49 protein-coding genes (2 of these 49 cut by a window edge) are annotated in these 57,671 nt (G+C 33.2%); 18 read left to right on the plus strand and 31 right to left on the minus strand.

Annotated features, from left to right (window positions below):
- Positions 1-693 carry the end of a transcription-repair coupling factor gene (gene mfd, locus JM658_RS00510; protein ID WP_236957271.1) on the plus strand. The gene continues 2,685 nt to the left of window position 1, outside the view, so 693 of the gene's 3,378 nt are visible here — the last part of the coding sequence; its start codon lies beyond the left edge, outside the window; it ends in the stop codon at positions 691-693.
- A 42-nt stretch (positions 694-735) separates the two neighbouring features.
- Positions 736-2,034 (plus strand): thioredoxin-like domain-containing protein, encoded by a 1,299-nt coding sequence (locus JM658_RS00515; protein WP_236957272.1) that lies wholly within the window; start codon positions 736-738, stop codon positions 2,032-2,034.
- Between the two features lie 103 nt (positions 2,035-2,137).
- On the opposite strand, the gene JM658_RS00520 is transcribed toward JM658_RS00515, so the two are convergent.
- Positions 2,138-2,797 carry an aspartate kinase gene (locus tag JM658_RS00520; protein ID WP_236957273.1) on the minus strand — a complete coding sequence of 220 codons (660 nt, stop codon included), beginning with the start codon at positions 2,795-2,797 and terminating at the stop codon, positions 2,138-2,140.
- 139 nt (positions 2,798-2,936) lie between these two features.
- Positions 2,937-3,296 carry a YraN family protein gene (locus tag JM658_RS00525; protein ID WP_236957274.1) on the minus strand — a complete coding sequence of 120 codons (360 nt, stop codon included), beginning with the start codon at positions 3,294-3,296 and terminating at the stop codon, positions 2,937-2,939.
- A 168-nt stretch (positions 3,297-3,464) separates the two neighbouring features.
- On the opposite strand from JM658_RS00525, the gene metG reads away from it, so the two are divergent.
- The 3 genes from metG (at position 3,465) to JM658_RS00540 (ending at position 8,463) form a co-directional block, all read left to right on the plus strand.
- Positions 3,465-5,561 (plus strand): methionine--tRNA ligase, encoded by a 2,097-nt coding sequence (gene metG / locus JM658_RS00530; RefSeq protein ID WP_236957275.1) that lies wholly within the window; start codon positions 3,465-3,467, stop codon positions 5,559-5,561.
- Positions 5,562-5,631: 70 nt separating this feature from the next.
- Positions 5,632-7,758, plus strand: coding sequence for a Tex family protein (locus JM658_RS00535; protein WP_236957276.1), 2,127 nt, complete (start codon positions 5,632-5,634; stop codon positions 7,756-7,758).
- Positions 7,759-7,944: 186 nt separating this feature from the next.
- Positions 7,945-8,463, plus strand: a complete 519-nt coding sequence (locus JM658_RS00540) for a ferritin (RefSeq protein ID WP_236957277.1) — start codon at positions 7,945-7,947, stop codon at positions 8,461-8,463.
- A 316-nt stretch (positions 8,464-8,779) separates the two neighbouring features.
- Here JM658_RS00540 and JM658_RS00545 read toward each other — a convergent pair whose 3' ends face one another.
- The gene (locus JM658_RS00545) at positions 8,780-9,115 is read right to left on the minus strand and encodes a single-stranded DNA-binding protein (protein ID WP_236957278.1); all 336 of its coding nucleotides are present in this window, start codon (positions 9,113-9,115) and stop codon (positions 8,780-8,782) included.
- 180 nt (positions 9,116-9,295) lie between these two features.
- Here JM658_RS00545 and JM658_RS00550 point away from each other — a divergent pair, with 180 nt between their 5' ends.
- Positions 9,296-10,816, plus strand: coding sequence for a carbon-nitrogen hydrolase family protein (locus JM658_RS00550; RefSeq protein WP_236957279.1), 1,521 nt, complete (start codon positions 9,296-9,298; stop codon positions 10,814-10,816).
- A 115-nt stretch (positions 10,817-10,931) separates the two neighbouring features.
- Entirely contained in the window at positions 10,932-11,282 is a 351-nt protein-coding gene (locus JM658_RS00555) for a hypothetical protein (RefSeq protein ID WP_236957280.1), read from the plus strand.
- A gap of 23 nt (positions 11,283-11,305) precedes the next feature.
- Here JM658_RS00555 and JM658_RS00560 read toward each other — a convergent pair whose 3' ends face one another.
- On the minus strand, positions 11,306-11,767 hold the full coding sequence (locus JM658_RS00560; protein ID WP_236957281.1) for a CBS domain-containing protein: 462 nt from the start codon (positions 11,765-11,767) through the stop codon (positions 11,306-11,308).
- A 266-nt stretch (positions 11,768-12,033) separates the two neighbouring features.
- Between JM658_RS00560 and JM658_RS00565 the strand changes: the two genes are divergently transcribed.
- The 3 genes from JM658_RS00565 to JM658_RS00575 all read left to right on the plus strand — a co-directional run bounded on the left by JM658_RS00565 (position 12,034) and on the right by JM658_RS00575 (position 16,261).
- Positions 12,034-14,301, plus strand: coding sequence for a M20/M25/M40 family metallo-hydrolase (locus JM658_RS00565; RefSeq protein WP_236957282.1), 2,268 nt, complete (start codon positions 12,034-12,036; stop codon positions 14,299-14,301).
- Positions 14,301-15,113, plus strand: a complete 813-nt coding sequence (locus tag JM658_RS00570; protein WP_236957283.1) for an SDR family oxidoreductase — start codon at positions 14,301-14,303, stop codon at positions 15,111-15,113. Before JM658_RS00565 ends, JM658_RS00570 begins: the two co-directional genes overlap by 1 nt.
- A gap of 416 nt (positions 15,114-15,529) precedes the next feature.
- The gene (locus JM658_RS00575) at positions 15,530-16,261 is read left to right on the plus strand and encodes a hypothetical protein (RefSeq protein ID WP_236957284.1); all 732 of its coding nucleotides are present in this window, start codon (positions 15,530-15,532) and stop codon (positions 16,259-16,261) included.
- Between the two features lie 91 nt (positions 16,262-16,352).
- Here the strand turns inward: JM658_RS00575 and JM658_RS00580 are convergent, their stop codons facing one another.
- From JM658_RS00580 to dinB, 7 genes are all read right to left on the minus strand, one after another.
- Positions 16,353-18,428: a M13 family metallopeptidase gene (locus JM658_RS00580; protein ID WP_236957285.1), complete on the minus strand. Its 2,076-nt coding sequence runs from the start codon at positions 18,426-18,428 to the stop codon at positions 16,353-16,355.
- Positions 18,429-18,526: 98 nt separating this feature from the next.
- On the minus strand, positions 18,527-19,060 hold the full coding sequence (locus JM658_RS00585) for a hypothetical protein (RefSeq protein WP_236957286.1): 534 nt from the start codon (positions 19,058-19,060) through the stop codon (positions 18,527-18,529).
- 154 nt (positions 19,061-19,214) lie between these two features.
- Positions 19,215-21,041, minus strand: coding sequence for a family 43 glycosylhydrolase (locus JM658_RS00590; RefSeq protein WP_236957287.1), 1,827 nt, complete (start codon positions 21,039-21,041; stop codon positions 19,215-19,217).
- Between the two features lie 151 nt (positions 21,042-21,192).
- Positions 21,193-22,389: an MFS transporter gene (locus JM658_RS00595; protein WP_236957288.1), complete on the minus strand. Its 1,197-nt coding sequence runs from the start codon at positions 22,387-22,389 to the stop codon at positions 21,193-21,195.
- Positions 22,390-22,500: 111 nt separating this feature from the next.
- A complete protein-coding gene (locus JM658_RS00600; RefSeq protein ID WP_236957289.1) occupies positions 22,501-23,877 on the minus strand; it encodes an exonuclease domain-containing protein in 1,377 nt (458 codons plus the stop codon).
- 176 nt (positions 23,878-24,053) lie between these two features.
- Positions 24,054-28,712, minus strand: coding sequence for a T9SS type A sorting domain-containing protein (locus tag JM658_RS00605; RefSeq protein WP_236957290.1), 4,659 nt, complete (start codon positions 28,710-28,712; stop codon positions 24,054-24,056).
- A 137-nt stretch (positions 28,713-28,849) separates the two neighbouring features.
- Positions 28,850-29,953: a DNA polymerase IV gene (gene dinB / locus JM658_RS00610; RefSeq protein WP_236957291.1), complete on the minus strand. Its 1,104-nt coding sequence runs from the start codon at positions 29,951-29,953 to the stop codon at positions 28,850-28,852.
- A gap of 126 nt (positions 29,954-30,079) precedes the next feature.
- Here dinB and JM658_RS00615 point away from each other — a divergent pair, with 126 nt between their 5' ends.
- Genes JM658_RS00615 through JM658_RS00625 form a run of 3 tightly spaced genes read left to right on the plus strand, consistent with a single transcriptional unit; the run spans position 30,080 to position 31,726 of the window.
- Positions 30,080-30,748, plus strand: coding sequence for an NAD-dependent epimerase/dehydratase family protein (locus JM658_RS00615; RefSeq protein ID WP_236957292.1), 669 nt, complete (start codon positions 30,080-30,082; stop codon positions 30,746-30,748).
- Positions 30,745-31,212 carry a CYTH domain-containing protein gene (locus JM658_RS00620; RefSeq protein ID WP_236957293.1) on the plus strand — a complete coding sequence of 156 codons (468 nt, stop codon included), beginning with the start codon at positions 30,745-30,747 and terminating at the stop codon, positions 31,210-31,212. The genes JM658_RS00615 and JM658_RS00620 overlap by 4 nt, the downstream gene beginning before the upstream one ends.
- 25 nt (positions 31,213-31,237) lie before the next feature.
- Complete coding sequence (locus JM658_RS00625) at positions 31,238-31,726, plus strand: YciI family protein (protein ID WP_236957294.1); 489 nt, start codon at positions 31,238-31,240, stop codon at positions 31,724-31,726.
- Here JM658_RS00625 and JM658_RS00630 read toward each other — a convergent pair.
- The 4 genes from JM658_RS00630 to greA are packed head-to-tail and all read right to left on the minus strand — an operon-like array spanning position 31,718 to position 35,336.
- Positions 31,718-33,001: an APC family permease gene (locus JM658_RS00630; protein ID WP_236957295.1), complete on the minus strand. Its 1,284-nt coding sequence runs from the start codon at positions 32,999-33,001 to the stop codon at positions 31,718-31,720. The two genes, JM658_RS00625 and JM658_RS00630, sit on opposite strands and share 9 nt — an antisense overlap.
- Entirely contained in the window at positions 32,998-33,870 is an 873-nt protein-coding gene (locus JM658_RS00635) for a polysaccharide deacetylase family protein (protein WP_236957296.1), read from the minus strand. Before JM658_RS00635 ends, JM658_RS00630 begins: the two co-directional genes overlap by 4 nt.
- 8 nt (positions 33,871-33,878) lie before the next feature.
- Entirely contained in the window at positions 33,879-34,799 is a 921-nt protein-coding gene (locus JM658_RS00640; protein WP_236957297.1) for a hydroxypyruvate isomerase family protein, read from the minus strand.
- A gap of 60 nt (positions 34,800-34,859) precedes the next feature.
- Positions 34,860-35,336, minus strand: coding sequence for a transcription elongation factor GreA (gene greA / locus JM658_RS00645; RefSeq protein ID WP_236957298.1), 477 nt, complete (start codon positions 35,334-35,336; stop codon positions 34,860-34,862).
- A 215-nt stretch (positions 35,337-35,551) separates the two neighbouring features.
- Here greA and JM658_RS00650 point away from each other — a divergent pair, with 215 nt between their 5' ends.
- The 3 genes from JM658_RS00650 to JM658_RS00660 are packed head-to-tail and all read left to right on the plus strand — an operon-like array spanning position 35,552 to position 36,963.
- Positions 35,552-35,992 (plus strand): hypothetical protein, encoded by a 441-nt coding sequence (locus JM658_RS00650; protein ID WP_236957299.1) that lies wholly within the window; start codon positions 35,552-35,554, stop codon positions 35,990-35,992.
- 11 nt (positions 35,993-36,003) lie between these two features.
- Positions 36,004-36,444, plus strand: a complete 441-nt coding sequence (locus JM658_RS00655; RefSeq protein ID WP_236957300.1) for a cytochrome c oxidase assembly factor Coa1 family protein — start codon at positions 36,004-36,006, stop codon at positions 36,442-36,444.
- A 3-nt stretch (positions 36,445-36,447) separates the two neighbouring features.
- Positions 36,448-36,963 carry a 5' nucleotidase, NT5C type gene (locus JM658_RS00660; protein ID WP_236957301.1) on the plus strand — a complete coding sequence of 172 codons (516 nt, stop codon included), beginning with the start codon at positions 36,448-36,450 and terminating at the stop codon, positions 36,961-36,963.
- Positions 36,964-37,080: 117 nt separating this feature from the next.
- Here JM658_RS00660 and JM658_RS00665 read toward each other — a convergent pair whose 3' ends face one another.
- From JM658_RS00665 to JM658_RS00680, 4 genes are all read right to left on the minus strand, one after another.
- Complete coding sequence (locus JM658_RS00665) at positions 37,081-37,836, minus strand: DJ-1/PfpI family protein (protein WP_236957302.1); 756 nt, start codon at positions 37,834-37,836, stop codon at positions 37,081-37,083.
- 10 nt (positions 37,837-37,846) lie between these two features.
- Positions 37,847-38,281 carry a carboxymuconolactone decarboxylase family protein gene (locus JM658_RS00670; RefSeq protein WP_236957303.1) on the minus strand — a complete coding sequence of 145 codons (435 nt, stop codon included), beginning with the start codon at positions 38,279-38,281 and terminating at the stop codon, positions 37,847-37,849.
- A gap of 71 nt (positions 38,282-38,352) precedes the next feature.
- Positions 38,353-38,919, minus strand: coding sequence for a Crp/Fnr family transcriptional regulator (locus JM658_RS00675; RefSeq protein ID WP_236957304.1), 567 nt, complete (start codon positions 38,917-38,919; stop codon positions 38,353-38,355).
- A gap of 116 nt (positions 38,920-39,035) precedes the next feature.
- A complete protein-coding gene (locus JM658_RS00680) occupies positions 39,036-41,417 on the minus strand; it encodes a TonB-dependent receptor (protein WP_236957305.1) in 2,382 nt (793 codons plus the stop codon).
- Positions 41,418-41,788: 371 nt separating this feature from the next.
- Here JM658_RS00680 and JM658_RS00685 point away from each other — a divergent pair, with 371 nt between their 5' ends.
- Positions 41,789-44,269 carry an ATP-binding response regulator gene (locus tag JM658_RS00685; RefSeq protein WP_236957306.1) on the plus strand — a complete coding sequence of 827 codons (2,481 nt, stop codon included), beginning with the start codon at positions 41,789-41,791 and terminating at the stop codon, positions 44,267-44,269.
- On the opposite strand, the gene JM658_RS00690 is transcribed toward JM658_RS00685, so the two are convergent.
- From JM658_RS00690 to JM658_RS00725, 8 genes are all read right to left on the minus strand, one after another.
- Positions 44,266-45,633: a sigma-54-dependent transcriptional regulator gene (locus tag JM658_RS00690; RefSeq protein WP_236957307.1), complete on the minus strand. Its 1,368-nt coding sequence runs from the start codon at positions 45,631-45,633 to the stop codon at positions 44,266-44,268. The two genes, JM658_RS00685 and JM658_RS00690, sit on opposite strands and share 4 nt — an antisense overlap.
- Positions 45,634-45,841: 208 nt before the next feature.
- The gene (locus JM658_RS00695) at positions 45,842-46,138 is read right to left on the minus strand and encodes a hypothetical protein (protein WP_236957308.1); all 297 of its coding nucleotides are present in this window, start codon (positions 46,136-46,138) and stop codon (positions 45,842-45,844) included.
- A 367-nt stretch (positions 46,139-46,505) separates the two neighbouring features.
- Positions 46,506-46,808 (minus strand): hypothetical protein, encoded by a 303-nt coding sequence (locus JM658_RS00700; RefSeq protein ID WP_236957309.1) that lies wholly within the window; start codon positions 46,806-46,808, stop codon positions 46,506-46,508.
- A 295-nt stretch (positions 46,809-47,103) separates the two neighbouring features.
- Positions 47,104-48,666 carry a DUF4301 family protein gene (locus JM658_RS00705; protein WP_236957310.1) on the minus strand — a complete coding sequence of 521 codons (1,563 nt, stop codon included), beginning with the start codon at positions 48,664-48,666 and terminating at the stop codon, positions 47,104-47,106.
- On the minus strand, positions 48,641-49,228 hold the full coding sequence (locus JM658_RS00710) for an AAA family ATPase (RefSeq protein ID WP_236957311.1): 588 nt from the start codon (positions 49,226-49,228) through the stop codon (positions 48,641-48,643). The genes JM658_RS00705 and JM658_RS00710 overlap by 26 nt, the downstream gene beginning before the upstream one ends.
- The gene (gene pnuC, locus JM658_RS00715) at positions 49,183-49,821 is read right to left on the minus strand and encodes a nicotinamide riboside transporter PnuC (RefSeq protein ID WP_236957312.1); all 639 of its coding nucleotides are present in this window, start codon (positions 49,819-49,821) and stop codon (positions 49,183-49,185) included. The genes JM658_RS00710 and pnuC overlap by 46 nt, the downstream gene beginning before the upstream one ends.
- The gene (locus JM658_RS00720; RefSeq protein ID WP_236957313.1) at positions 49,805-50,065 is read right to left on the minus strand and encodes a thiamine-binding protein; all 261 of its coding nucleotides are present in this window, start codon (positions 50,063-50,065) and stop codon (positions 49,805-49,807) included. Before JM658_RS00720 ends, pnuC begins: the two co-directional genes overlap by 17 nt.
- Before the next feature lie 126 nt (positions 50,066-50,191).
- Positions 50,192-50,827: a 4'-phosphopantetheinyl transferase superfamily protein gene (locus JM658_RS00725; protein WP_236957314.1), complete on the minus strand. Its 636-nt coding sequence runs from the start codon at positions 50,825-50,827 to the stop codon at positions 50,192-50,194.
- Between the two features lie 241 nt (positions 50,828-51,068).
- On the opposite strand from JM658_RS00725, the gene ahcY reads away from it, so the two are divergent.
- A complete protein-coding gene (ahcY, locus tag JM658_RS00730) occupies positions 51,069-52,385 on the plus strand; it encodes an adenosylhomocysteinase (protein WP_236957315.1) in 1,317 nt (438 codons plus the stop codon).
- Positions 52,386-53,055: 670 nt separating this feature from the next.
- Here ahcY and JM658_RS00735 read toward each other — a convergent pair.
- The 4 genes in view from JM658_RS00735 to JM658_RS00750 are tightly spaced (at most 46 nt apart) and all read right to left on the minus strand, a layout consistent with a single transcriptional unit that may run on beyond the window.
- Positions 53,056-54,879: a cytochrome c oxidase subunit I gene (locus tag JM658_RS00735; RefSeq protein ID WP_236957316.1), complete on the minus strand. Its 1,824-nt coding sequence runs from the start codon at positions 54,877-54,879 to the stop codon at positions 53,056-53,058.
- Positions 54,880-54,925: 46 nt separating this feature from the next.
- Entirely contained in the window at positions 54,926-55,990 is a 1,065-nt protein-coding gene (locus tag JM658_RS00740) for a cytochrome c oxidase subunit II (protein WP_236957317.1), read from the minus strand.
- A 32-nt stretch (positions 55,991-56,022) separates the two neighbouring features.
- On the minus strand, positions 56,023-57,396 hold the full coding sequence (locus tag JM658_RS00745) for a quinol:cytochrome C oxidoreductase (protein WP_236957318.1): 1,374 nt from the start codon (positions 57,394-57,396) through the stop codon (positions 56,023-56,025).
- 33 nt (positions 57,397-57,429) lie between these two features.
- Positions 57,430-57,671, minus strand: the 3' end of a protein-coding gene (locus JM658_RS00750; RefSeq protein WP_236957319.1) for a c-type cytochrome. 349 nt of this gene lie beyond the right edge of the window; only the last 242 of its 591 coding nucleotides appear in the window; its start codon lies off the right edge, out of view; it ends in the stop codon at positions 57,430-57,432.

A 57,671-nucleotide genomic window follows, 5' to 3' on the forward strand; every position in this document is an offset into this window, starting at 1 on the left:
GAGCAATTTACAGAACTGGGAAGCGGATTTAATATTGCAATGAAAGATTTAGAAATTCGTGGTGCTGGAGATATTCTCGGTGGTGAGCAGAGCGGATTTATGAATGAAATAGGTTTTGATACGTATCAAAAAATACTGCAAGAGGCTATTGAAGAACTAAAAGAGAATGAATTCGCCGATCTTTACGATACTCCAAAAGAAGACAAGGTATATGTAAAAGATACACAATTGGATACCGATTTCCAATTGCTTTTCCCAGATGATTATATCAACGCAATAACAGAACGTTTAAAATTGTACAGCGAATTAAGCAATATTAAAACGGAAAAAGAGTTAGAAACATTTGAAAGTCAGCTTATAGATCGTTTTGGAGAACTTCCAGAAGAAGCTATAGATTTACTAAACAGTGTAAGAATTAAATGGATTGCTACTCAATTAGGTCTTGAAAGAATTATTTTAAAGCAAGGTAAAATGATAGGTTACTTTATTGCTGACCAACAAAGTAGTTTTTATCAAAGTGATAGATTTAGAAGTATTTTACAATACATTCAAGCACATCCTAAAGTTGGGAAGATTAAGGAGAAAGAGACTCGTAACGGCCTACGTTTACTTATAACTTTCGAGCAGATAAAATCTATTCACAAAGCTCTAAATACGATAAAACCAATTTTAGAGCCTGCTTACAGCGAATAGCCTTTGGCTTGATAATTGTAATTTAATATTAAAAAAACAACGATGAAAAAGCTTATATTTTTACTAATACTAATTCCTTTTTTGGGGTTAGCACAACATAGCATCTCTGGTACTTTTACGCCTAAAGATCAGTTTAGCAAGGTGTTTTTATATCGAGTAACACCAAACTATCCTACCTATATTTCGAATAGCAATATTGCTGCTGATGGAAATGCAACTGTTCCACTGGAGAGCACATTAGAGACCGGAATGTATCGTTTGGTTTTTGGAGTTCCTCAAGATGAGTATTATTTTGATTTTATTTACAACGGAAAAGAAGATATTACTTTTGAATACAGTAGTACTGGAGGCGTTACCTTTTTAACTTCTGACGAGAATCTTATCCTTCAAGAATACAATGCAAATGCAGATGAGGCCAAGCACTTGCTTAGTGCTACTTTTGAACCAGATGTTAAAAAAAGTACTTTCTTTAATGTATTTAAAGCCATCGATGGGATTCAGAATCAATACGAGACTCAAAGCGAAGGCATGCTGGCCAATCATTTTATAAAAACTGGAAGGCTTCCTATTCCTCAGAAACAAATATCAATAGAAGAATATTTAAGTCTTGAAAAGAATGAGTTTTTTAAACATATCGATTTTAACGATCCAATTCTTCAGAATTCTAACTACTTAGAAAATGCCTCTAAAATTTATGTTTTTAGATTCGCAAACAAAGACACACCTTCTCAATATGTTCAAAATATAGACTATGTAGCAACAAAGATTGGTACTAATAATGAATTGAAAAAATCAATTTTAGAAGGTCTTTGGTATGATTTTTCTGATATAGATAATATGGAAATTGCCAACTATATATCGGACACCTATCTTGAGAAATTGGCTCAAGAATTTGGAGATAAAAAACTAGTTGTAGACATAAATAAATATAAAAAGACTGGCGTTGGAGCAAAAGCTCCTAATTTTAATCTAGGAAACTCTAAGAGTTTATATGATTTAAATGATGCTGAAAACTACCTCATTATTTTTTGGAGTAGTACTTGTTCTCATTGCTTGAAAGAGATCCCAGAAGTAAATAAGTTTTTAGAAAATACTTCTAGTAATAAACTTAAAGTTATTGCCTTCGGATTAGAGGAAAGCGAGCATCCTTGGAAAGACACTATTAAAGAATTTCCTAGTTTCACACATGTATACGGAGCTGGAAAATGGGAGAATAAAACTTCTAATGACTATAATGTAGTTGCAACTCCAACTTATTTCCTTCTAAATGCTGATAAAAAAATCATTGCAAAACCAGATTCTTTAGAAGAACTTGAAGAAACTATAAATACGATTCAGTAACTAACCCCGAAGGAAACCTACGAGGTTGAGAATTACAATCAATTATAAATAAAATTATAGAGTATTCTAAAACTTAATCGTGAGTTTTTAGAGTACTCTTTTTTTATAGCGCTTTAAGGTCTTTTATGACTTTAAATGCAATATCTATTTGATCTTCCCCTACTATAATCGTAAACTCATTTGTTGTAGAAATTACTTCGTGAAGTATAATTCCTTCCCACGCTAAACGCTGAAAAATAAAATAATAAATCCCAGGAATCACTACATTCTCTTCAGGCAACTTAACGCTAATCGAAGAAAGCTTATCTACTTTCTGAGTTAGCTTTTCATCTTTAAATATTGTTTCAACAACAGCATTCATTGAGTCGCTAACAACAATATTGGTTTCATTAACCCCACGAGATGAAGTATAAAAAACATCTTTATTATCATTTATCTCTTGTAATAAACGCGCTTGCTTATTAAGAATAGTGTCAGAAATTAAAAAGGTATAGTCTGTGAGAGACGATCGGACAGTAATTTCTCCAATGTTCTTTAATACTTTTAAAATTCTGTGAGTTGCTCTAAATTCTAACTCTGAAGAAAGTCTTTTTAAAGCCATTACAATCGCTCCATTACGAACTTCTTTCCCTAATTGCTCTTCGATATCTGGCTTTATATTCCTAGAAAGCGAAGTTAGATTAATAATTCCCTGAGCTAATGCACTTTGTAAAAAAGGCTTTGATTTAATGTAATTTTCTACAATTGACGATATTGTTTTCATTTTCGTGGTTTGGTTTGGTATTTTAAGAGGCTGTAAATTTAAGCGAACTTTTCTTAAAAACAAAAAATTAAACGAATTGTTTTATTTATAACAAATTGTTTTTATTCGGAGAAGCCGTCAATAGCAGAACTTTAGAAGCTTAAAAATGATAAAAAGCATCTTCAAAATGCTCAATTGTGTACTTTTCTTTGTTTTTAAAAACGGCCACAATATCAAAACGTACTTCCATATTAATATTATTATCTATCATATAATAATCCATCACTTTTACCATAAGTCGTATTTTTTTGTTGTTCACAAAGCTTTGGGGATCTCCAAAAAAGATAGAACTTCTAGCTTTTACCTCCACACAAACCACTTGGTTATTAATTTGAGCTATAATATCTACTTCAGCACGATCGTATCTATAATTTTTTTCCTTGATCTCATATCCCTTTTTTAAAAGCAATGCTTCGGCCATTTCTTCCGCCTTTTTACCAAACTCATTATGTGTTGCCATAGTTATAAATATCTCATTTTCTTAGATGAAATAAGACCATAAATAACCTAGAAAGAATTATTTCAATTTAAAAAGTACGAAATATTAAATTAAGAAAATTAGTATCCCATATTTATCTGCAAACTCCCTTGAAAATTCTTATTTTTGTGACTTCAATAAATTTTGAGAATGTCAGAGAAATACAACGATACACCCAAAAATAAAGATAGATTTACAATCACAGCTGCCTTACCCTACACTAATGGTCCGATACATATTGGGCATTTAGCAGGAGTTTATGTGCCAGCAGATATTTACGCGCGTTATTTGAGATTAAAAGGAAAAGACGTTGCATTTATCTGCGGAAGTGATGAACATGGTGCAGCAATTCCTATGAAAGCTAAAAAGGAAGGAGTTACGCCACAAGAAATCATTGATAAATACAATGGTGTCATCAAAAAATCTTTTGAAGATTTTGGTATCTCCTTTGATAATTATTCTCGTACATCTGCAAAAATTCACCATGATACAGCTTCAGATTTTTTCAAGAAAATGTACGAAGATGGTAAATTTATAGAAGAAGTAACTGAGCAACTTTTCGACGAAGAGGCACAACAATTTCTAGCAGATAGATTTGTAGTGGGAACATGCCCAAAATGTAATCATGATGGAGCCTATGGCGATCAATGTGAAAACTGCGGAAGTTCTCTAAATGCAACAGATCTTATAAACCCTAAGTCTACAATTACAGGTTCTGTTCCTGTTTTGAGAGAAACAAAACATTGGTTTTTACCTTTAGATCAATATGATTCTTTCTTAAGAGAATGGGTTATAAAAGGACATAAAAAAGACTGGAAGTCTAATGTATACGGACAAGTAAAAAGTTGGATCGATGAAGGTCTAAAGCCTCGTGCTGTAACTAGAGATTTGGATTGGGGAATCCCAGTTCCTGTGGAAGGTGCGGAAGGAAAAGTTCTTTACGTTTGGTTTGATGCTCCAATTGGATACATTTCATCTACAAAAGAATGGGCAGAACGCGAAGGGAAAGATTGGGAACCTTATTGGAAAGATTCTAGACTGATTCATTTTATCGGAAAAGATAATATTGTCTTCCATTGTATTATTTTTCCTGCAATGCTTCAAGGACACGGAGATTATATATTACCTGAGAATGTTCCAGCAAACGAATTTTTGAACCTAGAAGGTAACAAACTTTCTACTTCAAAAAATTGGGCAGTATGGCTACATGAATATTTAGAAGATTTCCCAGAAAAGCAAGATGTATTGCGCTATACATTAACAGCGAATGCTCCAGAAAATAAAGACAACGATTTTACGTGGAAAGATTTCCAAGCTAGAAATAACAACGAATTGGTTGCTATCTTCGGAAATTTCATCAACAGAGTTATTGTACTTACACATAAGTATTACGAAGGTATTATTCCTGAGCCAAATACTTTTAGTGATATTGATAAGGAGACATTAGAAGAACTAAGAAAGTATCCTGAAATCATTTCTAATTCAATTGAAAAATATCGTTTTAGAGAAGCTTCTCAAGAGTTAATGAATGTTGCGAGGCTTGGAAATAAGTATCTTGCAGATGAAGAACCTTGGAAAGTTATAAAACAAGATGAAGAGCGCGTTAAAACAGTGATGTATGTAGCTTTACAAATTGCTAGTGCTTTGGCAGTTTTAAGTGAACCATTTTTACCGTTCACCTCTAATAAACTTAAAGAAATGCTCGCTTTCAATTCTTTAGATGAAAATTTACAATGGAATGATATTACCAATAAGGAAGTTTTACTTCCAGCTGGACATACCGTTGAAAAAGCATCTTTATTATTTACGAAGGTTGAAGATGAAGAAATTCAAAAACAATTAGAAAAATTGGAAGCAACTAAAAAAGCAAATCAAGAAAGTCTAGCAGAAGAAAATGCTACTGTAGAACCACAAAAGGATATTATTACTTTTGATGATTTTACAAAATTAGACATGCGTGTAGGAACAATTTTAGAGGCAGAGAAAATGCCAAAAGCAGATAAGCTCCTTGTTTTAAAAGTAGACACAGGAATTGATGTAAGAACTATTGTTTCTGGGATTGCAAAAAGCTTTAATCCTGAAGATATTGTTGGAAAAAAAGTTACTGTTTTAGTAAACCTAGCTCCTCGAAAATTGAGAGGCGTTGAAAGTGAAGGAATGATATTAATGACGGAGGATAAATCTGGAAAAATAGTTTTTATAAATCCTGATGAAGCGGGAATTCCAAGCGGGAAAACGATTAATTAAATACAACAACATTACAATTATAGAAACCCCAAAAGTTTAAAAAGCCTTTGGGGTTTTAAAATTAGCCACTATGCAAACACTCATTCAATACATAGTAAATAAAACTTCTATTGCTGAAAAAAGCATTGAAAGCACTGTAAATCTTATTGATCAAGATTGTACAATCCCCTTTATTGCTCGCTATCGTAAAGAAGTTACTGGGAATTTAGACGAAATTCAGATTGGAGATATTGTTTCTTTAAAAAAGGATTTCGAAGCTTTACAAAAACGAAAAGAGCAAATTTTAAAATCCCTAAAGGAGCAAGAAGTACTTTCTGATGAATTAAAACAAAAAATAGAGCACACAGATAATCTAGTTGCATTAGAAGATTTATACCTCCCCTATAAAAAGTCTAGAAAAACAAAAGCAGATACAGCTAGAGAAAATGGATTGGAGCCACTTGCAAAAATAATCATGGCTCAGAATGCAAACGACATAGATGCTATTGCCACTAGATATACAGATAAAAATGTAGCTTCAGAGGAGGAAGCTTTAGAAGGTGCGCGACATATTATTGCTGAATGGATTAATGAACGTCTGGATATTCGTAATGCCATCAGAAATCAATATGAACGCTATGCAGAGATTAATACCAAGGTAGTAAAGACGAAATCGAAAGATGAAAATGCTCAAAAATATAGAGATTATTTTGAATGGAATGAGCCGTTAAAGCGTTGCCCTTCTCACAGATTGTTAGCAATTTTAAGAGCAGAGAATGAAGGCTTTATTAAAGTTAAAATTACAATAGATCAAGACAAAGCTTTGGATTTTATTGAAAATAGAATCATAAGATCAAACAACGCCTGTGGAGCGCAAATAGAACTTGCGGCTACAGATGCTTTTAAAAGACTGCTTGCTCCTGCACTTAGCAACGAGGCCTTAACCAATGCCAAAGAAAAGGCAGATGCAACAGCAATCTCAGTTTTCGCAAAGAATCTAAAACAACTCCTTTTGAGTCCGCCACTAGGTGAAAAAAGAGTGTTGGCTATCGATCCTGGGTTTAGAACTGGATGTAAAGTGGTGTGTTTAGATAAACAAGGAGGATTGCTTCACAACGAAACAATCTATCCGCACGAACCAAGAAAAGAAGCTACACAAGCTATAAAGAAGATTAGCACTTTAGTAAATGCATATAAAATTGAAGCCATTGCTATTGGTAACGGTACTGCATCACGAGAAACAGAAACGCTCGTTAAAAGAATTCGTTTTGATAGTGATGTGCAAGTTTTTGTTGTTAGTGAAGCTGGAGCATCTATTTATTCAGCATCAAGAATAGCTCGAGAAGAATTCCCAAATTATGATATTACGGTACGAGGTTCTGTTTCTATTGGAAGACGACTTTCAGACCCTCTAGCGGAGCTTGTTAAAATCGAAGCTAAATCTATTGGCGTTGGGCAATATCAACATGATGTAGACCAAACAAAGCTAAAAGATGAACTTGATAGAGTTGTTGCGAGTTGTGTAAATAAAGTAGGTGTAAACATTAACACAGCCAGCAAATCGTTATTGAGTTATGTTTCTGGAATTGGCGATAAACTAGCCGAAAATATTGTTTCTCATAGAAATGAAAATGGTCCTTTTACATCTCGTGAAGCTATAAAAGAAGTTTCGAGGTTAGGAAATAAAGCTTTTGAACAAAGTGCAGCCTTCCTCCGTATTAAAAGCCCAACAAACCCTTTAGATGATTCTGCTGTTCATCCTGAAAGCTATTCTGTAGTGAATAAAATGGCTGTAGATTTAAAAGTGAAAATTAAAGATTTGGTTGGTAACAAAGAACTGATTAAGAAGATTCCGCTTGAAAAATACTGCACGAAGAACATCGGTTTACCAACACTTACAGATATTGTCAAAGAATTAGAAAAACCTGGAATCGACCCTAGAGAAAAGGCAAAAATTTTTGAATTCGATCCAAATATTAAAACCATCAACGATTTAAGACCTGGACAAATACTTCCTGGGATTGTAAATAACATCACTAATTTTGGATGTTTTGTAGATATCGGAATTAAAGAAAGTGGGCTTGTACATATTTCTAAACTAACCGATGGTTTTGTCTCAGACGTAAACGAAGTAGTTACTTTGCAACAACATGTAAAAGTTAAGGTTACAGAAGTTGATATTAACAGAAAACGCATTCAACTATCAATGTCATTTTAAAATCACAACTATATAAAGCACATTGATTTAATTAAAACATAAGCCTAACATAACTTATTGATATCAACAGATATTGCCTTTTGATATTATTGAATTTACATAGACTATTTAAAAATTAGTAGATGAATCCCAAAAGATGTTTAGGTATAGAATAATTTCATTAAATTTAAAAAAAATAGAATCACAATGTTAAAAAAGAAAATAGAAGACGCATTAAATAAGCAAATAAGAGTTGAAGCTGAGTCTTCACAAATATATCTTGCAATGGCATGCTGGGCAGAAGTAAAAGGCTTAGAAGGTGTTGCTCAATTTATGTATGATCAATCTGATGAAGAGCGTGAGCATATGCTAAAGCTTGTGAAATTTATAAATGAACGTGGCGGACATGCAAAAATTTCTGCTCTAAAAGAACCTAATGTTACTTTTGAGAGTTTTAAAGAAATGTTTGAAAAACTATTTGACCACGAAGTTTTTGTTTCTGAAAGTATCAACAATCTTGTACATATCACTTTAGAAGAAAAAGACTACGCAACTCATAACTTTTTACAATGGTATGTTGCTGAGCAAATAGAAGAAGAGGCTATGGCAAGAACGATACTAGATAAGATTAATTTAATTGGAGATGACAAAGGAGGTCTTTACTTGTTTGATCGTGACATCCAACAATTAACTGTAACTAGCTCTGCTTCTACTCCATTAGAGTAAATGAAAAGTGTTAAAGTTTATTTAGATTAAGTTTAAATAGATATATTTGTCCAAGGTAATCAAATGTATTTCCGTTGGGCAAAAAGAAAAAAGATAAAGAGAAGAAAAAAGACAAAAAGGTTAAAGAACTTAAAACTAAGGGCTTAAAATCTAAGTGTTGTAAAAAGTTTCAGAAAAGCGAATCTAAACGTTGTAAAAAATGTCCATGCTTCGATTTAATGAAAGAGAAAGCAGCATAAACTTTTTCTTAAGAATATTTATACTATTTGTGAGCGTATTAATAATGATTTAATACGCTCTACAGATAGCCTACTAACTATTCTTTTCCAAGCATTAATATCTCATTACAGTTAATCTCTGTTACATAACGCTTCACTCCTTCTTTGTCATCATAATTTCTAGAAGTAAGTTTGCCTTCAATAGCAACCTCTTTTCCTTTTACTAAATACTTCTCTACAATATCCGCAGTTTTACCCCACGCAATTATATTATGCCACTGAGTATCTTTAACCACATTTCCCTTTTGATCCTTGTAATTTTCATTTGTAGCGATAGAGAATTTTGCTAACTTTTTACCGCTATCTAAATTGATAACTTCAGGGTCATTTCCCAAATTCCCTATTAACCGTACACTGTTTCTTAAGCTGTTCATAATTGAAAAAATTTAAAAGATTAATATTATAATTAATTGTAAATTCGATATGCTCAAATCGACAATGCAAAGATTGTTCAGAACCAAATATATACTCGGTTCTTACTTAGTTACTTTCGTTTAAATACGGTTGTAATCATTTGTAGTCGTTTGAAAATTGTTTTTTAAAGAAGAAAAAATATGGAAACTATAAACAAAATAGAGCTTAGAAATCTTCATATTGAAGATTACTTAGAATTAAAATCTTCCATGACTGAGGCGTATAGCGAGATTGAAGGCGCTGCATGGAAAGAGCAAGAAATAAAAAAGCTACTCTCCATTTTTCCAAAGGGACAGTTAGTAGTTTTAGCAGATGATAAAGTTGTTGGGTGTGCTTTATCTTTAGTTATTGATGAAAAAGATATAGACGACAATCATACCTACGAAGAAATAACTGGAAATTATACCTTTTCCACGCATAATTCTTTAGGTAATATTTTATACGGAATCGATGTTTTTATTCATCCAAAGTATAGAGGTTTACGACTTGGAAGACGTTTGTATGACAAACGAAAAGAACTTACCGAGCAATTAAATTTAAAGGCTATTATGTTTGCTGGCCGTATTCCTAATTACAGCAAACATTCTGATGAGATAACTCCTAAGCAGTATATTGATAAGGTGAAAATGAAGGAATTATTTGATCCTGTTCTTGCCTTCCAATTAAGTAATGATTTCCATGTTAAGAAAATCATGAAAAATTATCTGGAAGGAGATGCAAACTCATTAGATTATGCAGTTTTAATGGAGTGGAATAATATCTATTATGATAAAAGTCCAAAGCTCATAAATTCTGAAAAGTCTATTGTAAGATTGGGGCTTATTCAATGGCAAATGCGTCCATTAAAAAACTTAGATGCTTTATTCGAACAAGCTGAATTTTTTATTGATGCTGTTTCTGGTTACGGAAGTGATTTTGCTCTCTTTCCAGAATTATTCACTGCTCCTTTAATGGCAGATTACAATCACTTAAACGAAGCAGATGCCATTCGGGAATTGGCAAAATATACAGAACCAATCCATCAAAAGTTTCAAGAGTTTGCAATCTCCTACAATATAAATATTATCACAGGAAGTATGCCTCACATTATTGATGGGAACTTATACAATTCTGGATTTTTATGTAAAAGAGATGGTACTTCAGAAATGTATACGAAGATCCATATTACTCCAAACGAAGTTTCGCATTGGGGAATGAAAGGTGGCGATGCAATTCAAACCTTTGATACCGATTGTGGTAAAATTGGAATTATAATATGTTATGATGTTGAGTTTCCTGAATTAAGTAGACTTTTAGCTGATGAAGGAATGCAATTATTGTTTGTTCCCTTTTTAACAGACACTCAAAATGGTTACACACGTGTTAAAAGTTGCGCCCAAGCTCGTGCTATCGAAAACGAATGCTACGTTGCAATTGCTGGTTGTGTTGGAAACCTCCCAAAAGTTAATAATATGGACATCCAATATGCGCAAGCTGCAGTTTTAACACCTTCAGATTTTGCTTTTCCTAATAATGGTATCAAAGCTGAAGCAACTCCAAACACAGAAATGACTCTTTTAGTAGATGTAAATATCGATTTATTAAAAGAACTTCATGAGCATGGAAGTGTCCGAATTTTAAAAGACCGAAGAAACGATCTTTATGAAGTAAGAAAAAAATAGTACCTTATATACTTATAAAACTACCTCAGTATATTTCTGGGGTAGTTAAATTACTTCTTTTAAAAAGGTACATCACTAAATTAAGCCTACTTGAAGAATTAACATCTTATAAAACATGGAAAAAGTTTGTCTTGAATGTGGTGAAAAATTAATTGGTCGAGCCGATAAGAAATTCTGTAGTGATTATTGTAGAAATGCTTTCAATAATAAACTGAATAAAGACAGTAAAAATCTTATCAGAAATATTAATAATAGACTTCGAAAAAATTATAGGATTTTGGAGGAACTAAATCCAGAAAGTAAAACCAAAACTACTAAAACCCGACTTTTAGATAAAGGTTTTGATTTTGAACATTTCACAAGTACATATACCACAAAAAAAGGAACTACATATTACTTTTTATATGATATAGGATACCTGCCACTGGAAAATGACTATTACATGATTGTTAGAAGAGAACGCTAGTTTTCTCCTAAAAAAAGTAGTTATTAATAATTATGACTATTTAATTTCAAAGCAGCCACAACAATATCCTTTCTACTTATTTGACCCACTAGCTTTCCATGATCCATTACTGGAAGTCTTCTTCTATGGCCTTCATAAAACCGCGATGCAGCATCAAAAATATTCATATCATGAGGAATCGTCTCGACATCTACAGTCATAAAATTCTCTACATTTTTTTCTAAAATCGGCATATTAAAATAGCGACTTTCAGAAATTTGCTTCATACAATCTGCTTCAGAAATAATCCCAACAAGCTTCCCATGATCATCACATACTGGACCACCAGAAATACGATGCTTTAAAAAGAGCTCCATAACTTCTAAAATAGATTGATCTGGCTTAAAAATCACTAGATTTTTAGTCATATAATCTTCAACCAGAATTGGCGCATCATATTGCTTCTTCTGTTCTTCCCTTGCTCCTTGAAAACTTTTAATCCCCATATTCTTGTAGTTTTTTAAGATTGGTGTTAATTATAAATATAACTAATTATAATGAAATAATATAAATTATTAGTAATCTTATAGTTAATTTTTTAAGTCATTGTTAAAACTAAGGATGTGAATGGTAGATTCTAAACAAAAAAGAACCTGAATAATGGATAGAAACTATTTTTTTAGGAGAAAAACAAGTTAGATGGGAAACATGAGAAACCCTTAATTTAAAAATCCTTATTATTATATTTATGCTTTGAACTAAACCTTTTCTTGTGAAAAAATATTCCCTAATACTATCATTTCTTGTTCTCGTTGGAATTACCGCTTGGAGATTCTATGATTTAATGCCTCAAACGGATTCATTTACTGGTAAGTTTTCAGTAGAAAACACATTAAATCATATTAAGAGAATATCGGAAAAACCTCATTTTGTAGGTTCAGATACTCATAAAGAAGTTGAAGAATACATAATTTCTGAGCTAGAAAAACTAGGTCTAAAAACTGAGACTCAAGAAGGTTATACTACTGGAGATTGGGGAAACCTAAGTAAAGCTAAAAATATAATAGCTAAAATAAAAGGAACAGAAAACGGTAAAGCTCTTGTTCTTATGTCTCATTATGACAGCAGCCCTCACAGCTCATTAGGAGCAAGCGATGATGCTGTGGGTGTGGGTGTGATCTTAGAAGGAGTGAGAACATTTCTAGCTGATAATAAACAGCCAAAGAATGACATTATCATTTTATTTACAGATGCTGAAGAGCTAGGACTCAATGGTGCGCAACTTTTTGCTGATAAACACCAATTAAAAAAAGATATTGGATTAATCCTAAATTTTGAAGCTAGAGGGAGCGGCGGACCTAGTTATATGCTTATTGAAACAAATGGCGGGAATAAAAATATGATTGAGTCTTTTGCTGAAGCGAATCCACAATTTCCAGTAGCAAATTCTTTAGCTTATAGTATTTATAAAATGCTTCCTAATGATACAGATCTTACTGTTTTTAGAGAAAATGCTAATATCGATGGCTTTAATTTTGCTTTTATAGACGATCATTATGATTACCATACTGTTCGTGATAGTTTTGAAAATGTTGACAGGAATACATTAAGGCATCAGATTTCTTATCTTATCCCTCTGCTGAACTTTTATGCTGATTACGACCTCTCTAAAATAAAATCGGAGGTTGATTATATTTACTTCGACGTCCCTGTTTTCAACTTTGTTTATTATCCCTTTAGTTGGATAATTCCGATGTTGGCAATTGCTATTGCTTTATTTTTAATTATTATCATAATAGGATTTAAAAAAGCAAAGCTAAGTGTAAGAGGTGTTTTAAAGGGATTTGCGGCTTTTATACTTTCGTTAGCCTTAGCAGGTATAATCGGCTACTTCAGTTGGACTACATTACTAAAAATCTATCCACAATATCAAGATATTTTACATGGATTTACATATAACGGTCATTTTTATATTGCTGGCTTTACAGCTTTAAGCTTTGGAATATGCTTCTTTATCTATGCTAGATTCAAAAAAGTTGAAACTCAAAATCTAATCATAGCACCAATATTCTTCTGGATCATAATCTGTGCAGCAATAGCCACTTATTTAAAAGGAGCTAGCTTTTTTATAATCCCTGTATTTGGTGCCTTAGGAGCACTATATATGTTACTCCATCAGAAAAATAAAAAACCTCAATTATTATTTCTAATTATATTATGTATCCCCGCAATATGGATCCTAGCACCTTTAATCCATATGTTCCCCGTAGGTTTAGGATTAAAAGTACTTGTAGGTTCTTGCATATTAAGTGTGCTTCTTTTTGGATTATTACTTCCTGTTTTTGGATTATATCCGAATAAAAAATCTTACGCTTATTTAGGGTTTTTAATAGCTTTACTATTTTTAATCTCAGCCCATTTTCAAGCGGAATTCAGTAAAGAAAATCCACATCCAACCAGTTTGGTATATATATTAGATGCAGACACTAATACTGCTAAATGGGCTACCTATAATAATGTTTTAGACCTTTGGACATCACAATATGTAAAAACAAAAGATTCTGTAACAGATAAAAACTCCAATTTTAGCAGTAAATATGGTACTGGGTTTACGCATATAGCAACGGCTCCAATTAAAAATATTCCTATTCCAGCTATAGAAATTATAAAAGACACTGTTATTGGTAATAAGAGGGAAGTTACAATCTGCATTACACCCCATCGAAATGTAAATCGGTTAGAGATAACTACAGATAGTACACCGCTATTTGGTTGTAAAATAAATGGAATTAGTCTTACCGATAATTATTTAAAAAATCGAGACAGTAGACTTTTAACACATTACATTAGTAATAATGATTATTCTGAATTAAATTTAGTTTTTAAGGCTAATGATAAACCTGTTCTAACTTTTTATGAAGCTTCAAACGATCTTCTAGAGCATCCTTTATTTAGTATTCCTCCTCGTCCTGAAAATGCAATCCCCATGCCTTTTGTTTTAAATGATGCTATATTGATTAAAAAAACTATAAAACTATAATGTCAAAAAAAATTGCAGTACTAGGTTGTGGATGGTTAGGCTTGCCGCTTGCCAAATCATTTGTAAAGAATAATTATCAGGTAAATGGGGCGACAACCTCTGTAGATAAAATTCTGCACATAGCGCAACATAAAATAAATCCATTTTTAATTGCTGTACATAAGCATCATATAGAGGGTAATATTAGTTATTTCCTTCAGGATGTAGACATCCTATTTATAAATATTCCTCCACGTATCAGAAGAAATTCTAACGCTAATTATATTTCAAAAATTAAAACCCTTTCTGAAAAAATAGAAGAGTCCAATATTAAGAAGGTTATTTTTATAAGTAGTTCTTCCGTTTATGCTAATAATAATGATATTGTAGATGAAAACACACCTCCTAAACCGGAGACGGAAAGTGGCAAACAAATTTTAGCTTCTGAAGAGTTATTAAAGAGTAATCCTAACTTTAAAACCACTGTAATCCGCTTTTCTGGGCTTTACGGAGATAAAAGACACCCAATAACCACATTATCTGGAAAGAAAGATGTATCGAATCCAGAGGCGCCAGTAAACCTAATTCACCTAGAAGATTGCATCGGAATTATAAATGCCATTATCGATAAAGATGTTTGGGGAATAACCTTTAATGCATCTGCACCAAAACATCCTTCTAGAGAAGAATATTACACAAGTCAAGCAGAAAAAATGGGACTCGAACCACCTACATTTGACAGGTCCAAGAAAACGCAGGGAAAAACGATTACCTCAACATTAATTAACACACATTTATCATATAATTTTACCTATCCTAACTTAGGATATTGAACCAAGTTAAAAACCTTAACATAGCGACTATTTTCTAGTTAAATATAGGTTAAACACTAAAATAGCTTAAGTTCAAATTGAACCTTATTTGTAATTTTACAGTGTAAAAGAAATTAAATATTTGTTTTTCATTATACATAAAACCAAGAATTAGGTTAGGTTTTTAAGTTAGTTTAGATTAGTTTATTAAAAAGGAGGGTTGCTTATCCATAAGAGCAGTTCTCCTTTTTTTTATGCATAAAAATGTCTGAAATGCTAAATTCGTAATTAATCAAATTGGTTTTCTTTTACAGCTATAAAGCGGAATAAGCCTCATATTATGGGATTTATTGAAATATTTTAATAGATTTGGCGCATTAAGAAAAGCTTATCTTATAATAAGTCACCTTAAAGTTTTTAAATATAATTTTTCAACTATGAAACAGACAGCAATATTAATGATGTTCTTCGCATCATTTTTTGGGTTTTCTCAAAACGATGCTACACTTACCAAACATTACGAAGCTTTCTATAAACAAATGAAAGAACAAGGAGATGTTAGAGGAGTTATTAATGCCTTAACGCACTTAAATGTAATTAGCCCAAATCAGGCTAGAATAGATACATTAGCTTTTTTTTATAGCAATTCTGGGCAACACGTTCAAGCAATTAATCTTTTAGGAACTGAAAAAGATACAAAAGCTTCTAATCTTGCTGTTGAAGTAAAAGCTAGATCTTTAAAAGCTGTAAATCAGCCGCAATTAGCAGTACAGCAATTCGATATAATGTTCAGCAGAAAACCAGATATTTATATTGCATACGATTTAGTAGATCTTAATTTACAAATCGGAAAAATTGTAGAAGCGCAAACTTACATTAAATACGGATTAGAAAATGCTAAAGATGAAGACATGCTTCCTTTTTATGAAGCTAATCCACCTTACCAAGTGCCTTTAAAAGCAGCTTTTAAATACCAAGAAGGGCTTTTAAAATATAATGAAGACAAAACAAATATAGATGCTGCAATAAGTACTATTGATGAAGCTATTGTTATGGCTCCAAATTTTACTCTTGCTAAAAATATAAGACAACTTTTATTAAATCAGAAACAAGAAGGAACTGCTGAAAAAATAAACCCAGCAACAACTCCTAAAACTGAAGGAGAATAACAAACCCTTTCTGAATAAAAAAAGCGCTTTAAGAATTTCATTCTTAAAGCGCTTTTTTTTGAATTAACATTCGTTAATTAGGTCTTATAAATTACCAAATCTTAATACGTTCTTCTGGAGTTAAATACATAGCATCTCCTTCTCTAATATCAAAAGCATCATAAAATGCATCTATATTAAGTAAAGGCTGTGTTGCTCTGTACATTCCTGGAGAATGTGGATCTGTTTTGATTCTATTTTTAAGCGCCTCATCACGCATTTTTGTTCTCCAAACAGTTGCCCAAGACATAAAGAAACGTTGCTCTGGTGTAAATCCATCAATTTTCCCAGGATTACCATGCTCTTTTAAGTGCATTTGCAGACCATCGTAAGCAGCATTTACTCCTCCTAAATCTCCAATATTCTCTCCTAAAGTAAACTTACCATTAATAAATACATCTGGAAGCACTTCAATTCTGCTGTATTGAGAAGCTAAAGAATCTCCTAAAGCATTAAACTGTGTAAGATCTTTTTCTGTCCACCAGTTTACTAAGTTTCCATCAGCATCAAAATCTGCTCCGCTATCATCAAAACCATGAGAAATTTCATGTCCAATTACAGATCCCATTCCTCCATAATTCACAGCAGCATCTGCAGTAAAGTTAAAGAATGGTGGCTGTAGAATTGCAGCTGGGAAAACAATCTCATTATAAGATGGATTGTAATATGCGTTTACAGTTTGTGGAGACATAAACCACTCTGTTTTATCTACAGGCTTCCCTAATTTATCAATAGTTTTTGCGAAGTTCCATTTAGAAACATTCAATCTATTTTGATAGAAAGAACCTCCATCTTTAGCAGTTTTTATTTCTAAAGAGCTATAATCTTTCCACTCATCAGGATATCCTACTTTAATAGTAGTTTTATCAAGCTTCTCGATTGCTTTCTTCTTAGTTTCCTCGTTCATCCATGGCAAAGCATTAATACGCACTTCATACGCCTTAATTATATTTGCTATCATATCTTTAGCTTGCGCTTTTGCCTCTGGCGGAAATTTTTCATCTACATAAAGCTTCCCTAAAGCCTCGCCTATAGAACCATTTACAGTTTGTAAAGCTCTTTTACTTAAAGGCTCCTGCTCTTTTGCTCCTCTAAGTTCTTTGCTATAAAACTCCCAATCTGCTCTATCCATTTCTTTTGTAAGCGCATTAGAAGCACTGTTTACAAGCCCCCAACGTAAATACGCTTTCCAGTCTTCAACATCTCCAGAACTAAAAACAGTCTCTAAAGATTTTGTATAAGCAACTTGACTAATATCTATTGTATCAACACTAGCAGCTCCAATACCTTCAAGATATTCTTTCCAATCTAAAGAAGGAACCATTTTCTGAAGATCAGAAATAGCAGTTGGATTGTATGTTGTTTTAGGATCACGTCTTGCAACTTTATCTAGCATTTTTTCAGCCAATTCCGTTTCTAATGCTAAGATGTTTTCAGCCTGAGTAGCAGCTGCCTCTTCATCATAACCTACAAACTGAAGCATACGTGTTATGTGAGCCACATATTTATTGCGAAGCTCTTTAGACTCATCATCTTGATCTAAATAGTAGTCTCTATCTGGTAAACCTAATCTACCTGCTCCTAAAGAAGCAACATTCTTATTACTATCTTTTGCATCGGATCCTACATTAAATCTAAAGAAACCAGCCCCTGTTGTAGGTGTCATTTCTATAAAATATGCTTGAAGGTCCTCTTTATTTTTAATAGCTTCGATTTTCTCTAGATATGGTTTTAATGGAGCTACTCCTTGCTCCTCTCTAGAAACTGTATCCATAATAGACTCAAACATTCTTACAGCTTTCGCTTGATCAGAATTTTGATCTAATTCAGAATTATCTTTCGCATTATTAAGAATCGCAAGCGCATCGTCATCTGTATTCACTCGTAGTTCATTGAAACTTCCCCAAGTAGTTTTATCATCTGGGATTTCTGTTTCATCTAACCATTTTCCATTAACAAACCTAAAAAAGTCATCTTTAGGACTGGAAGTGGTATCCATGTATTCAAGGTTTATACCAGGTATCGTCTCTACCTCAGCAACCTCTTTTTTTTCTTCAGTCTTACAAGAAGCAAGAAAAACAACTGAAGCAAGCCCATATATAATAGGCTGATTAAAAGTTAATTTCATATGTGAATTAGTTTTGTTAAGAATCCTTGCAATTTAAAGGAAATTGTTATTCTTAATAAACTTGCACTACTTAATTAACATTTCTTTAAGAAAACTGTTTAAGGCTTTACTTTTGAAGGAGGTGTATTGTTTATAAAATCCTCGTAGATCTTACTTTTCAAAGATTCAGATAATTGATCGCGCAACGCATTATAAGACATCATTACACGCTTTCTGGTGATGTTTATGGAATCTATCGGTGCATTTTCTTCTAATCGCACCTTTAACTGATTGCTAAACGTATTAAACACAATAAGCCTGCTTTTTACGTCTGGAATTTCAAACTTAGCAGGAAATAAAGTGTCTTTTTCTATATCCTTATCTAAACGGATAAACTCTTCAGCATAATAAGTAAGATCTCCCGTATTCTGACGCTGAAACTTCTCCATCAAACTACTAAGCTCCTTGAACTTTTTCCACTTATTTATTTCTGCCAACTTTTCTTTACTGATACTCGTTATTGCTGGCAGCTGACTATAAGAAACTTGAGCGTTTTCATCAGAAACGACTACCTCTTCTTTATTCTCATCGTTTCCACAACTGAAAATAAATAGACTTAAGCTGAATGATAATATGTATATAGATTTCTTCATTTCAAGTTTCAAGTTTCAAGTTTCAAGTTTCAAAGATAAGAGAATAGTTTTATTTATTCTGAATAACTACTGAAGAGAAAACACAAAATAATACAAACGCAGAAATTGAAAATATTAATTTCAACTCCTGCGTTATATATTGACAAACTTTTTATTACTCGGTATACAAAACCTCACTTTTCTGAGAGATTCCATTTTCATTAAATGCTTCTATTTGATAATAATACCCTTGATCTGTGTTTAAAGCTCTCAATTCGTAATTTGGATCATCGTACATCAATGCTGAAAGATTTAATTTATCTTTTTCAATTCCCCAATAAATTACATATCCTGTAGCATCTTTTACAGCGTCCCAAGTCAACATTGTATTCCTTCTATCTCCTTGTCTTTCAGCTTTAAAATGTTTAGGTGTTTTAGGAGCTTTCTCTTTCCCTTTACCAAATACTCTAAACTCAGAAATTGCTAAATATTTATTAGTACAATGCACATGATTATATCTAATATATCTTGCTTCCGCATCTTTAGCCAATTCTATGTATGCGTGGGGTATATCTTTATTATTTTTACTATAATCAGCGATCGTGTTCCATTTCTTACCATCTAAAGAACCTTCAATTGTAAATTGTTGTCTCAACGTATCTGGACGACCAAAAACAGTACTTTTGTAATCTTGAAAATTAATCTGAATGGCTTTTACATCCATAGGCTTCTGTAAATCTACTTGTACATAAATAGAATCGTTATTTTCTTCAGAAACCCAATACGAGCGAATCTCTTCATCATTAATTTTATCAATTTCAAAACCTTTTATTTGCTCTTGCATATAACCTTTATCACTTTCATCCACTACCTTATTTTCACCTTTTACTAAAGGAGAATTTGTAGTGACTGGCTTGTTGTAAGAAAGCAACATCCAACCTGTAAAACGCTCTTTATGATCTGCCACTTTTGTCCCTGGAAGGTAATGCGGATAATCTCCATATGCAGTATTTACAAACATCTGTCCATCATCTTCAAATCCTGCAGGATACATCCCCAACCTTCTTTCAAATTTAAAATTCACCGAGATTGCCATCGTAGAATAATGCCAATAATTTCCATTATTATCTTGTACTGTACTTCCGTGTCCGGCACCTTTTAAAAACCCTCCAGGCTTGTATGAAATAGGATTATAAGGCGCGTATGTAAATGGTCCTAACGGACTCTTACTAGTATAAACACCATCGGCATAAACATTCCATTGTGTTCCTGGTGCTCCATATTCTAAATAATAAGTGTCATCATATTTCACCATCCAAGGTCCTTCAATAAAAGGTTTTATATCCGACTTATGGTCTTGACCAAAACGTTCCCAACCATGAGCTACTGGATGCAAATTGAAAAGGTGTTTTTGATCTCCCATAGGAGTATAATAATTCGCCGTATCCAATTCTACCCCACGAATAGGCCATTTATTAGAAGACTCTTCATATAAATAAACCTTATTATCATCATCCACAAAAAGATCAGGGTCTTGAACTCCATGTGGAACATTTATAACTGCATAATTTGTTTTCCAATCTCCAACATCAGGGTTATCGGTTTCTATAACAGCACCGCGTCCAGATGGGTCTCCTAATACAAGAATTTTTCCATTTCTAACGGCTGCCGCTGGGGCATTACTCCCATTAAAATACCATCCCTGTGGTTTTATAAACTTCCAATTACTCATATCATCAGATGTCCAATAACCATGAGAACGAGTTACGAATAAGTAATATTTCCCTTTAAAATTAACAATCGCAGGATCGGCGCCAGAACGATAAGACACATCACTTGTTCCTCTGTAATGGGACATATAAGTATAATCTATATCAATAGGATTGCAATACGTTTTATAATCTTGTTTAGCTAAAGTTTCTTGCGCTTGAGTGTTTATAAATAACCCTAAAAAAAGGAAAATAAAACATGTTTTTACTGATCTTGAAAAACTGAAAATCATATAATGGCGGTATTTAATATGTGAAATTCGAAACTAGGTAAAACCTGTATTCGTCTCCAAAGAATACACTACATCAATAATACATCAACAGGGATTATGCTTAAATTTTAACTTTATAAAAGCTTTTTCTACTGAAGGAAGAGCGCTAATTTTATACATTTCTAATACGTTGCGCATTTAATTGTGCAAAAGTCATTAATAAAAATAAAGAGAAGATTACCCAGCTAAAATGAATATTCATATCTAACATCCAACCTACAATAAGAGGCCCTAAAGCTGTGCTTAACACCATAAACATGGTAAATAAACTTCTTATAGTTCCCATTTGCTGGGTTCCATATATTTCTGCTATTACTGCAGTCTTTACCGTTCCTGCAACACCAACAGTGATCCCTGAAAGGATTAAAAAAATTAAAGCTCCAATAATACTATCTATAAATGCTAAGGCAAGCAATCCAAAACACATTGGAATTAAGTACACTCTAAATACTTTTTTTGCGGTATACTTATCTACCCAAAAACCGCCCGCTATAGAAAGTACAAACCGAGTAATAGCATACGCTGTAAAAAAAGAAGCATATAAAGTGAGCGACCACCCCTTTTCTTCAACAAAAAGATATTGATAAAAGAATATTGCTGTAGATATAAATCCTGTTGAAAAACTAGCAGGCATCATAATAAAAAACCGTTTATCACTAATCACCTCTTTAAACTGTTTTATCAGAAACCCCGCTGATGCTTTTTTTGTAACATCGAGATCAGCATCAAAGTGATCTAATTTCACGAAATACAGCCTTATTAGGTATAAAAGTAGAAAAACTCCACTTGCAATTGCTGCTATTTCGTAATCATACCATAAAATTATTGAAGCTATAGCTATAGGAAAAACAGCTTCTCCAACAGAATATCCTAAAGATGAAATACTAAGTGCTTTTCCTCTATCCGCAGTAAAATATTTTGACATTACCGTAAAACTAATGTGACTTAATAAACCTTGACCGCAAAGACGAAGTCCTGTAAAAGCAATAAATAATAAAGCAATATGATAATGAGAAACCCCTAATATAAAACACGAAATTGCCAAACCGAGAACTGTAAATGCTGTGACCTTTTTAATAGGTTTATGGTCCACAGTATGACCAACCGTAAGCATTATTACCGAAGAGATAACTGTACAAATTGCATATATACTTCCAAACCCTCCTTTAGATAAATCAAATGTTTTTAATATTTCGGGAACATATAATGAGATCAAAAATGTTTGTCCGAAACTAGATAGAAAAGTTAATACCCAGCCGAAGCTAATTTCTTTTGCATTGTTCTTTAAAAAAAGGAAGAAATTCTTCAAGAGTTAGTCGTTTTAGCTTTTAAAAAAACAAAGCTAAGAACATTATTTTAGTTTATAGACGAATACATATTAACTAACAATAAAACACTAGAACCTTAAAAATTAAATTCCTCAAGGTCTAATAATCGTAGTGTTCTCATTTTGGAGAATATGCTGCTGTATAATTCTCATTACATCACTGTCGCTATTTTGTAACTTAATATGATCTTTAAAATCTTCAAAATTATTAATTACTATTGACTCATCTATAAAACCGTAGCCTTTATAAATTCCATCTTCAACAAGTGCTATTCCTTTTTCATCAAAGGTTTTTCCTTTGGTTACAATTGCAAAACTTTTCGCCTCAATTTTCACTGATTTTATAGCAGCTTCAACTCTCTTATTATAATCGGCTGGGCTTTCTTCGTCAACACAAATTCCCATACAATCGTTAATCTTAAAATGATTACATTTCCCTGTAATACTTCCAGCAGGAAGAAGTTGGGTGTATTTTGGACACAGTTTAAAAGCCTCTGTTAACGTTTCTAAGAAATGAATACATTCGTTTATATTAAAAAATATTGCAATTGGATTTGTCACTAATTTTATTTTATTATACCCCAATTGCATAATCCCCTTTCTATTGGTGTACGCTAAAATTCCATATCCTTTATTACTGAGTTTTTGAGCACTATTATACTTTGGGAAATGGTGTTTTATAGCTACCGATTCCATCAATAAAGCCAATAATTCTGACCCTGACTCCTCAAAATCTATATGTGAGGTTTCTCTACAAAGCTCGATTTCTTTAGCTTTTTTATCATAAAAATGACTCAACACCCTCTTTTTAATATTGATAGCTTTCCCAACATAGATAATCTTTCCGCTGCTATCTTTAAAATAATAAACCCCTGGATTTTCTGGCAACCCATCATATGTTTCTTTTGCTAACAATGCAGGCAGTGCTGCTTCTCCACTTTTAGGATTTAGTTGTTTTTTAACCTCATTATTAGTATCATTTTTAAGTAATTTTTCAAAGAGAATAACGGTAGCATCAGTATCTCCCTTTGCTCGGTGGCGATCGTATAAAGGAATCTCTAAAGAGCTACATAACTTCCCTAAACTATAAGAACGTAAGCCTGGAAATATCTTTTTAGAAAGTCGAACTGTACATAGTTTCTTCCTGTTGAAATCAATTCCCAGCTCTTTAAACTCATTTCTAATAACATTATAATCGAAATTCACATTATGAGCTACAAAAACCTTCCCATCTGTAAAGTCCAATACTTCTGAAGCAATCTCCTTAAAAGTTGGAGCACCAGCAACCATATCATTATCTATACCAGTAAGCCTAACTACATGACTTGTAATTAATGCCTGCGGATTTACCAAAGTATGATATTCATCGATCACCTTTTCTCCATCATAAATAGCGATAGCTATCTCCGTTATTTTATTTCCACTCCCACTTAAACCCGTGGTTTCAACATCTATTATTGCGTAATTCATTTTTGGGATTTGGTATATTGTTTCGTTTTATAGCAGCAGAGACAATCAACTTTATTAATAACTACAAGCAATTTCTATGCCTAGAAATATAGTTTTAATATAATCGAAAAGCAACATTAAAAAAGCCCCTTGGAGCATCAAGGGGCTTTACAATAATTGTATAAATGATAAATTTATTACCTCTTTACCATTCGGATATCTTTAACTTCATGTCCGTTTTCTATAACTTTCAATATATAAATCCCTCTTGAAAGTCTAGAAAAATTAATAGGCTTTAAATTATACCCAACTTTAATTTTTACATTTTTTTCATGCTGCTTTAATTGCCCATTTAAATCATATACTTGCAACTCTAGCTTTGTTTTACTATTACTGTTTACCACTAAAGCCGCAGCATGCCGAACAGGATTCGGAATTAAATAAACACTAGCGATTGAAGTTTCATTAACCTCATCTGAGCAGCTTCCTAAAACAGCTCCCAAATTCAATAAATGAGGAACAGCATACTTAGATACACATAAAGAACGTCCTCTGTAGCAAACAGCTACTTTTTCAATCCATGGGTTATTTCCACAACTTACATCTTCAACTATTACAGTAATGCTCTCAGATTTAGAGCATCCATTAGCGTCTGTTACCGTTAATGTGTACGTAGTTGTTTCCTCTGGACAAACTGAAATTGTTTCTGTAATTTCCTCCGTATTCCAGTGAAATGAATATTCCCCTTCTCCACCGGAAATCATTTCAGCAGCAAGAGTAATACAATTGGTTTCTCCATATCCAGTAACTATTTTATCTACTTCTGGCATGAGTATCTCTATTCCTTCGGGCTCAGTAATTGTAAAATATTCTGTAACAGATTTTCCATTAACATCATACACTATAACATCATAATCTCCTGGGATTAAATCTGAAACACTTTGCGTTATTTCACCATTACTCCATAAATATTCATAAGGAGCTACTCCTCCGCTAACTTCAACAGAAGCCATCCCATTATCAGCTTCAGCACAGCTAATATTATTCACTATAACATTTTCTATAACTAGCGGTTCGATATTATCTAATGACAATCGGATCGAAACAGCAAAGTGATCTGAAACTGTACTAGTATAATCATTATCATAGAACTCGTAATGTACCGTCGCAGAATTCTCAATGAAATTATCTTCAAGCTCATTAGAAAGCGAAATATGGTCTATCATATTCTCTCTAAATGCATAAGATCGTTTTCCTGTTTCACTCAAAGAAAGCGTTGCCAAAAAGTACTCATCAGGATCGTTGATAAATGCTTCAAACGAAGAAACTGTAGTGTTTATACCATCAGCAACCGTTTCATCCAAATCATCATTATAATCTCCTGCTAAAATAAGATTCGATTCTGGGAACATAACATCCAGACTATCTTTAAGCACTTCCATATCGTATTTACGCATATCATATCTAAGCTGAGGCCCATTACTACTATTAGCACGCGCATGCAATGCTACAATATTTATTTCTTCGGAAGCTCCATTGATATTCACATCAGCTGTCATTAAAAAAGGAAGTCGACCACTAGCATAAAAACGATCTGCTTCAGAAGGATAATCTAATAAATATGAAGTATCTCCTCCGTTATAATAAGGATGTATTGACTTTAAGAGCGCTTGTGTTTTCTTTGGAGTTACTGTTGCAGTTTTATATATAAATCCAATTTTTTGCTTTGTTCCTGAATCATTTGGATACGAGGTAGCATCAGATAAAATAAAGTCATATCCATCCAACTCACCTACAGCCTGTGCAAAAAGTTCATCATCAGAAATCTCTACTACAGTATAAATGTCTGCATTTAATTTCTTTAAAATAGTGACAACACTATCTTTTTGAATTGCATCAGAATTTTGATTTCCAGCAGCTGGCGAATTCCCTTCATCTCCAAACCACTCTATATTCCATGTAACAATATCAAGTGTATTCTCTTTAGGAATATCAATTCCGTTATTCGGATCGAATGGTTCTGCACAAGCTAAATCCACTTTCATTCTTGGCAACAACTGAGCAAACTCATTAAAAGTTCCTACCACTCCAATAATTTCACTGCAGGTTTCTGGTTGCGCTAGTCCAGATAAACCTGCTACATTCCCATCTATTCTAAGTTCCCCCGTTCCTGATGCATCTGTAATTATTGTATTGGAGTCTCCAAAAAGTAGATCTCCAGGTGTTGGAAACGTTGCATCAGTTATTCTTACAAGTTGCCCACGATAATCTCCTAATTCAACTAGAGTAATATCCTTTGGCAATATAGGCTCATTAGGCACACCGTTACTTTCTACTGAAGAAACATTCCCTAATTGAATCTGATTATTAAATGACGAACGACTAGCGGTTACAGTTATAGAATCTCCGATTGCAAAATTTCCTCCAAAAATTTGTTCATCAAAAATTGCTATTCCCCCTGTATTATCTTGAAGATATGCAGGTCCGGCAAAATTATCGGCTACTGTTAGAACTCCAGTTATAGTTACTGTAGTTCCATCTGGAAGCGCTCTTGCTTCTACAATAGGAATAGTTTCTGTTGGCACAACCACTATCCCTTCATTTTGAACTCCAGGAGTAGGTTTTTTTGCTACGTAGCTACTTGTATTTAAAAAACCACCACTTCCATTAGGAATACGTTGTAACGAATGGTTGTCTTTATCTCCTTCTAGGTCTTCATTTAGCTGAGGTTCTCCAGCATTGAGTAATGTTAAAAGCTCAACATCGTCATCATCATTAGTATCGTAAACCACAGCATCGATCAATCCGCTTGTAGTTAAAACAGCTCCATTTTGAAAATCGTTTATTGATCCTTGATATAGCGCAACAGCATCAGCCCCATTTTGAAGTCCGTTGGCCCCAAATACAAGAGAAACATTTGCTACTCCCTCATTTCCTAAAACAAAATATCCATCAGCATTAGTAACATATCCGCTTAAATCAAACGCATTATAAACAGCATCTCCATTTCCATTATAAAGAACCAACACAAACCCATCTAGAGCAATATTACCAATACCTCCATCGTATAGTTCAATAAATTCAGCTACATCACTTCCAGGAGTATCCACGTCTATTTCGTTAATCAACAAGTTAATCTGCTCTAAAGCATTGGTATTACTTGTTCCAGGTGTAGGAATGGCTGCAACATAAGTTTCTGTATTTCTAAGTCCGCCGCTACCATTTGCATAACGCTGTAAAGAATGAAAATCTTTATTACTATTAAAGTCCTCGTTTACTTGAGGCTGATTGTCATTCAATAATACAAGTAATTCAGCATCATCACTATCGTTAGTGTCATATACAATAGCATCAATAAGGTTTGTTGTTTCAACTTCCGTCCCATTAGGAAAATCTGTAGCATCTGCCTGGTATAGTGCCACAGCATCAGCTCCATTTTGAAGTCCGTTGGTTCCAAATACAAGAGAAACATTTGACACTCCCTCATTTCCTAATACAAAATATCCGTTTGCATTTGTAGTGTATCCATCTAGGTCGTACGCATTATAACTCAAATCATTCGAGCCATTATAAAGAACAAGTGTAAGTCCATCCAAAGAAGAATTCCCTACTCCGCCATCATACAACTCAATAAATTCAGCTGTATCTGTACCTTCTGTATCTGCATCAATTTCATTGATGAGTACAATTGCATCTGTTCCCCCGTCATTATCTTCAAAAATTTTATTTGCTGAATTTGGAGTATTTATTGCTTCTCCATCTTCAGAAGTAGCATCAGGGTAATCTGGCAATCCTTCGCCATTAAAACCATTACGCACCCAATCTGAAATTGCATTAGAATCAATACTATTAGGTATTCTTGATGCACCACCTACAGTAAATGTGCTTCCATCAAAAGCAGGGGTTAAAACTGTTTCTGCATAAGTAATATCTTCATTATCATTATCTTTAACCGCTACGGCATCAATAAGAGTTTCCCACGGAAAGTTATCAATCGTTCCATCTGCATCCGAATCTATTTGATCGCCAACACTTCCAGTAAAATTCTCCACTAGAAGTAAAGTCAATGATCCATTTTCAAATTCATTAGAAAAAAAAGGAGTGGTATAATATCCCTCGATATTAGTAGTTCCTAATTGAAAAGCTCCATCTATAGTTCCCGCAGAAGAAATATCTCCTTCAATTTCAAGAATCCAATACAATGATAAATCGGTTTCTGCCTTACCAAAAACCTCAACATACTCATTCGTATCGCTACCTGTGTGATTAAAAACAAACTCATTAATAACAGGAGTAATTTCTAATACTCCAAAATTCTGATTTGTATTAATACCTCCAAATGTTGAAGTATCTTGAGCTTCCCAAGAGAATTCTGAATAATCTGTACCTGTTCCTATCAAAGCTAATGAGGCGCCTTCTGAAGTACTACTATTGCTCTGTGCAACACCGATATCTTCACTAAGCATTCCGCTAGCAGGGCCTTCAGATGCTACAAAAGTTCCTTCATAGCTTAAAAATTGAATAACAGTATTACTTACATCCACAAGAGCAATACCATCAGGGCTTCCATTTTGGATACCGTTTGATGGCAATGTAATATGGGCTACCCCATAACCATTACTCAAATCTGCAATAACAGCATTAATTGTAACTGTATTATAAACTGTCCCATTAGAGCCGTTATAGAGCACAATGTTATAGAGTGAAAGATCTGTTCCTTGCGGGGCAGCAATCTCGATGCTTTCCCCCACATCAGACCCTGCATTATCATAATGAAGTTCATTTATAAATACACTTTGAGAAAAAGTATAAAATGAAGATAATGCAATAAATAAAGAGAGTAGAAATCTTTTCATATATTATTTTTTATAGGTTAACTATAACAAAAATAACATCTATTTCTATTCAATGCTGAATATCAATGTTATATAATTGTTAGTCAAAAACAATATTCGAATTATTTTCTACAAAAATCACTTTTTACAGGAGTTCCCTAAAAATCAAATTTCAGTTGTACGGTCACTGTTTTTTGTTCTTGTGGCTCTTTTTTCTTTTTTTCAGTATTTAAGTTAGCTAAAGATATTCCTAGTAGACGAACCGAATTCTCTAACTTCTCTTGATAAAGCAACTCTTTTGCTGCTTCTAAAATCAAATTTTTATCAGCAATAAAATAATTCAGCGTTTTACTTCTTGTTTGCAACTTAAAATCACTGTACTTTATTTTTAGAGTTACTGTTTTCCCTGCTATTTTACTTTTTTTGAGTCGGCGTTCTAATTCGTTAGCTATATTCTCTAAGCGCTCCAGCATAAATACTTCGCTACTTAAATTTTCGCTAAAAGTACGCTCTGCTCCTACAGATTTTGGAATCCTATTTGGTTTCACTTCACTTAAATGAATTCCTCGAACTACGTGGTAATAAAAAGCACCACTTTTTCCGAAATGCTCTGTTAAAAACTCGACAGATTTTTCTTTTAAATCCTTCCCAGTAAAAATTCCTAATTGATACATTTTTTGTGTAGTCACTTTCCCTACACCATAGAATTTTCTAATCTCTAATGCCTCTAAAAAAGGAATCACCTCGTGAGGTTCTACCGTTTTCTGGCCATTGGGTTTATTATAATCACTTGCTATTTTAGCGACGAATTTATTTATTGATATCCCCGCGGAAGCTGTTAATCCGACTTCATTTAAAATACGTTCACGGATTTCAATAGCGATATTGCTTGCCGAGGGATTGCCTTTTTTATTTTCGGTTACATCTAAATAAGCTTCATCTAAAGAAAGTGGCTCTACAAGGTCCGTATAGTCTAAAAAGATCTTCCGTATTTTAGAGGATATCTCTTTATAACGATCAAATCGAGGGCGAACAAATATAATGTCAGGGCAATTTTTCTTTGCCATATATCCACTCATTGCACTTCTAACTCCATACTTACGTGCTTCGTAACTTGCTGCAGAAACAACGCCTCGCTTTTCACTTCCTCCAACGGCGAGTGGCTTTCCCTTTAAACTAGGATCATCCATTTGCTCTACAGATGCGTAAAATGCATCCATATCTACATGAATTATCTTTCGTAAAGGGAGCTTTTCTTCCATATGCAAATTTAACCTAAAATCAACTCTTCAATTTACAATAACAACAAATATTAACTAACTTTATAAATCTACTTTACTGGGTTTTCGCAAAAGCTATAAAACCCTATAAATTATAATAAAGGAATTATGGAAGAGGGAAAAACAGCAATTATTTTAGGAGCAACTGGACTTACTGGCTCTACATTATTAAAGCAACTTCTTAACGATGACCGCTATAAAACGATTAAACTCTTTTCTAGAAGTTCTATAAACAAAGAAAACCCGAAAATTAAAGAATATATAGTAGATATGTTTGATCTTATGCTTCATCATAATGATTTTACTGCTGATGAGGTTTTCTGTTGCATAGGAACCACAAAATCTAAAACCCCTGATAAGGCTAAATATAAAGCCATAGATTATGGAATTCCAGTTGCCGCAGCAATGTTGTGTAAAAAGAATAATATCAAGACATACGCAGTGATCTCTTCTATGGGAGCTGACTCAGAAAGTGCTATTTTTTATAATCGCATTAAAGGAAAAATGGAAGATGAAGTTATGAGCCTCCATATTCCAAAAACATTTATCTTGCAGCCTTCCTTAATCGCTGGTAAAAGAGATGAAAGTAGACCTGCAGAGTGGTTTTTTAAGCAACTGATGAAGGGGCTTAATTATATTATGGTAGGTCCACTAAAAAAATACCAATCTATAACACCAGATAAAATAACTAAAAGCATGATTTATCTAGCTAATAGTAATAGAGGAACTGCAGTTATTAAAAATGATGAAATTCAACAAATTGCTAAAAACTTATGATAGAAATAGAACGTAAATTCTTAGTTACATCTGGTGATTATAAGAAAGACGCCAAAAATAAAACTAGAATTGTTCAAGGGTTTTTAAATAAAGATCCTGAACGTACAGTTCGAGTTAGGATAAAAGGAAATCAAGGGTTTCTAACTATAAAAGGAATTTCTAACGAAAGTGGAACTAGTAGGTTCGAATGGGAAAAAGAAATCTCAATAGAAGAGGCAGAGACGCTATTAAAGATATGCGAAAAAGGTGTTATTGATAAATACCGATATGAAATACCTTCAGGGAAACATATTTATGAGGTCGATGAGTTTTTTGGAGATAATGAAGGACTCACAATTGCAGAAATAGAACTATCTAATGAGAATGAAAATTTTGATAAGCAAACGTGGCTTGGTAAGGAGGTAACTGGAGATGTAAAATACTACAACTCGCAACTGAGTACTAATCCTTTTAAAAATTGGTAGCTTATAACAAAACCTCTATTTACTCATGAAACTATTTTTGTTTACTTTAATAATTATCACCACGATTTCTTGTAAAGAACCAGCGCCTAAAAAAGTGCTTACTTCCGAAGAAAAGACACCTTCATTAACAACGTTACAGCTAAAAGAGCAGCTTACAGAAAAGGGCTTTGAAATCTTTGATTATGTGGATGAAAAAACTGGAGACACTATTTTAATGCAACAATATTTCATTGCTTTTTTAAAACGTGGAAAAAATCGTTCTCAAAGTAAAGCTACAGCAGATAGCTTACAGAAACTCCATTTATCCCACCTTGGAAAAATGTATGAAAAAGGATATGCAGATATCTCTGGTCCGTTTGGTGATGATGGTGAGATTAGAGGAATTACTATTTACAATGTTCCTACGTTAAAAATGGCCGATAGCTTAGCTAATTCTGACCCTATGGTAAAAGCTGGAAGACTAGAAATCGAAATCCATCCATGGTGGGCTGCCAAAGGATTCCCGTTACGATGAGGTGTCGAAATAACGCTTATACACAAATTCCATTATAAAACATACAAGAACAATTCCTAGGGAGATACTTATTCCTAATGGGTTTGTTCCGTATTGCTGAATTATAAGCGCTAAAGAGGCAATTACGCACAATAGAAATCCAATAAGGGTAATCCATTTCTTAGCTTTTACTTCTGATGATTTTTTAAAACCTACATAATTTACAGTTGCAAAAATGAGTAAGAATCCAACACTTCCAGCCGTAGAAATACTCTCTAGTTTAAGTAAATTAACAATTACTAAAGTTAGTATTGCTGTAATTAATAATCCTATCGGTTGATTCCAAAACATACTTGTTAATTCATGTGGCAACTCATCATCCTTAGCAATCTCATAGCTCACTCTACTCCCGCCATACAAAGTGGCATTAATAGCAGAAAAAGTAGAAATTAATGCTGCTACAGTAATAATTGTAAATCCAACCTGACCAAGCATAGGTTTTGCTGCTTCTGCCAATACATAATCTTCTGCATCTGCAATCTCCGAAAAAGGCAACGAGCCAACGGTTACTACCGCTATAATTACATATAGAAAGATCACAAAAAGTACGGCATAGAAATATGCTTTAGGCACATTCTTCTCTGGGTCTTTTAAATCTGAAACAGAATTAGCAATTAACTCAAAACCTTCATAGGCTACAAAAATCACCATTCCTCCAGTAAGTAATTGGATTGGTGGCTCCCAGTTAGAAAATGCCAATTGATCTAAACTAGAACTATCTTTTAGTCCGTAGAGGCCAATAATAACGAAGCCTATCAGAATAACCAATTTTATAATTACAGCATAATCTTCTATTTTACCGACTACTTTGATGCTATAATAGTTAATCGCAGTTGCAAATATTACAATGACACTAGAATAAATATGAGAGTCTATTGCATTATCTCCAGTAATTTCCCACAAGTTTGGAGCGTAAGAACCAAAGGCGGAAGCGTATAAAGCAAGCATAATAATATAACTCACCCAGAGTAAATTATTAATCCCTCCACTAAAGATATTCTTTCCAAAACCTTCGTTAATAAACCTAACAGTACCTCCACGATCTGGATAAGCAAGTGATAATTTTACATAACTATAGGAAGTAAATAAAACAATGATTCCAGCAATTAAAAAAGCAACAGGAGTACCTCCTTTTGCTAATGATACTGCAAGGCCAAGTACAGCAAAGATTCCTCCACCGACCATTCCTCCTATTCCGATTGAAATTGCCTCCTTTAATCCTATTTTATCACTCATAGATCTTGTAACGCATTATTAATATCCTTCCAGTTAACTAATTTAACGTTTTTTTTCTCTAATAATGCTCTTGTTTTCTCTTTTGTAAAATAATCAAAATCCTCTTGCCGCCATTCAGCACCAAAATTGGGGTGCTCAAAAGCCACTCCTTGCATTTCAGAATCATTAAAAGCAGGGTGAATTAATATTATATTAAATCCAGGCTGTAAACTATTAATTGCGTGGTCATAATATGCTTTCAATCCTTCTCCCTCAAACCAACTCCATGTTCCTGTAAAGACATTCTCAATGGTAAAGTCAGATTCCAAAACATACTTTTCTGTATTCATATTAAAATCTCCCAACAATTGTTTACTGAGAAACACAGGGATATTATACTCCTTTCCTAATTCTCGATATACATTTATAATCGCTTCTGTTAACCCCAAACAAAACATGTGAGAATCTAAATGTGTAGGCTTCACTCCCAAAGAAATCGCTAATTCTATTTGAGCCTTTAATTCTTTTTTTACTTCTGAAGGAACTGCATTTTGTTTTACCATTGCCCTTTTAGGATAAAAATATCCATTCTCATCTACAAGACTAGGAACTTCTTTAGGTGATAAAACAGGTCCGAACTTATAATTTTTCCATTCGCAGGTAAGCGTCAAATGGATTCCATAATCAAATTGTGGATTCTCTTTCGCATACATTACCATTTCATATGCCCAAGGGCAAGGCATCATAATACTAGTAGAATTTACAATTCCCTCTTCCAACGCTAATTTTGTAGCTTGATTTTCAGCAAAACACAAACCCGCATCATCAGCATGGATTATTAGGAGTTTATCTGTTTCTGAAAAACCTAATGCTTCAATTATTTTTTTCATATTCCTTACTAAAAGTTATCCATCTCTTTATAGGCATCAATAACTGCTTGCTCTCCTATTTTTCCGTCTTTTGAATTTCCATGTTCCATTCCTAGAACACCATCAAAGCCTTTATTATGAATATATTTAAAGATATTTTTATAGTTAATTTCCCCCGTAGTCGGTTCATTTCTCCCTGGGTTGTCTCCCATTTGGAAGTATGCAATTTCATTCCAAGAGGCTTCAATATTTGGAATTAAATTTCCCTCTGTTATTTGCTGATGATATACATCAAATAATATTTTACATGATGGGGAATTAACAGCTTTACAAATTTCGTAAGCTTGCGCAGATTTCTTTAAAAATAGTCCTGGATGGTCTCTAAAGTTTAAAGGTTCCAAAACCATTACAATTCCGTGAGGTTCTAAAATTTTTGATGCTTGTTTTAATGATTCTACAACATTAGCTGTTTGGTAACCATGTTCTAATTTTAAATCTACATGGCCAGGAACAACAGTAATCCACTTAGCTTTTACTCTTTTGGCAACAGCTACAGAATCTTTTATTTCTTCTAAAAATTCCTGCCGAAGTTTTTCATCACCACTTGTTAGATTTGGCTTAGTCCAATAAATAGTATGTGCCACAAAAACACCCATTGTAATGCCTCTTTCTTGCATCACTTTTGCCATAGCTTCTTGTTCTGCAATTGGTCGCTGGCGCATATTATTATCTTCAAAAGCTGTAAAACCTTGATCTGCCATGAAGTTTAGCTGATCGATAACATCATCTCCCGCTAGATCTTTAAACATTCCTAAATGGGGAGCATATTTTAATTTGAAGTTGTGTTTTTCTAAATTGGATGGTTTTGAAAAAGCAAAGGCTCCAGTAGTTAATACTGAAGCCCCAACACTTGTTGCTATTGTATGATTAAGAAATTTCCTTCTATGCATTGGTTTTGGTTTTTGTAATGAAAACTAAATATACAAAAAACCAAAAACTGAAATTTAGTTTTAGTCTCTAGAAATTTCTAATATTTCAAATTCCAAAATTCCATTAGGAACTTTTACCTGTGCGATGTCTCCAACAGACTTTCCTAGAAGTCCTTTTCCTATAGGAGAATTTACAGATATCTTTCCTGTTTTTAAATCGGCTTCGCTTTCTGCTACCAATTTATATGTCATTTCCATACCATTTGCATGGTTCTTTATCTTAACATTAGAAAGCGCCAATACTTTAGAGGTATCTAATTGTGATTCATCTATAACACGAGCTCCAGACAGAGTTTCTTCTAATTTAGAAATACGCATTTCTAATAATCCTTGTGCCTCTTTTGCTGCGTCATATTCTGCATTCTCAGATAAATCTCCTTTATCTCTTGCTTCTGCTATTGCTTGTGATGCTTTTGGGCGTTCTATGCTCTTTAGCCTATCTAATTCAGCTCTTAATTTCTTTATTCCTTCTTCTGTGTAATATGATACGTTACTCATAACTTCATCGTTTATAAATACAAAAAATCCCCTTTATCAAAAGAGAATTCTCACAAATATACAAAATTTTAATCAACGTTTATACTGAAATAATCATAGAAAATATATTATACTAGAATATTTATCCTTCTTAATTATTTAAGCAATATCACCCCTTAGAAAAAGTCTTTAGGTTTTGAATTTATTGTAAATTGCCGAAATATATTTATTTAAAAATGAAACACATATTATACAGCTTATTCACACTATTTATATTTAGCGCATGTAGTGGCGATGATTCTTCTTTTGATAATCCTAATCTTATAGAACCAGGGTTTAGCTATTCCATAAACCTAAATTTACCTTTGTATGCTGGTCTAGCAACTCCAGGAACCGCAGTTTATGTTAACGATTCTAATGTAGGCATTAGAGGGATTTTTGTTATCAATCTTTTTGGAAGTTATAGAGCTTGGGAAGCTAGTTGTCCAAACCATCCGCCAAACAATTGTTCTACAATGACTTTGAGCGGTGTAACTTGTAAATGTAGCTGTGAAGAATATGAATATGAGCTGGCTGGAGGAAGTTTAATTTCTGAACCTACAGGAGAAACAAGTACATATCCATTACAAGAATATAATGTAACTGCAAACGGAAGCATTATTAAAATTTCAAATTAAAAACTTAGGTGATGAATAACGAATTGCTACCACAAAAAAGCTGGTGGGAGAAAAACAAGAAATGGTTTTTCCCTGCATTAGTTATTATCACTGCTTTGTTTATTTTATATTATCAATCGGGTTCTAACAAACATCTTACAAATTATGTACAAGGTTACAATGAAACCGCTTTATACGAAAATGCCTTAGAAAAAGCACAAGCAAACGAGCGTGTAAAAACTGTTTTAGGAACATTAGATCCTATAAATAAACTCTCTCTAGTAGAAGGAGAAATCCAATATACCAATAACAACAATTCTGTATCTTATACCATTAAAATTAATGGAGAAAACGGAAAAGGACTTATGGATGTTTCTGCTGATAAAATTGAAGACCAATGGAACTATACCTCCATAAAAGTAAGAATCAAGAATCCTCCAGAAAATAAAGAAACAATAGTTATACTAGAATAAATAATGAAAAGATTACTTGTAGACATGGATGGTGTTTTAGCAGACACCTACGAACAATTTATTCGTTTAGAATTTGAAGAAACAGCCAACAGAATTACTAAGGAAGAAATTTCTGGAATCTCTGAAGACAAAGCCTTTCCTAATTTTGAAAAGCATGTTAGGCAAGAAGGTTTTTTTAGAAATCCACCTGTTATGAAAGATGCTGTTTCAGTGATGGAAAAACTAAATAAAGCATATGAGATTTTTATCGTTTCCTCTGCTATGGAATTTCCAAATAGTTTACGAGAAAAATACGATTGGTTGGAAGAGCATTTCCCATTTTTATCATGGAAACAAATAATTTTATGTGGATCGAAAGTCGCTGTAAAAGGAGATTTCTTAATCGATGATCATTTTAAAAATCTTGACCCTTTTGAAGGGAAATCCATCCTCTTTACACAACCTCACAATAACAAATCTGATGACAACGGTCATCAACGGGTTGGAAGCTGGAAAGAAATTGAAAAAATGCTATTATAAATCGGTTATGATTATACAACTCGAGCTTTAAACTAAATTTAGAGCCTCCAAAAAATAAAAATGGCGTTAAGATTTTTTCTCTTAACGCCATTTTGTTTTTATGTTCTTAAGGAAGAATTATTCCTCATCATCAAAATTCCAATCTTTCAGTCTATCTAAATACAAATACGATTCTACAAACAGTCGCTGTTCTTTACTGCTCATTTTTTCTAAAAGCTCCAAAGAAGAAATATAACTCGCTAAATTTCCATTTGAAGAAAGGAATTTTCCGTCTTCCATATAACTCACTTTAGCATCATCTTGTACCAATAAATCTGGGTAATCTTTTTGAAGCTGCTCTCCACCGCCAATCCATGTTACGATTTTCTTCCCACTAGCAATTCCAGATTTACCGATAAGTTGCGCACCACCACAATTGCTAACAGTGTACTTAGTTTCTTTATTTTTTTCAATAATAAAATTAACTAGCTTTTCATTTCTAACAGCTGTCCACATATCATATGCACTAGGTACAAAAAGTACAGTTAGCTTTGGCGCATTTTCAAAAGTATTGTCTGGTACGATAACAAGTCCTTCTTCTGTGGTTACAGGATCTAAAGTCTCGGCAATTGTAACTACATTAAACAGTTTCTCTCCTGCTTCCGTATGCTTAGAAAACACATCTATTGCAGCAGTAACTTCGGTCATTAAAACCTGATCATACATTAACAATCCAATTGTAGGTAGGTTCTCATCAATCTCTTTCGTTGGGGCAGCTACACTTTTCTCTTCTGGAGCGGCTACAACCTCAGCATTTTCCTTTTTAGGATTTTCTGTATTACAGCTTGCAAAAGCTAATACAAAAAGCATTAAAATCTTACTTATTAATTTCATTGTTCTTTTTTTAAAATGGTTTGTGTGTACTTACAGCAATTCTATTCCATGCATTTATGGTAGTAATTGCCATAATAATCTGTGCTAAATAATTTTCATCAAAAAATTGAAGTGCCTTTTTATACACCTCCGACGATAATCCTTTTTGATGAATTAAAGTCACTTCTTCTGTTATTTGTAAAATCACCTTTTCTTCTTCCGAAAATAAATCGGTTTCTCTCCAAGCGCTTATTAAAAAAATGCGTTGTTGTGTTTCGCCGTACTTTAAAGCATCTTTAGTATGCATATCAATACAAAATGCACAACTATTTATCTGTGAAGCTCTAATCTTAATAAGCTCTTTATGGGTATTAGTCAATTTTGTTGTTCCTAAATATTTTTCTAGCGCATACATTGCCTTATAAGCTTCAGGTTCTAACACATCTATTTGAATTCTTTTCTCCATAATTAACAATCTATATTTTCAACAAAAATATAGACTATAAGTTATAAAAAAATTAATCTAGATTAAGAAAATTATTTAGCGCGTAATTTACTTAGGTATTCTGGTGTCAATCCTAAAAAAGTAGCTATTAAATATTGAGGAACGCGATTTACAAACTCGGGGAATTCATCTCTAAATCGGAAGAAAATTTCTTCTTTTGAAAAGCTAAAAATGTATTGCATCCGTTTTAAAGCTGCACCGTATGCAATTTGATAAATACTTCTAAAATATACCTCCAGTTTTGGGAAACGCTCTAATAACTCCTTTTCTTTATTTGCTTTTATAACTAAAACTTCTGAAGCTTCAATTGCCTGAATATTAAATTCTGTTTCCTTCTGATGATAAAGTGCCTGTGCATCAGAAAGCCACCAATTTTCAATAGCAAATTGCAAGGTTTTTTCTACTCCCTTTTCATCAGTAAAAAACATATGAAGGCAGCCGCTTAAAACAAAGTAATTAGCATCACATATTTTCCCTGCTGACATAATACATTCCTTCTTACGCAATGTAATTACCTCAACATAATTGGTAATCTCTTGAAACTCTTCTTCGGTTACCTCAACAAATTTGTTTAAATGCTGAAAAAAACGATCTACCATTGATGCATATTTTATAAAGTATTTCAAAGTTAATGTAAATAATAGCATCAAAAAAGCACCATCCAAAACATAAGAGTTCTGAATGGTGCTTTAATTATTTCTTTGATGTTTTAAATCTAAAATGTAATAGTAGCGCCTACTAAAAAGTTAATTCCTGCTTGCGGATAATATCCAGTCCCATCATACGTAGTGGTCGAACCATCGTCATTACCAACATCGTAAGTATAATAATATCCATTAGAAATGTATTCAGCATCAAAAATATTATTTACCAAACCACTTAATACAATCGACTTAAAGAAACTATCTGTTTCTATGGTGTATTGTACATTAAAGTCGTTTACAAAATAACTCTTCAACTTAGAATTTTCTACATCAGAATTTCCTAAATACTGCTCAGAAACATACTTAGAAAGCAACGATAGTTGAAGATTATCTATCGGCAAATATGTAAACGTATTTCCTGCTACAAAGTTGGGAGAGTATGAAATATTTGTGTCGCCTAAATCTGTTACTTGTCCATCTATTTGAGTATAAAAATCTAAATTCTTATTTGTACTCAATGCAAAGTTGGGTTTCAGTAAAAATTTATCAGCAAAAAAGAAAGTTGCATCAACTTCCAGCCCTAAACGATAGCTGTCTCCAACATTCTCACGAAGTGGTGCTCCAACATCATTAAGCGCTCCTGTAAGCACCAATTGGTTTTTGTAACGCATATAATAGGTATTTGCATTCACTTTAATTTTAGCACTTGAATAACGCCAACCTAATTCAAAATCGTTTAATTCTTCTGGCTCAGGATCGCCACTTTCATAATCGTTTCTATTTGGCTCCCTATTAGCGCGAGCGTAAGAAAAATAAAGATTATTAGCATTATTAATAGTGTAAGTAAGTCCCGCTTTCGGATTGAAAAAATTAAAGTCATCATCTACCAAACCGGTATCATCTCCGTTAGCTTGATAAGAAACATAACGGTATTGCAAATCTCCATACAAGCTTAAATCGTCTGTTAATTTATAATTCAGCTTAGCATACGCATTAAAGTCAGTTTTCACAGAATTATCGTTGTAATATCGATCGCGAATTTCACTGTCTGCAGCATAACGAGCCCAAATAATTTCTCCGTAATGGTCGCCTTCATATTTATTCCAAGCTCCACCAGCAATAAATTCTACTTTCTCATTCTCATATTTAGCAGAAAATGTAGTTCCATAAAACTGATTACTCAGCCATCTTCTACGAATTAAATCGGTTGTATTTACCAAATCTCCATCTACAGTAATAGGATCGAAATCGTATGTATCAAAATCATCATCTTGGCGATATTGCTCAAAAAAACCTCTCCCTCGCGTATAATGAATAGCTAGATTTGTATTCCAATTTTCTGAGATTTGCTCATTCCAATGCAATTGAAAATGGTCTTGTTTATAGTCGTCAACCTCATTGTCATAATAGTCAACTACATTTCCATTTTCATCATAAATTGCACCCGCACTATTAAAAGTTCTTCCATACGCATCGATTTGATATTGCTCAATACCATTCCACGATTGATAAGTAATTTGGTGTCCTCCAAAAACCAATGCTTTTATCAATGTATTATCATCAACATAAGCTCCTTGTAAAAAATAAGATTCTAAATCTGAAGATGCTCTATCTATATATCCATCGGATTTAATTCTTGAAAGTCTTCCTGAAACTTCAAAATGATCATTTAATTTCCCAGAACTGAACTTTATGTTTGCTTTACGAGTATCGAAACTTCCTATAGACCCAGAAATCTCAGCATAGGGATTTTCTGCAACAGCATCTGTTAATAAATTCAGACTTGCTCCAAAGGCACCCGCTCCATTTGTAGATGTTCCTACACCACGTTGCAATTGTAAATTTTCTACTGAAGAGGAAAAATCGGGCATATTCACCCAAAAACTACCATGAGATTCAGAGTCGTTATATGGAATCCCGTTGATCGTTACATTTACACGTGTAGCATCACTTCCACGGACGCGAATCCCTGTATATCCAACTCCAGCACCAGCATCGGAAGTAGTAACAACAGAAGGCAAATACCCCATTAAAACAGGAATATCTTGACCTAGGTTTCTAGGCTCGATATCTTCTGCTGAAAGATTAGAAAAAGTTACTGGAGAATCTGCAGTAACACGAATAGCAGATACTAAAACCTCATCCAACATAACATTATCTTCCGTAATCTGAACATCTAATTGTGTATTCTCTGTTACTTCGATTGTCTTTTTAATTGGATGTTGAGCAGAAAAAGTGAAAATAATAGTGTGTGTCCCTGCTGGAATTTCTAGCTCATAATAGCCATTTGCATCGGTTTGCGTACCAGTATTACTGTTCTCTAATAATACGGTTGCTCCTGGAACTCCAATACCTTCTTGATCTGTAAAAGTTCCTGAAACCTTAAATTCTTGGGCAGTACTAACGCCTACCGCTAAAAATAAAAAACTGAAAAATGTGAATAAAAACTTCATTCGTAATTTGTTTACGAATAAAAGGGGTAATTATTCTTCGTTTGATTAAAATTAAATTATTACCTGTAAAAAAGCTTTGTAGAAATATTTGTTTCTCGACTCCGCTCGAAAAGACAGTTACTTATATCTTTTCAAATTTACATTTAAAAACCGCTTTTAAGCTCGGTCTCCCTAAACAGCATTACCTGTTCTAGGTTCCATGGGTATAATCTCAGCCTTTTTAGATTATAAATGAATAATTTCATATATCCGCTATAATTAAAAAGCACCCCTTTTGAGATGCCGCAAATCTACAAAACAGATTGCTCTATACAGAAATATTTTGAGAAAACTTTTAGAAGCTTTTAACAAGGTTTATTTACCTTTAAAAAATGGAAAAATCGAAGAGCAGAATTCCTTTAAAGGTGTTACTAAGTTACCTCGCTTTAGTATCGTTGGTTGTTGTGGTTGGATGGTTGGTTTCTAAAGAGCTAAGCTCTTTTACACAGGCACAGCAAGATGAGACCAAAGAGAAGAACAAAATACTCCGCATAGGCAAGCTTCTTACTTTAATGTATGAAAGTGAAAGTTTTGCCCGCTCTGCCATTCAATCTAATTACAGGCAACCATACCTCGATTTCTTAGAAAAAAACGACTCTATTTCCATACAGATAGATTCTATAAAGCAGCTTATTAATCAGCCGTATCAATCTAAGTTACTAGACAGTGTTAATTTTTTACTTCAGCAGAAAATAAAAAACATAAAAGATCTCAGAAAACTCCGAATAAATGACACTTCAGAAAAAACTATAGAAAGTACTATTGAAAAACTTTCTAATATTGAAGATCAATTGGGAAGATTATCTTTAAAAGATTTTGTTGAAGATCCTGATAATTTAGATCCTGAAACTAAGGAGAAACTATTGGAATATATCGATATTAATAACCGCTATATTCCTAGAGATGCTAGTAATTCTGTAGATCAGAAGACATTAGACTCTATTGTAACGGCCTCTAGAGAAATGCTTCAGAATGTAAAAAAAGAGACTTCTTCTCAGAAATTATCATTAGCAATAAAAGAACGACAGTTATTAAGAAACGATCTTAACACCTCTCAACAATTAAGGCAAATTCTAGCAGCTTTCGAAAATGAATTTGTAAACAATGCGAGAGCTTTAAACATAGAAAGAGAACGTGTACTCCAAAGAAGTATTCGAGTAATCACAATCGCCGCCATTATTGGAGCTATTTTAGTGGTTTTATTTTCAATTATCATATTAAGAGACTCATGGCGAAGTCAACAATATAAAAAGCAAATTGAAGATTCTAACGAGCACAATAAGCTTTTATTAAAAAGTCGAGAGCAACTTATATCTATGGTAAGTCACGACCTTAGAACGCCATTGAGTACAATTTTAGGCTACACAGAATTACTTAAAGATGGTAACTTAAATGAAAAAGAATCGCATTATACAGACCGCATAAAAAATGCCTCTTCTTATGTGACACAATTGGTAGACGACTTGCTTGATTTCACGAAACTAGAAGCTGGAAAAATTAATATTGAGCGAATTTCTTATGATCTAAATACATTGATTACTGAAACTGCCGAAAGTGTACAATCTATTTACGCTACGCGAGACATCAAATTGATTATTGATATTGATGAGGCTATCGATAAACTTTTATTAGGAGACCCTTTTCGAGTGAAACAGATATTATCTAATCTAATTGGAAATGCCTATAAATTTACAGAAAAGGGAAGTATTACCGTGAAAGCACGCTTAAAGAAAACGAGCGACCATAAAGAATTGTTATCAATATCTGTTATCGATACTGGAATAGGAATCAAGAAAGAGAAACAAAAAATTATATTCGAAGAGTTTACGCAGGCCGAAGGTGATACCGAGAAAAAATATGGAGGAAGCGGACTTGGACTTACTATTTCTAGGAAGTTAAGTAATCTGTTGGACGGGAACTTATATTTAGAAAGTAAAGAAGGAAAAGGGAGTTCTTTTTCTTTTGTTTTTCCTGTTGAATTTAGCACGCAAGAACCTGTATTAAAAAAAGAACTTCAAGATAATATCGTTGATGAAGAGAATCCGCTAACAATGGCTGATAAAAAGTACACAGCAATTGTTATTGATGATGATGAAACACTTCTTAGGTTAAATAAAGAAATCTTAGAGAACAATAACATCAAAGTTTTTGCTTTTAACAGTGGGAAAAAGGCTTTAGAAAAGATTACAACTATAGCATATGATTTTATTATAACAGATATTCAGCTTCCGTCTTTTAATGGATTTTATTTTGCTGAAACACTCCGTTCGGAAGCTCAGTATAATTACAACAATCAACCAATAATTGCAGTAACTGGAAGGAAAGATCTCAATAAAGAAAGTTATATAGAAGCAGGATTTGCAGAGTTTCTGTTTAAACCCTACGAGCCTAAAGCACTTCTTAATAAAGTATCTATTGTACTTAATGAGTCGGAAACCCCAATTGAAAACAAAGAGGTTACTACAGAAACAAATAAAGAAGATAGGCTTTACGACCTCTCTTCTTTAAGCTCCTTTTTAAGCGACGAAGAAGCAATGCTTCATATTTTGGGTGTTTTTAAAGAAAATACTAAAAAAGATCTCAAAGATTTAAAAGTTCATATCGACAATGAAAATCTTGAGGAAATCAGAAAAATTGGTCATAAAATGCAGACTATGTTCAAGCAAATAGATGCTCAAACCGTAGTTCCAATTCTTAACTTTTTAGAACATTTTAAAGAGGAAGATAAAAAGCAATTACGTGCCAACTATAAAGCGCTTAAGAAAAATATAAAACTAACATTTGCAGCTATAGATAAGCACATAGAAAATTAAGCTTCTATCTCGTACTCTTTTATCTTATTGTAAAGTGTTTTTCTGGTGATATTAAGTAACCTTGCAGCTTTAGATTTATTATTTCCCACTTCATTTAAAGCATTTATAATAAGATCGCGCTCATTGTCTTTAGTGGAAAAAGATTTCACTTGACTGCGTTCTTTTGGTGGCGCAGTTATTTCCATTGGTAATACATTCTTTTCGATAAGTCCCCCTTGGGTTAATAAAGCAGAGCGCTTTATAACATTAGACATCTCTCGTAAGTTCCCTGGCCATTTATATTGCTGAAAAATGGCTATTACTTCATCAGAAAAACCTACCACATCTTTATCAAGCTGCTCATTTGCCATATTTAAAAAATGATCGGCAAAAATTAAAAGGTCTTCTTTCCTTTCATATAAATTAGGCACTTTTATAGAAAACTCATTTAATCGGTGGTAAAGATCTTCTCGAAACTGACCCGTTTCCACAGCTTTTAATAAGTCTTCATTGGTAGCTGTAATCAATCGGATATCTACCTCTATTTCTTGGTTACTTCCTATTGGTTTTATTTTACGCTCTTGAAGCGCTCTTAGGAGTTGTATCTGATTTTCATAAGAAAGATTTCCTACTTCATCTAAAAAAATGGTTCCGCCGTTAGCAGCTTCAAAATGACCAATTTTATTATTTACAGCACCTGTAAAAGAACCTTTAACATGCCCAAAAAATTCGCTGGCAGCGATTTCTTTAGGAATAGCTCCACAATCTACAGCAATAAAACTAAAATCTTTTCTGCTACTATTATCATGGATTCTCTTAGCAACCACTTCTTTCCCTGTACCGCTATCTCCAGTAATTAAAACAGACATACTTGTGGGCGCTACCAATTTTATATACTCATTTAGCTTTGTAGAAGCAGCACTTATTCCTGCTACCGTTTTTTTAGGAAGTGCATTTTTATTTTTACCTGACTTATTTTGCTTAGTACTTGTTGCTTTTTCTGATGAAAGTCCACTTGATTGTTGATCGCTTTTTAAAGCATTTTGAATAACAATTAAAACTTCATCTTGATTAAAAGGCTTTGAGATATAATCAAAAGCTCCTTTTTTCATTGCTTTTACCGCAGTAGATACCTCTGCATATCCTGTCATTAAAATTACAGGTGTATCTGGATGCTTTTCTTTTACTTTAATTAAAACCGCAATCCCATCATCATCAGGAAGTCTCAAATCTGTAAAAACTAGGTCGTAAGTATTGTTGGAAAGCTTTTTCCCTGCTTCTTCTGATGAATACGTAGCGTCTACCGTAAAGCCATTCTTCTTTAAGAATCGCTCCAGCATTGCTGAAAAAGTAACATCATCTTCTATCAATAAGATTTTTGGCATTCTATAGTGGGTTTCTACAAAAATAGGAAGTTATTACACGGCATTTTTAAAAAAAATCATAAAAAAAGGATGGCTTTCACCATCCCCTAAACAAAATATGACTTTGTTTTGCACTTTTATGTGCTTTGCTATTATCTAATTAAGATTCTTAATTTCTTATAAACGTTCTAACGTTGATCTATAAAAATAGAAAAACACGTTTATATGATTATTTCTGAATCCATTCTCCATCTTCTGTAGCATATAAATTAGAAGTTTGATCTCCTACAACTACTTGGATTTTATATTCTCCTTCATCATTTTTAAATGCTTTTGAAACTTCAATTCCTGGGAAGTCGGCTTCTAATGCATCTGTAATTGCTGATGGAAGTTCTGAAGTATCTATCGGAGTATATTCATCTTGAATTACATGAATTTCTGTTTCATTATTTAAAACTACTGGTGCAGCTGCGAAAGATGCAAAACTACTTAATGCTATAACTGATGCTAATACTAACTTTTTCATATCTATATTTTTTTGATTAAACTATTATTTAAATACTTACTTTATTAAAAGCTATTTTTATACCACAATCTTAAAAAACCAAATAAACAGCTATATAACAGTCGTTTACATTAGAAACGTCTTTTTGGGAGTTGAAAAAAACAGTTTAAAAGTGTGTAAATAGAACACAAAACTGAGTAATTCCTACACGGAGGCAATAACGAAATTCAAAACAAAGCTTTTAAAAATCGATAAAATCATATTGTATCAATTCGATTTGATATATTTCTATCTTTTGAAATTAGTAGGATGCAAACAAAAAAAGGTTTGCCAATTGGCAAACCTTTTTAATCAAACGTAATTAAAATAAACGAAGCTTACTCGTCATTTACTTTTGAATCCACTCTCCGCTTTCACTAGCATAAAGTGTTGCTGTTTCTTCTCCTACTGCAACTTCTATTTTGTACTCAGAAGCTTCATTTTTGTATGCTTTTGAAATCGTAGCTCCTGGGAAATCTGCTGCAAGTGCATCTGTAATAGCTTGAGGAACCTCTGCTACTTCAATTTCTTGATACTCATCTTGGTTCACATATATTTCTTCTGCGATTCCGTCGTGAAAAATTACTGGTGTTGCTGCAAACGATGCGAAACTTCCTAATGCTAATGCTGATGCTAATACTATATTTTTCATAATATGTTGAATTTTATGTTATTAAATAATTTCTTTCTGATTAGTATATAGCTATATCTATACCGCAGAATAATAAAAACCCAAATAAACATGTAAGTGTTTGAAAATCAGAATAAAGAATTAATTTTAAGAATTTTAAAAATATTTAGAAGTGTGTAAAAAAGTGTATCGTTGGAGTTTACATGGGTAATTAATACACAAATTGTTATAATTAAAGAAGCTTTCTAAGTTTTATGATAAAACTTAGAAAGCTTCTTTAAACATCTACCTTTTAAATAAGGTAATATATATTCTCTTATTTATCCTTTACCTGATGTGCAGGTTTTAAAAGATCGACAACAGTTTTTACGGGGTTAAAAGTAGTTAAAGGGACTTCTATAAATATAGTATTCCAAAAAGCCATTCCACCATTCCATAATCCTGGAAGTTCTAATGCTTTTAATTCTTTTCCTTCTTTTGTTTTTGTAGTTATAAACGCATGTTGCTTATTTACAAAATCCAATAAATTATACTTCTCCCCTTTATAATTTTTTATACTACAAACTATATCTACAGGGTTAAAGTGTGTTGAAGCTTTTAAAATATCTTCTTGGAACTTATTATTACTATCTATTTGCGGAGATTCTACAATTTGTAATGAGATATTTCCATCTTCATCTTTTATCCAAAATGGTCCCCCTCCAGGCTCCCCTTCATTTTTCACCATTCCGCAAATTCGGATTGGAGCATTTAATTTTTCCTTTAAAAATTCAATTTGATAAATCTCTTTATATTTATCGAAATCAGATTTTACATGAACATTTAGTTCTGTTTTTAAGAAGTCTTTTATTTCAGCTATCTTTTTCTCGTCTGGAGATGTTTCGTCTAATAGTTTTGCATATTCAAACGACTTATGCTGCACTTCTAAAAGTTTCCCTGCTAATACTTTTTTATACTGCGCTACTTCTTGCTTGTATTTATAAACCACTACATTATCAATATTCTTAATAAAGATAATATCAGCATCTTGATCGTTTAGATTTTCTATCAGTGCTCCATGGCCTCCAGGTCTAAATAATAAATTTCCATCCTCTAAACGGAAAGGCTTATTATCCATATCTACTGCAATGGTATCTGTAGTTCCTTTTTGAAAAGAAAAAGAAGTATCAAAAGAAACACCAGTCTTTTCTTTTACACGATTTTGAATCTTATCCATTTCTTCATCAAAATCGTTATTATGCTCTTTAGAAATTGTAAAGTGAAGCTTAGCTACGCCATTAGATTCGTCATACAACGCTGCTTCATACATATGTTCCTCAAAAGCTGTTGCTGGATGCGTTTTATATTTATGAAATGGCAATAATCCCTTCGGACTAGAACCATAATCAAACTCATCTTTATCTAATAAGATTTTTATAAAATAGTATTTCTGAAAATGATCTGGTAGATTAAGGAAATCAGGATGCTTCTCTACGAACCTTTGAATTACAGGCTCATAAAAAGGAAACTTCTCTACTCCAATAAAAAATGTACGGATAAGCTCTGCTTTCTCTCTATTTACATATGCATTTATCGTTTCATTGGCAGGATTGTATGTATTTAGAAACTGAAATAACGCTTTAAACATTCTAGACGCAGCACCAGAAGCAGGAACAAATTTCAATAAATTTAAATCATCCTTTTCGGCTTCAAAAAGCGCTACATATTTCTTCTTATCTTCATCAGAAAATTTATGAATTCCATGCCCAATAGTAGCAGCTGCAATTAGGTTTACAAATGGGATTCCCTTTTTAAAAATCTCAATCTGCTCTGTTACTTGCTTTTTCGGTATTCCTTTTTGCTTTAACTGATCTTTATCTGCTTCGGTTAGTGTAATCATTATCCTTAATAAGTTTATCTACGTGTTTAATGGCTATTTTTAAGCGGGTTTCTAAATTCCCATTTAGCAGCACATAGTTTCTATCATAAGTATCTAGTGCATCTTTAAAATAGGAGAACATTTCTTCGCGAGCATCAGGTTTGTCTCGAAGATCGTCTTTTATCCATGGAATATCAATATACGTTAAAAAATACAAATCATACTTATTTTCTAATGCATATTTTTCAAGAATTGGATCACAAGTTCCAGTATAGTATGCTTCAGAATAAACTTTAGTTTCTAAAATATCGGTATCACAGAACAAAACTTTAGATGCCTTTTTTGAGAGTCTATTTTCTAGCTCCATTTGGCCTTCAGCAATAGGAATCAAATCTTTAGGCTCACAAGTTTTTCGTTCTCTATCCCATTTTTCTTGTAGATATTCTCGTGCATATTCTGCAACCCATTCTGTATTATAATGAGCCGCCAATGCTTTTGCTAATGTTGTTTTCCCAGTAGATTCTGGGCCGAACATTACTACTTTAATAATGTCTGAGGATTCTTGTTTAAGTTTTTCTTCCATGCTATATAACCATAAATGGCAATTACGGTAAATATTAAATATTGTAAACTAGTAAATGCTAACCCTTTATAAAGGTATAGGGGAACAGAAATAATATCTCCAATAATCCAATAAATCCAATTCTCTAATTTCTTTTTTGCCATCAGCCACATTCCAACAAAAAATATGGCAGTGGTTAATATATCTACATAAGACAACCACGAATCCCATTTATCAAAAAGTGCATAAATCACATATACAAAAATCATGGTTCCAATAAATAATAATACCGAGATTGACTTTTCTTTCTTTGTTGTTTTGGTAACGGCAATAAAATGAGTCTCATCTACTTTTCTCGTCCACACATACCAGCCATAAATACTCATGGAGAAATAATATGCATTAATCATCATATCTCCCAACAAACCATATTGCAACAATAAATAGACAAAAATAGCTGTACTTATAATCCCCGTTGGATAAACAAGAATGTTTTCCTTTTTAGAATACAACACACTTAAGAAACCAAAAAAGACACCTATAATTTCTAAAACTATAAAATGCGTTGGAACACCGTCGTATTGTGAAAACAGCCAATCAAAAATGTGGTTCATACTCGCTACGATCAGATTTTACTATTTTCATATATAACAATCCTTTATCGATCATTTCAAAAGCTTCTTTTATTTCTGTAGTGAGCACTTTCATCACTTCATCATATTCTCCATATACTTGCGTACTTAATGGATTTTCTAATACTGTGAGTCCGCTAGCTCTCATTTTTTTTATAAAGTGAATAATAGAAGGTTCAAAATTATCTTGAATTGGTGTAAGCGTTAATTCTACTGATATATTCATTTATGTTGATTTTTAATTTTTAGTTCTTTGAAAAGTGGTATTATACTTATTCACTTAATATTTTGTTGTCGCAACTTTAATATGCTTCCTTATTATCTTCTTTTATTTTCAAGATTTGCTCCCTTATTAACTTAAGCTATCCATTTCTAATGCATAGGCACATGTAAACCCATCAAACTCTAAAAAAGCTACATTATATTTCTTAATAATGCCCTTATAATAAACCCAACCTATTGTTTTTCCTTCTTCAAGTTCAAAAGAAATCACTTTAGTATGTTGCTTAAAACTCATTCCTTCCGTAGCAAAAACTTTGTATAAACTCTCTTTTATACACCATACCACGGTAAGCTTTCTTACATCTTCATCAGTTAGAAAATTATATTCGTAGTTAATAAATTTATTAGCAATCACACTAATTTTATCACGTTGCTTTTCAATATCAATTCCAATATTAGTATCGCTACTAATTATAATTCCAGAGAAAATAAAAGAATGTGTTATCGATATATAATTTCCATCTTTTAGATGTGGCTTCCCGTTATCATCATAATACAAATCTGCCGCACTATACCCTGCTACTTTAAGTAACTGCCTAACGCTTAAAAATCCACGTTGATGAATTTCCGATTTCATATGAGACAATCGATCTATACAATTAGCTGTAAGTGTGATTCCCTCCTTCATTTCAAGATAAGATTCTTCTATCTTCCAAATCAGCACTTTAGTATTAGCAGATGGCGTTATAGTTTTGTAAAGAGGCATGAATAATACAAGTTATTTATGTAACTTTGCACCGAATTTTTACAGTGGAAATTACTATTACAAAGCAATATTTATTGCTTAACGATTGTAAAAATAAGAAATGAGAAGGAACTATATTAATTATTTACTATTCATCCGTTATAATTAAATTCTAGATGTTTGTAAAACGGTTCTTCGAAGACTATTAATTTCCACGTTCTTATTCAGAAACAAATAAAAAATTTAAACAGAAAAAAGTAATATGAGTACCAAAACAGTTCCTTTTGTAGCCTATAAAGTAAAAGATATCTCTTTAGCTGATTGGGGGAGAAAAGAAATAGAATTAGCAGAAGCAGAAATGCCAGGACTAATGTCTCTTAGAGAAGAATATAAAGATGAGCAACCCTTAAAAGGATCTCGTATTGCAGGGTGTCTACACATGACCATTCAAACGGCGGTTTTAATTGAAACATTGGTTGCTTTGGGTGCAGAAGTTACTTGGAGTTCTTGTAACATCTACTCTACGCAAGATCAGGCTGCTGCTGCAATTGCTGCCGCAGGAGTATCTGTTTATGCATGGAAAGATATGACAGAAGAAGAATTTGACTGGTGTATCGAGCAAACACTTTTCTTTGGAGAAGATAGAAAACCATTAAACCTTATTTTAGATGATGGTGGAGATCTTACCAATATGGTTATAGATAAATATCCTGAGCTTGCAGCAGATGTAAAAGGACTTTCTGAAGAAACTACTACTGGAGTTCACCGTTTATACGAGCGTGTAAAGAACGGAACGCTTCCTATGCCTGCTATTAACGTAAACGATTCTGTAACGAAGTCTAAATTTGACAATAAATACGGATGTCGTGAGAGCGCTGTAGATGCTATTAGAAGAGCTACAGACGTTATGCTTGCTGGGAAACGCGTAGTTGTTTGTGGTTATGGAGATGTTGGTAAAGGTACTGCTGCCTCTTTTAAAGGTGCTGGTTCTATCGTTACTGTTACAGAAATAGATCCTATCTGTGCGCTTCAAGCGGCTATGGATGGTTTCGAGGTTAAGAAGCTAGAAAATGTTGTTGAAAAAGCAGATATCGTTATTACAACTACAGGAAATAAAGATATTGTTACTAGCAAGCATTTTGAGCAGATGAAAGACAAGACTATTGTTTGTAACATTGGTCATTTTGATAACGAGATTGATGTAGCTTGGCTAAATAAAAATCATGGTGCTAGTAAAGTAAATATCAAACCACAAGTGGATAAGTATACTGTAAACGGTAATGATATTATTCTTTTAGCTCAGGGTAGATTGGTAAACTTAGGTTGTGCAACAGGGCACCCTAGTTTTGTAATGAGTAACTCTTTTACAAACCAAACGCTAGCTCAAATAGAGCTTTGGAAACATTCTGATAAGTATGAAAACGATGTTTATATGCTTCCTAAGCACTTAGATGAGAAAGTAGCAAAGCTTCACTTAGAAAAAATTGGAGTAGAGCTTACAGAGCTTAATCAAGAGCAAGCAGAATACATTGGAGTAGAAGTAAAAGGACCTTTTAAGCCTGAGTATTACAGATACTAAAAATTAATAGCGCTCAAAAACATAGATCGCTTTAATATATAACGATAGAAATCCCAAGCAGTAATGTTTGGGATTTTTTTATTGAAAATCTTAAAAGCCAATACAACTAAAGTGTTACTGAGTTTATATAATATGGGCAATTGCTTCGCACCGCGCTTTACGCTACTAGTTTTGGTAAAAGTAAAAACGTTTACCAAAAGCTAACCGCTACAATCCCTATCGCAAAATAATTAAGGCCTAAAATAAAGCTGCTTAAAATAAATGAACGTATGAATTGGAACAACAAACTTCCAAATATCCTTTTTAGTCACCGTTCCCTGCATTTCTAGTTTAATATAATCCAAAATACATCTGTAGAGATAATAGAACAGGAGTGAGATGCTGAAACCATAATGAATATCTAAATGTAATAGAAAGTAAACAACTGTAAAGGGTAAGAAGGCAGCTAAATAATAATCTAAGAGACTCATAATATTTATAGAGTTAATTTCCTACATAATATATTATTTATATAGCGTAAAATAGAATATTAACCACAAGATACACATATAAAGGATAAAGAGTACTAATTAGAATATAAACATTGATTAAAACAAATAATAAACAGGCATACAAAAAAAGGCCTTCTATAAAAGAAGACCTTTTTAAATATATTATTAAGTAAACCTTATTAGTGATTCATTTCCTCTTCACCTTCTTGTAAAGGAACAGTTTGAGGTACAAAGTCTTGACCAGGAATTACATACTCACCATTTTCATTAGTTTTACTGTAATCGTAAGCCCATCTGTGAACTTCCGGAATTTCTCCAGGCCAGTTACCATGAATAGCTTCAACAGGAGTAGTCCATTCTAAGGTTGTAGATTTCCATGGGTTTTGAACCGCTTTCTCTCCATAAAACATACTGTAAAAGAAGTTCCAAAGGAATATTAACTGAGCAAGTCCAGCGATTAAAGCAAATACAGTCATTACTACTTGGATATTCGATAAATCATCAAACATAGGGAAGTTAGTATTTGTATAGTAACGTCTTGGTACACCAGCCATTCCTACAAAGTGCATTGGGAAGAAAACTCCATAGGCACAAATTGCAGTAATCCAGAAATGTACATATCCTAAGTTTTTATTAATCATTCTTCCGAACATTTTAGGATACCAATGGTAAATACCAGCAAACATTCCGTAAAGAGCAGAAATACCCATTACTAAGTGGAAGTGAGCAATAACGAAATATGTATCGTGAACATTAATATCTAATGCACTATCTCCTAAAATAATTCCTGTTAATCCTCCAGTAATGAATGTAGATACAAATCCGATAGAGAATAACATCCCTGGGTTCATTTGTATGTTCCCCTTCCAGATTGTTGTAATCCAGTTAAAGGCCTTTACTGCAGAAGGAATTGCAATTAATAACGTTGTAAATGTAAATACAGATCCTAAGAAAGGATTCATTCCTGAAATAAACATATGGTGACCCCAAACGATTGTTGATAAGAAAGCAATTGCTAATATCGAAGCAATCATCGCACGGTAACCAAAGATTGGTTTACGTGAATTGGCAGCCATAATTTCAGAAACAATTCCCATCGCTGGTAAGATTACAATATATACCTCTGGGTGACCTAAGAACCAGAAAAGGTGCTCAAATAATACAGGTGACCCTCCTTGGTAATGTAATACTTCTCCTTGGATAAATATATCTGATAAAAAGAATGAAGTTCCAAAACTTCTATCCATTATAAGCAATAAAGCTGCTGATAAAAGAACTGGGAAAGATACAATCCCGATGATAGCTGTAACAAAGAAAGCCCAAATAGTAAGTGGCAATCTTGTCATAGACATTCCTTTTGTTCTTAAGTTAATAACGGTAACTACATAGTTTAAAGATCCTAATAAAGAAGATGCAATAAAGATAGCCATAGAAACTAACCATAAAGTCATCCCTAATCCAGATCCACCCATTGCTTGTGGCAATGCACTTAATGGAGGATAAATTGTCCATCCAGCAGCAGCAGGTCCAGCTTCAATAAATAAAGAAGAAACCATAATGATACTAGATAAAAAGAACAACCAGTAAGAAAGCATGTTCATAAATCCAGATGCCATATCTCTGGCTCCAATTTGAAGTGGAATTAATAAGTTACTAAAAGTACCACTAAGTCCTTGTGTAAGTACAAAGAATACCATGATAGTACCATGAATGGTAACTAATGCCAAATATATATTAGGATCCATTACACCGTCTGGTGCCCAATCTCCTAATAAAATTTCGAATATTTTAAAAGATTCTCCTGGCCATGCAATTTGCATTCTAAAAAGTAATGACATTGCAATTCCTATAACCCCCATTAATAAACCGGTGATTAGGTATTGCTTAGAGATCATTTTATGGTCTTGACTGAATATATACTTCGTTATAAACGTCTCTTTATGATGATGTCCATGATCATGTGCATGATCTTCTAAGTGCCCCTGTTCTGCTGTTGCTGACATAATCTTGTTTCCTTTTATTATTTTTAAATAAACTTAGTTGTTAGTTTTAGTTTGCTGCTGCCATAGCTTTCTTGAAGGTATCTTGTCCTTCTAACCAAGCATCAAACTCTTCTTGTGTTTCTACTACAATTTTCATTTGCATATTGTAGTGAGAAGATCCACAAATTTTGTTACATAATAATACATAATCAAATTCCCAAGCATCAGCATTATCATCACCATTAGCTCTTCTTTCTGCTCTGATTTTATTAATATGTTGAACTTTTTCTACCATATCTGGATCCATTCTCATTTCTTCAGTAGTAACAGTAGGAGTAAATGCAAACTGAGTAATCATACCAGGCACACAGTTCATTTGCGCTCTAAAGTGAGGCATATAAGCAGAGTGAAGTACATCTTGAGAACGCATTTTGAAAATAACTTTTCTACCTACAGGTAAATGTAGTTCTGATTGAGATACGATATCATCTTCCCCATAAGGATCTGATTCGTCTATCCCAAGTACATTATTTTTATTGATATCTATTAAACGAACGTTAGCTTGCCCTAAAACATTATCGTTACCTGCGTAACGTGCTTTCCAGTTAAACTGTTGTGCATAAAGCTCTACAATAATAGGGTCCCCCTCTTTATCGTTTACATCCATCAAACTTGTCCAAGTAAAAAGTCCGTAGATAATTAAACCAGCTAAAGTAATAACAGGAATAATAGTCCAAATGAACTCAAGCTTATCATTATCTGCATAAAATAAAGCTTTCTTACCCTTCTGACCTTTGTATTTAAATGCAAACCAATGTAGTAATGCTTGCGTGATTATCTGTACAAAGAAAATCAAAGCCATGGAGATAAACATTAGGTTATCAATTCCCTCACCATGCTCAGATGCAGGAGTTCCTAATATAACATCACCCCACGCCCAGAATGAATAGATAGTAATAAGGTAGATGAAGATTAAAAATCCAAACATCAAATACCCATTTAGCTTGTTGTCTTTGTCGTTAGCAATTTGAGAGTTATCTGAATTGACTTGCGACAATTCAAAAATCTTTGTCATCTGCCAGATGGCAATGGCAACAAGTAGTAGAACAATAATAGTTAATAAAGCAGTCATCGTATATATCCTGTTTACTTTTTAAAATTCAATTAATAATGAAAATGTTTACTTTCTTCAACAAACGGATTACGTTTAGCTAGGAAAGATGGTGTTTTTGCAAGTGCATTGAACACTACAAAAATAAACAATCCTAAGAAGAAAAGTATACTTCCAATTTCTGGTATTCCAAAGCTCCAATGCTCTCCAACTGTAGAAGGCATAACGATTTGGAATATATCCATATAATGACCTACAAGGATACTGATTCCTGCAATCATTACGAACCAATTTACACGTTTAAAGTCACTATTCATAAGAACTAAGAATGGGAACACAAAGTTAAACAATAACATTCCGAAGAATACAAAATTATAATGTTCTATTCTAGTCATAAAGTAACCAACTTCCTCAGGAATATTAGCATACCATATTAACATAAACTGACCAAACCAAAGGTATGTCCAGAAAATACTTAATCCAAACATGAACTTAGCCAAATCGTGTAAGTGACTATCGTTTACAAACTCTAATAATCCTTTAGATTTAAGGTACATAGTAATCATTGCTATTACAGAAACAGCAGATACAAACATACTTGCAAAAATATACCATGCAAATAAAGTACTATACCAGTGTGGCTCTAGCCCCATAAACCAATCCCAAGCCATTATAGACTCTGTTACAAAGAAGAACAATAAGAAAAATACAGAGATTTTAAAATTCTTCTTGTAATATGTGTTGTCTTTTGCCTCATCCTGTGCTAATGAATTCTTAACAGCAAAATGTCTGTAAAGAACCCAACCTGCTAAAAAGATAAAAGATCTTATAAGGAAGAATGGTATGTTTAAATAACCAGACTTTAATTGTAAAATTTCATCGTGCGCCATTACATTAGGATCCATCCATATATATAAATGGTTTAAATGGAATGCTGATGTAAGTACAAAGAATACATAAAGTATTATTGCACCTGGAAATAAGTAAGCACTAATAGCTTCCATTACTCTAAATAGTACTGGCGACCAACCTACTTGTGCAACTTGCTGAATAGCAAAGAATACTAAAGCACCTAAGGCTAACATGAAAAAGAAAAACCCTGCTATAAAGAAAGCTGCCCAAGGGCGGTTTTGCAATTTACTTAGTGTATGCTCGTCATGAGATTGATGCGCTGCTGCCTCATCTCCATGCCCAGCTTCTGTTTTGTGATGTTCTCCTTTACTAGCTTCTTCGTGGTGATTAACTGCTGCAGCCTCGTGTGAATTATCTTCATGAGAAGCAGCACCATGATGTGCATTATTGGAGACAAGAGCTTTTGCCTCTTCTACCGTTGAGGGAGAAGTAAAAAAACCGTATCCTATCCCAAGAACGCCAACTATCATTAAAATGAAAGATGCTATTCTTAATTTATTTGAAAACGTGTACATATCCTGAATCTTCTTTTGAATAGTTGATTTTGATTATTTATTCTCTAAGTCTTGTTTTAGGGACATTACATATTCAGTAACTTCCCAACGCTCCTCTTCATTAAGCTGGTTAGCATAAGACCCCATTCCGTTTAACCCATAACGGATAACATGGTAAACACTACCTTCTGTTATGGCACGTCCTGCGTCATCATAACTAGGTATACCTAGTATTTTTTCACGCTTAACCAAAATACCTTTTCCATCCCCTTTTGCACCATGACAAACAGCACAAT

It is taken from the genome of Joostella atrarenae, from assembly GCF_021764745.1.
GTDB lineage: Bacteria > Bacteroidota > Bacteroidia > Flavobacteriales > Flavobacteriaceae > Galbibacter > Galbibacter atrarenae.

Coding starts and splice junctions, on each gene's coding strand:
- JM658_RS00690 (WP_236957307.1), bottom strand. CDS start 45,633: ATGCCAAAAATCTTATTGATAGAAGATGATGTTACTTTTTCAGCAATG.
- JM658_RS00705 (WP_236957310.1), bottom strand. CDS start 48,666: ATGATTACACTAACCGAAGCAGATAAAGATCAGTTAAAGCAAAAAGGA.
- JM658_RS00725 (WP_236957314.1), bottom strand. CDS start 50,827: ATGCCTCTTTACAAAACTATAACGCCATCTGCTAATACTAAAGTGCTG.
- JM658_RS00615 (WP_236957292.1), top strand. CDS start 30,080: ATGGAAGAGGGAAAAACAGCAATTATTTTAGGAGCAACTGGACTTACT.
- JM658_RS00520 (WP_236957273.1), bottom strand. CDS start 2,797: ATGAAAACAATATCGTCAATTGTAGAAAATTACATTAAATCAAAGCCT.
- JM658_RS00620 (WP_236957293.1), top strand. CDS start 30,745: ATGATAGAAATAGAACGTAAATTCTTAGTTACATCTGGTGATTATAAG.
- JM658_RS00540 (WP_236957277.1), top strand. CDS start 7,945: ATGTTAAAAAAGAAAATAGAAGACGCATTAAATAAGCAAATAAGAGTT.
- JM658_RS00665 (WP_236957302.1), bottom strand. CDS start 37,836: ATGAAATTAATAAGTAAGATTTTAATGCTTTTTGTATTAGCTTTTGCA.
- JM658_RS00580 (WP_236957285.1), bottom strand. CDS start 18,428: ATGAAATTAACTTTTAATCAGCCTATTATATATGGGCTTGCTTCAGTT.
- JM658_RS00695 (WP_236957308.1), bottom strand. CDS start 46,138: ATGAAAAAGTTAGTATTAGCATCAGTTATAGCATTAAGTAGTTTTGCA.
- JM658_RS00635 (WP_236957296.1), bottom strand. CDS start 33,870: ATGAAAAAAATAATTGAAGCATTAGGTTTTTCAGAAACAGATAAACTC.
- JM658_RS00605 (WP_236957290.1), bottom strand. CDS start 28,712: ATGAAAAGATTTCTACTCTCTTTATTTATTGCATTATCTTCATTTTAT.
- greA (WP_236957298.1), bottom strand. CDS start 35,336: ATGAGTAACGTATCATATTACACAGAAGAAGGAATAAAGAAATTAAGA.
- JM658_RS00685 (WP_236957306.1), top strand. CDS start 41,789: ATGGAAAAATCGAAGAGCAGAATTCCTTTAAAGGTGTTACTAAGTTAC.
- JM658_RS00585 (WP_236957286.1), bottom strand. CDS start 19,060: ATGAAGAAATCTATATACATATTATCATTCAGCTTAAGTCTATTTATT.
- JM658_RS00670 (WP_236957303.1), bottom strand. CDS start 38,281: ATGGAGAAAAGAATTCAAATAGATGTGTTAGAACCTGAAGCTTATAAG.
- ahcY (WP_236957315.1), top strand. CDS start 51,069: ATGAGTACCAAAACAGTTCCTTTTGTAGCCTATAAAGTAAAAGATATC.
- JM658_RS00550 (WP_236957279.1), top strand. CDS start 9,296: ATGGAAACTATAAACAAAATAGAGCTTAGAAATCTTCATATTGAAGAT.
- pnuC (WP_236957312.1), bottom strand. CDS start 49,821: ATGAACCACATTTTTGATTGGCTGTTTTCACAATACGACGGTGTTCCA.
- JM658_RS00660 (WP_236957301.1), top strand. CDS start 36,448: ATGAAAAGATTACTTGTAGACATGGATGGTGTTTTAGCAGACACCTAC.
- JM658_RS00545 (WP_236957278.1), bottom strand. CDS start 9,115: ATGAACAGCTTAAGAAACAGTGTACGGTTAATAGGGAATTTGGGAAAT.
- JM658_RS00735 (WP_236957316.1), bottom strand. CDS start 54,879: ATGTCAGCAACAGCAGAACAGGGGCACTTAGAAGATCATGCACATGAT.
- JM658_RS00555 (WP_236957280.1), top strand. CDS start 10,932: ATGGAAAAAGTTTGTCTTGAATGTGGTGAAAAATTAATTGGTCGAGCC.
- JM658_RS00625 (WP_236957294.1), top strand. CDS start 31,238: ATGAAACTATTTTTGTTTACTTTAATAATTATCACCACGATTTCTTGT.
- JM658_RS00560 (WP_236957281.1), bottom strand. CDS start 11,767: ATGGGGATTAAAAGTTTTCAAGGAGCAAGGGAAGAACAGAAGAAGCAA.
- dinB (WP_236957291.1), bottom strand. CDS start 29,953: ATGGAAGAAAAGCTCCCTTTACGAAAGATAATTCATGTAGATATGGAT.
- metG (WP_236957275.1), top strand. CDS start 3,465: ATGTCAGAGAAATACAACGATACACCCAAAAATAAAGATAGATTTACA.
- JM658_RS00575 (WP_236957284.1), top strand. CDS start 15,530: ATGAAACAGACAGCAATATTAATGATGTTCTTCGCATCATTTTTTGGG.
- JM658_RS00600 (WP_236957289.1), bottom strand. CDS start 23,877: ATGAATTACGCAATAATAGATGTTGAAACCACGGGTTTAAGTGGGAGT.
- JM658_RS00745 (WP_236957318.1), bottom strand. CDS start 57,396: ATGTACACGTTTTCAAATAAATTAAGAATAGCATCTTTCATTTTAATG.
- JM658_RS00655 (WP_236957300.1), top strand. CDS start 36,004: ATGAATAACGAATTGCTACCACAAAAAAGCTGGTGGGAGAAAAACAAG.
- JM658_RS00700 (WP_236957309.1), bottom strand. CDS start 46,808: ATGAAAAATATAGTATTAGCATCAGCATTAGCATTAGGAAGTTTCGCA.
- JM658_RS00680 (WP_236957305.1), bottom strand. CDS start 41,417: ATGAAGTTTTTATTCACATTTTTCAGTTTTTTATTTTTAGCGGTAGGC.
- JM658_RS00650 (WP_236957299.1), top strand. CDS start 35,552: ATGAAACACATATTATACAGCTTATTCACACTATTTATATTTAGCGCA.
- JM658_RS00525 (WP_236957274.1), bottom strand. CDS start 3,296: ATGGCAACACATAATGAGTTTGGTAAAAAGGCGGAAGAAATGGCCGAA.
- JM658_RS00640 (WP_236957297.1), bottom strand. CDS start 34,799: ATGCATAGAAGGAAATTTCTTAATCATACAATAGCAACAAGTGTTGGG.
- JM658_RS00710 (WP_236957311.1), bottom strand. CDS start 49,228: ATGGAAGAAAAACTTAAACAAGAATCCTCAGACATTATTAAAGTAGTA.
- JM658_RS00675 (WP_236957304.1), bottom strand. CDS start 38,919: ATGGTAGATCGTTTTTTTCAGCATTTAAACAAATTTGTTGAGGTAACC.
- JM658_RS00630 (WP_236957295.1), bottom strand. CDS start 33,001: ATGAGTGATAAAATAGGATTAAAGGAGGCAATTTCAATCGGAATAGGA.
- JM658_RS00740 (WP_236957317.1), bottom strand. CDS start 55,990: ATGACTGCTTTATTAACTATTATTGTTCTACTACTTGTTGCCATTGCC.
- JM658_RS00570 (WP_236957283.1), top strand. CDS start 14,301: ATGTCAAAAAAAATTGCAGTACTAGGTTGTGGATGGTTAGGCTTGCCG.
- JM658_RS00590 (WP_236957287.1), bottom strand. CDS start 21,041: ATGATTTTCAGTTTTTCAAGATCAGTAAAAACATGTTTTATTTTCCTT.
- JM658_RS00515 (WP_236957272.1), top strand. CDS start 736: ATGAAAAAGCTTATATTTTTACTAATACTAATTCCTTTTTTGGGGTTA.
- JM658_RS00720 (WP_236957313.1), bottom strand. CDS start 50,065: ATGAATATATCAGTAGAATTAACGCTTACACCAATTCAAGATAATTTT.
- JM658_RS00535 (WP_236957276.1), top strand. CDS start 5,632: ATGCAAACACTCATTCAATACATAGTAAATAAAACTTCTATTGCTGAA.